This window comes from Novosphingobium sp., from assembly GCF_030696665.1.
GTDB lineage: Bacteria > Pseudomonadota > Alphaproteobacteria > Sphingomonadales > Sphingomonadaceae > Novosphingobium.
Genome location: NZ_JAUYRV010000053.1, coordinates 56,296 through 113,966, shown reverse-complemented (window position 1 = coordinate 113,966; position 57,671 = coordinate 56,296). Strand labels below are relative to the sequence as shown.

Sequence of the window (57,671 nt, the reverse complement as noted above, 5' to 3'; positions counted from 1 at the left end):
AAGGCCCACGGTTTCAAGGCGACGACGCTGGCCGAAATAGGGCACAAGGCGGGGCTGGATCGTGCGACTGTCTATTACTACTTCGGTAGCAAGGAAGAACTGTTCCGCGAATGCCTGCGCGTTGGCGTTGAGGCCAATATCGCGGCGTGCGAAGCGATCTTTGCAGACGAAGCACTTGAATCAGCGGGGAAACTGCGCGGCGTCATCACCCAGTTGATGTCGGCTTACGATCAGTACTATCCGCATATGTACGTCTACATCCAGGAAGAGATGAGCCGGGTTACCGGCGAGAAAAGCGCGTGGGCACAGCGTATCGTGGCCAAGACGCGCACGTTTGAACGCATCGTGCTCAGCCTGATCAGCGAACTGATCGCCAAAGGCGAAATGCGGTCCGACATCGCCGTTTCGGTGGCCGCCAACGCCGTGTTCGGGATGCTGAACTGGACGCACCGCTGGTATCAGCCGGGCGGCGCGCATTCCGCACAGGAAATTTCGGATTCGTTTTGCGAAATATTCTTCAGCGGAATGCAGAAACGCTAACGCGACGTCACAGCCGCGTGCGCAAGGCTCGTTTGTCGACCTTGGTTGCCGACATTGGCCATTCGCCGTCGTTCATGAAGAACACTGCGCGGGGCACCTTGTAGCTGGCAATGCGACCCTGGCAGAAGTCGATCAGCTCCTGCTCCGTGGCGGTGTGGCCCGGGCGAAGTTCGACAAACGCAACCGGCACTTCATCCAGCCGTAGATCGGGCCGGCCGACCACTTCGGCCAGCTTCACCGCCGGATGGCTGCAGATATAGGCTTCGACCTCGATCGCGGCGACATTTTCGCCGCCCACTTTCAGCATGTCCTTGGCACGGCCGTGGAAGGTCAATTGGCCGTCCGCGCCGCGCGCATATAAATCGCCGGTGTGCAGCCAGCCTTCGCCGTCCAGCGCTTCTGCGGTCTTTTCGGGCGAGCGATGGTAGCCGTCCATCACGCAATAACCGCGTACCAGAATTTCGCCCACGGCATCAGGCGCCGCTTCCTCGCCGCTATCCAGTGCGATGATCTTCACCTCGATCCCGGGCACGGGTTTGCCCTGGCTGATGGTTCGCTGCTCCGGCGTTTCGTCGGGCGCGCACAGGGCAAAGATCCCGGCGGTTTCGGTCATCCCGCATGCTTGCATGAATTCGGCGTCGGGGAAGGTGCGTTGGGCGCGGTCCACCAGCGCGGGCGGGGCGATCAGCAAGACCTTGCGCAAGGTTGCCAGACGGTTCGCATCGAACGCAGGATGATCGAGCAGCGGCTGCAGGATGGCGGGAAACCACGGCCAGGCCACGGTTACCTGCTCACGCTCCATCAGGTCGAGCGCGCGGCCCGCATCGAAGAACACATCGGTGACATAGGTGCCGCCGGTCCCGATCGTGCCAATAAACGGCGCGAACGAGCCGATATGGAACAGTGGCCCGCCACCCCATGTCACGTCATGGTCAGACGCGCGGAAGCGGCTGCTGGCCCGCTCTACCGGCCCTCGGGTAACGGCTTCGTGGCTTAGCAGGCAGCCCTTGGGATTGGCAGTTGTGCCCGACGTGTAGATGATCAGTGCCGTGTCACGCAGGCGGGTTGCACGGCGTGCCATATCTACGGCGCTGGCAGGTACGGATTGGGCGGCTTGCGCAAACGCCGTGCGCGAAAGGAATCCGGCAGGCGCGTCGCCTTCAAGCACCACGATGCCGCGCAGTTGCGGCGCTTCGGCGAGCGATAGCGGCTCGCCGTGCGGGCTTGCGCCCAGCGTTGGCAGGGCAGTGGAGAGCACCTCGCGGAAATCGACGAAGCGCGTATCGGCAGCCGTCGTCAGGATCAGCGCAAGGTCCGCGTTCTCGATGATGTAGCCGAGTTCGCGGCTCTTGTGCCGGGCATTGAGCGGGACCGCCACGCAGTTGGCCAGCGCCGCACCGAACAGCGCGGTCACCATTTCGCGGCTGTTATTGGCCAGAATGCCGACGTGGGAACGGGGGCGAAGACCCATGCCGATGATGCCGCGCGCGATCTCGACCGAGGCATCGCGCAGTTCGGCATAGGTCAGGGCAAAGTTGGGCATGACCAGTGCGTTGCGGTCAGGATACCGCGTGGCGCTGCGCACCAGCAAGTCTGCCAGCGGGCAAACCTCGGACCACTCCGTGAACGTCAAGGCGATACTCCCCCGCACCAATGTTTTGTTGTTTTTAGAAATGATGCGATCTCGCACGTCTGTCAACGCATATGTTGATAGACGTGCGGCGCGTATGCCGGTTCAGGCCATTTCGAACCCTGCGTAGTCCATGTAAGCGACTTGCTCGCAGCGCTTGCGGTACTCCGGGCCGCCGCCAACATGGACCAGCGTCCTACGCACAATTGTGCCGTCCGGCTTCGTGGTGGTTTTGACCCACCATGCATTGGCTTCGGCCAGCAAGGTGCGGGCGAAGTCGCGGTAGACAGATTCTGTCCATTCGTCCTCTGCTGCCTGCGATGCTTCGGCAAAACTCAGGCCCTTGGCGGCCATATAGACCAGCATCTGGGTCACCCACTCTGCCTGAAGCCCGCCGCAAACCCCGACATTGCAGAATGCCGAGCCATTGTGCGGTCCGACAAGCGTGTAGAAATTGGGGAAGCCGCGCGCCTGCAGGCCAAGGAATGTCGTCGGTCCGTCTGCCCACACTTCCTTCAGACGGGCGCCGCCTTTGCCGCGAATGTCGATCCGGTCGAGCGATCCGGTCACCGCATCAAAGCCCGTTGCGAAAATGATCACGTCGAGTTCGTAGAAGGCGTCAGCCGTGCGAATGCCGCTTTCGGTGATTTCGACAATCGGTGCCTCATGAATGTCGATGAGGTGCACGTTGTCCTTGTTGTAGGCCTCGTAGTAGTTCGTTTCCATCGGGACGCGCTTGCCGCCAAAAGGGTGATCCTTGGGAATCAGCTTTTCGGCCAGACGGGGATCCTTCACCCGCGAGCGGATTTTGTCTGCGACGAAATCGGCAAGGAATTTGTTGGATTCCTTGTTGACCAGCAGGTCGCGGAACCCGCTGAGCCAGATGCCATAGCCGGGCTGGTTGTACAGGTTCTCGAAGAAGGCTTCGCGTTCCTCCGCAGGCACGTCGATCGCCTTGCGCTGATCGCGGTGATAGGGGAATGCGGTGTCGGTGATCTTCACATATTCCAGAATGTTCGGATAGCGTTTGCGGATGACCTCCATCTCGTCCTTGCTGATCGGCGTGTTGCCCAGAGGCGTGCACCAGTTTGGCGAACGCTGGAATACCTGCAACTGGCCCGCTTTTTCTGCGACGATAGGGATGATCTGGACGCCCGTGGCACCCGTTCCGATAATGCCGACGCGCTTGCCGGAGAAATCGATCTCGCGGGGGAGGCCGTTTTCATCAACCGGCCAGCGCGAGGAATGGAAGGCTTCGCCTTTGAACGTGGTGATCCCCTTGATGTCGGGCATTCGTGTGGCGGAAAGCGGGCCGGTGCACGAAATGAGGTAGCGACAAGTCAGGGTTTCGCCATTGCCCAGCGTAACTTCCCAGACATTGCCCGCTTCCTGATAGTGGGCGGCGGCAACCTTCGTGTTGAACCGGTATAGCTTGCGTACATCCATCGCATCGGCTGCGCTATTGGCATAGCGCAGCATTTCAGGTTGCGAGGCGAAGCGCTCGTTCCAGTCCCACTCAGGGATGATGCCCTTGAGTGCGAAATAGCCGTAAGCATAGCTTTCGGTATCGAGCCTGCAACCGGGATAGCGGTTCCAGAACCAAGTGCCGCCGACATCAGCGCCCGCCTCGATCCCGCACACCGACATGCCGTTCTGTTCGAGCAAGTGCGTCTGGTAGATGCCGGTCACTCCGGCACCAATCACCACAGCATCGAAATCGGGCTTGTGTTCGCCAACAACCATAAAAGACACCTCTGGAGTCCGGCAGCCAGCTCATGCCGCCGCGTCGCATATATACTCACGAGAATATATATATCCTGTCAAGGTTTTAAATGGGTTTAGGAGAATATCTGTCCAGTCTGCGACGCGGGCACAACATCGCAACGCACATCCGAAAATCTCGAAACGATGCTGGCAAATATAAAAAAATCAGAAGTTTACGTGCGCCGACCCGGGCAGCAAACACCGGCTTTTATCTAGGTTCGTCGGCGAGGTAAGAGAGCGGATCGGGCACGCCGACCGTCCTGAGGGCCAGCGCGGCAAGCTCCGTCGCCACGGATTCGGCAACCCAGCGGCCTTCGGGCTGAAACCATGTGAACGCCCACGATGCCATGCCGCCCAGCGCCGATGCGGCCAGCGATGCGTCGGCAATATCAAACTTGCCGCTGGCCTTTCCTTCATTCAGCAGACCGCGCAACATGCGGTGAAAGCGCTGTTTTGAGGAATCGATCGCCAGACCTTCGTCGGCGGGAAGGCTTTTCGCTTCACGGAAATAGAGCGCTACCTCGCGGCGGTGCTCAATCTGGAGGCGCACGAAATACCGGATGATCTGCGCCAGACGTTGCGCGGGATCTCCGCTCAGCGTGGCGCTGAATGCTACTGTCTGGTCCGCAGCCGCGGCCCCTGCATGGCAGATGGCAACCAGCAATTCAGCTTTGCTGCGAAACCGCGAATAGATGAACTGCTTGGTTACCCCAAGGCCCTCCGCGATGGATTCCAGCGAGGTCGCCTCATAGCCCTTATCGAAGAACTGCCCGATGGCTTCTTCGAGAATCCGCCGACGTTTGATTTCGTCGACCTCGGCCTTGATCGAATTGATCTCAGGCTGGACAGTCGGATTTCTACTGAGCATCTGCCTCGTCGCCTGAGCTTTAGGAATTACAGCCGGTTGGCGGCCAAGTCTATGCCGAAGGCCGCATTTGCCCATCAGTGGCGAGGATAGCGGTTCACGTCAACTGACGGGGATCGGGCTTGCGGTGCCGGGGCCGACGACCGGCGGGTCAAGGTCAACAGAACCGCAGCGTAAAGCGACTGCGACAAACACCGCCGGTAAAATATGCATATGAACGATAATAAGTCTTATGTTAAATAAAATGCCATACGTCTCTAAGCATACTTCATGGCGCTTCATCAGCGCAAAAAAAGGGCCAGCTTGCGCCGGCCCTTGGAAAGTTTGGGAGAGGATGCCTGAAAGGCCTGTCCGATATGGCTGTACGCCCACATTGCTGCAAGTGCGAAACGCGGGTTTACGATTGCAAGACGCGCAACCGCTAGGCAAAGAACAGCATTAACAACGCCGAGGCTGTGACCGTAAAGCCTGTCGCCCCCGCCGTGAACGCGTCCCGATGTTCCTCCCACCAACGCGCGTTCATCGTGCAGCGCCTTGGCTGGTCGGCGACCAACCGCCGCCAAGCGCCCGGAACACCGCGATCTGGCGCTGCGAAACCAAGGCATCCTGATCGGCCAGCGCGCCTTGCGCCTCTGCATAGGTGCGCTCGGCGTCCAGCGTCTGCAGTGAATCCACCACGCCTTCGCGGTTTTGCGCCCGCGTGATTGCCGCCGCCCGCTGCGCCGCAGATTGTGCCGCTGTCAAAGCGTGGCGTTGTTCAAGCACGCGGGCATAATCGGACAGTGCCGTTTCGGCTTCCTGCAGCGCGGACAGCACGGTGCCATCAAACGCGGCGAGCGCGCCCGAAGCGTCGGCGTTGGCGGCGTCGATGCGGGCGAAGGTCGGCTCACGGTTGGGAAACGCCCAATCGATCAGCGGCCCAAGCAGGAAACTCAACGGGCCGCCCGAGAACAGGTTGCCCACACTGGATGCGGTGGAGCCAATCGAGCCGCCAAGCGTGATGCGCGGGTAAAGGTCTGCGCGCGCCATGCCAATCCGCGCGGTATTGGCCAGAAGCCGTTGTTCTGCCGCGCGAATATCGGGACGCCGTGCCAGCAGCGCTGCACCGTCTCCGACCGGAATCGGCATGGTGATCTCAAGCGGCACGGACCGTTCCCCCGCGATGGGCGGAAGCTGCGATGGTGCGCGGCCTGTCAACGTGGCGAGCGCAAACAGGGCGGCGCTGCGCTGCGCCGCGATCGCCGGGATGGTGGCCGCACGCTGTTCACGCAGCGCTTCGATCCGCGCAAGGGCCAAGCCATCTGCAAGGCCCGCGTCGTGGCGCTTGCGCGTCAGCCGTAAGGTTTCATCCAGCAGGGCGACGATTGAGCGGGCGGTGGTGATGCGCGCAGCGGCATTTGCCGCTGTGGCATAGGCCTGCGTGGTATCGCCGATGACCATGACGCGCACTGCATCGGCATCGGCCTGGGCGGCGGCCAGATCACCGCGCGCCGCCGCAATGCCGCCCGATACGCGGCCAAACAGATCCAGTTCGTAGGAAACGTCCGCGCCGATGCTGAACAGGCCGCCCGTGCGGTTCGCTCCGGGCAAGGTTTGGGCCGCCGACGTTTGCCCGTATCCGCCCGAGGCGCTGAGGCCAGCCTGTGGCATCCGGTCAGACCGTGCGCCGCGCAAGGCTGCGCGCGCCCGTTCGATCCGCGCCACGGCCTGCCGCACATCGGTGTTGGCGCTGGCTGCTTCATCGATCAGGCCATCAAGCACCGGATCGTCATAAAGCCGCCACCATTGATCGGGCAGCGCGGTGGGGCTGACCGCGCTTATGTCAGCCGAAAGGAACGGGCCGGAAGCGGCAACCGGCGCGGCCTTTGCCGTGAAGTCTGCCGGAGCCGCCGCGCAGGCCGACATGGTTAGCGCGGAGATGGCGGCGAGAATGGTTGTACGAATTGACATGCCTTGCTCCATTATTCCGCAGGTTCAACCGAAGCGTGATCCGGGCCATCGCTCGCATTGCGGTTGCGCAGCGCGGCAATCCGGTCCCCCAGCGCGCGGGTGACGACGTAGAACGCGGGCGTGAAGATCAGCCCGAAGCCGGTGACGCCCAGCATCCCGAAGCACACCGCTGTGCCCAGCGCCTGGCGCAATTCCGATCCTGCACCCGTGGCGATGACCAGCGGCACCGATCCCAGAATGAAGGCAAAGCTGGTCATCAGGATGGGCCGAAGGCGGGTGCGTGCGGCCTCAATTGCGGCGGCAGCGGCGGAAAGACCGTAGAGCCGTTCACCCTGCCGTGCGAATTCCACGATCAGGATGGCGTTCTTTGCCGACAGGGCAATCAGCACGACCAGCCCGATCTGTGTCAGGACGTTGTTGTCCATCCCTCGCAGGTTCACGCCGACCATCGCGGCCAGCAGGCACATCGGCACGATCAGGATGATCGCCAGCGGCGCAATCAGGCTTTCATACTGCGCGGCCAGCACCAGACACACCAGCAGCACGGCAAGCCCGAACACGAAGATCGCGGTGTTGCCGGTGCTGGCCTGCTGAAAGGCGATGCCGGTCCATTCGGTGGCATAGCCCTGAGGCAGGGTTTCTGCGGCGACTTTTTCCATCGTCATCAGCGATGCCCCGGTGGAATCGCCGGGGGCGGTATCGCCATCGATGGCGACGGCCGGAGCCAGATTGTAGCGCGAGACGCGGTACGGGCCGGTGGTGTCGGTAAACGTGGCCACGGAACCCAGCGGCACCATCGCACCGCTTGCCGACCGGGCATGGAGGCCCGCAATATCGCTGACATCGGCGCGATAGGGCGCATCTGCCTGTGCGGTGACGCGATAGGTGCGGCCCAGCAGGTTGAAATCGTTGACGAAGGCACTGCCCAGATAGACCGACAGCGTATCAAAGATGTCTGACGGTGCAACGCCGAGCAGCTGCGCCTTTTCCCGGTCAATCTCGGTCTTCACGCGCGGTGTGCCTGTATCGAAGAAGGTGTAGACCCCGGCAAGTCCGGGCTGACCGTTGGCCTTGGCGATGACTTGGTTGGCCACATCTTGCAGCGCGCGATAGCCCTTGCCCGAATTGTCCTGCAGCATCATGCGGAAGCCGCCTGCCGAACCGATGCCCTGAATTACCGGCGGTTTTACAATCATCAGCCGGGCTTCATTGATATCGACAGTCGCCTTTTGCGCATTGGCAATCAGCGTATCGATATCAAGCCCTTTGGCCTGCCGCGCCTTGAAATCATCCAGCACCCAATAGGCCGCTGCCGAACTGGCTGACTGCGTTTGCGTGGTGCCATCAAAGCCGGAAAACATGACCGCGCCTTTGATCCCGTCAAGCTTGAGCACGCGATCTGCCACCTGCTTCATCACCGCATCGGTGCGGGTGGTGGCGCTGCCCGGCGGCAACTGGATCACGCTGAGGAAGTATCCCTGATCCTGCTGCGGGACAAAGCCGGTGGGCGTGGCCGAAAGAGTCAGCCCGGTCAGCCCGATGAGCACGGCATAGGCCATCATCATGCGGCGCGGCATGGCGACCAGGCGCGCCGTCAGCCCGGCATAGCCGTCGCTGAACCGTTCAAACATCGCGTTGAATTTGGCACCGGCGCGATCAACGACCTGCCGCCAGCGCGGTGCCTCAGCCGGAACAGGTTCATGCTTGTTCAGCAGCATTGCCGAAAGCGCAGGCGAAAGGGTGAGCGAAACGATCAGCGAGATGACCGTGGCGGCAGAGATGGTCACCGCGAACTGCTTGTAGAATTCGCCCGTAATTCCGCCCATGAACAGCGTGGGCACGAACACCGCGCAGAGCACCAGCACAATCGCGATAAGGGCCTCGCCAACTTCGTCCATAGAGCGGCGCGCAGCCTCCAGCGGGGAGAAGCCAGCCTCAAGGTTGCGCTCGACGTTCTCGACCACGACGATCGCGTCATCCACGACGATGCCGATGGCCAGCACCAGCCCGAACAGCGACAGGTTGTTGAGCGAATAGCCCGCCATTGCCAGCACGGCGAATGTGCCGACCAGCGAAATCGGGATGGCCAGCACCGGGATGATCGATGCGCGCACTTTTTGCAGGAAGACCACGATCACCAGCACCACCAGAATAATGGCCTCGATCAGGGTCTTGAGCACCGCGTCGATGCTTTCAGAGATGAATTCGGTTGGGTTGTAGACGACCTGGTATTCGAGACCCTGCGGGAAGGACTTCGACAGTTCGTCCATCGTCGCCTTCACGCCTTCAGCAGCGGCAAGCGCGTTGGAACCGGGCTTCTGGAACACCGGCAGGATCACCGAATCCATATCGCTGAGATAGGCGGACGTGGCGTAATCAGCCGCGCCGATTTCCACACGCGCCACATCGTTCACCCGAATCTGCCGGCCTTGATCGTCAGTGCGGATAACGACCTGTCCGAATTGTGCCGGATCGGTGAAACGCCCCTGCGTTTCAACGTTGAGCTGGAACGCGGCTTCAGGGCTGGGTTGCTGGCCAAGCGTGCCTGCTGCCACCTGCACGTTCTGGGCACGCAGCGCGCGCACCACATCGCTGCCGGTCAGCCCGAGCGCCGCCGCGCGGCCGGGATCGATCCACACCCGCATCGCCAGTTCGCGCTGGCCGAACATCTGGACATCGCCCACGCCATCAAGCCGGGCAAGCCGATCCTTGATCCGCGTCTGGGCATAGTTGGACATATAGGCGCGGTCGCGCGAACCATCGGGGGATACGAGGTTCACCACCATCAGAAATTCCGGGGTGGTCTTGCGCGTGACGATGCCAAGGCGCTGCACTTCTTCGGGCAGGCGCGCTTCGGCGATGGCAACGCGGTTCTGCACCAGCACTTGCGCCTGATCGAGGTCGGTGCCCGGTTTGAACGTGACGGTAATGGTCATCCGCCCGTCACCGGTCGATTCACTCGACTGGTAAAGCATCCCGTCAACGCCGTTGATTTCCTGCTCGATCGGATTGGCGACCGTATCGGCAACCGTTTCTGCCGATGCGCCGGGATAAGTGGCGCTTACGGTGACGGTGGGCGGCACGATATCCGGGTACTGGCTGACCGGCAGAAAGAAATAGGCGATGGCCCCGGCCAGCGTAATCAGAACGGTGATTACGCCGGCAAAGATCGGGCGGTCGATGAAAAAGCGGGACATGCTCATCGGGCAGACTCCGGGCGTCGTTCAAAAACGCGCCGCAAAAAATGGGATCAGTTTACGATCAAGGCCGATGCTGAGCGCGGGGCAGTTCCGGCATCGCCACCGGCAGCCGATGGGCCGCTTGGGGCTGGAACGATTTGCCCAGCCTGCGCGCGGACCTTCTGGCCGGGAACGGCCATCTGCACCCCTTTGATGACAACATTATCGTTTGGCGCTAGGCCCTTCTCAATCACGCGCAGACCGCCCACTTGCGGGCCGATTTGCACCGTGCGCGCCGATACCAAGCCATCTGCGCCAACGACGAGAACCTGCTTGTTCGCCTGATCGGTGGTGATCGCGGCATCGGGCACCAGCAGCGCATCGCGCGTGCCACCCGTTGCCAGACGCATCCGGCCAAACAGACCGGGCGTGAGCAGGCCCGTGTTGTTGCTGATGACCGCACGAGCGCGGATCGTGCCGGATGATGGATCAAGGTTGTTGTCCGTGAAGTCCAGCTTGCCGTGCCAGCGGTAGTCCGCCTCGTCGGCAAGGCGAATATCCACTGCGCTGCCGTTTTCCAGCCCCTCGCGGCGCGCCTTGAGATAGAGCGCTTCTGATCCGGTAAATTCGAAATACACCGGATCGACAGCGTTGATCGTGGTCAGCAGCGTGGCAGCGGTGCCACCTCCCCCCGAAACAAGATTGCCCGCATCGATGCGCCGGTCCGAGATTCTGCCCGAGATCGGCGCTTTGATGACGGTGAAGCCCACATCAATCGCGCGTGCGTTCACAGCGGCGCGCGCTGCGGCGAGCGCGGCCTGATTGTTGCGCACTTCGGCGCGCAGCCGGTCAATTTCTGTTGCGGCGACAGCATCTTCGGCGACGAGGCGCTGCGCCCGCGCAAGATTGGCTTGCGACAGCGCCAGCATGCTGGAACTGCGCGCAACTTCTGCCTGCGCTTGTGCCAGCACCGCACGGTATGGGCGCGAATCTATCGTAAACAGTGGCGCACCGGCGTTTACAAACTGCCCGTCCTTGAAATGAATGGCGGTGATCTGACCGGAGACCTGCGGCCGTACTTCAACGCTTTTGCTTGCCCTGAAGCGGCCAACGAATTCGTCCCATTCGGTCACCTGTTTTTGCAGCGGTGCGGCGGCGGTTACAACCGGGATGGGAACGGCGGCGGGTGCCGGGCTACCGCCCTGCACAAACCACCACGAACCTGCGATTGCTGCTGCAAATGCGGCGGCGATCAACAAAGGACGGCGACGCGCAGTTCGCACTGCGGCCTTCTTAGCATGGGTAAACGGGATCGCGGCCTTAGCGGCGTCGCGCTGGATCGTTTCAACAGCCCCGTCATCTGCGGGGAAATGGTCGTAACGGTCGAAAGGAGTGTCGAGCATATCTATCCCCGGCCCTTTTGCAGGCAAGCGTCATCGGTCCCGAAAGCGTGCGCTTTCGGTGCTATTGGTCACGGTTTTGAAGGAAGGACGCCAAACGTCCGCCATGCACAAGCGACTTCCGCCGCTTCACCGCTATATGTACCGATAAGTACGTAATCTGACGTTCAGGTCAAGGACTATTTATATACCGAGCGATATTTTTTTCGCAACGCAGCAAAACGCCTATTTTGAAGGCCATGCGGAAAGGGCCGCTTCCGCCACATCAAGTAGCTCGGCCCGCGTCGCGCCCGACTGCGCCTGAACCGAAATTCCCTGCATCACAGCCATAAGGTAGCGCGTGATCGCATCGGCCTTGGTGGGCACGACAAATTCACCCGCGTTAATCGCTTGCTGCATCCGGTCCACGATGAGTTGCTTGGCAGATTCCGCCCGGCGGTTCACGTCATCGCGGATTGATGGCTCCACGCTCTGGCAGGCGACCGACGAGATCACCACCATGCAGCCCCGGCTTTCGTTGCCAGTGGCCGTATCGACTGCGCCATGCAGAAGATATGCTGCCACCGCGCGGGCCGAAGGCTCTTTCATGGCTTCGCCAATATAGGCGAGCTTGTCATGCTCGTAACGGTCAAGCGTCTGGCGGAACAGCGTTTCCTTGTTGCCGAACGCGGCATAGAGACTCGGCCGCGTGATGCCCATGCTTTCGGTCAGGTCCGTCAGCGATGCACCTTCATAACCCTTGGCCCAGAACACCCGCAAGGCTGCGCCGAGTGCTTCATCCAGACAGAATTCCCGAGGGCGGCCACGAACGGCGGTCTTTTCCATACTGTCAGGTATAGAACGTCACGGCATGCAATGCAAGGTCAGCCGCGTCAGCGGTTGCGCGTCGTCGCCAGCTTTTCAAAGCTCCAGGCTGAGCCGACCATCTGTGCCAGATCGCGCTGCGCTTCCCAGCCCAGTTCTTCACGCGCAAGATCAGGGCTTGCATAGCACGCAGCGACATCGCCTGCGCGGCGCGGTGCAAAGCGATAGGGCACGGCAAGGCCGTTCACAGCCTCGAACGTGCGGACAAGGTCGAGCACAGAATGGCCATTTCCGGTGCCGAGGTTCCACACCGACAGGGCGCGGCTTTCACGCCCGATCCGGTCAAGCGCGGCAAGGTGGCCTGCTGCCAGATCGACCACGTGGATATAATCGCGCACACCGGTGCCATCGGGCGTATCGTAATCGTTGCCGAACACCGAAAGCTGATCGAGCCTGCCCGAAGCGACGCGGGTGACATAGGGCATCAGGTTGTTGGGAATGCCGTTGGGATCTTCGCCAATCAGCCCGCTGGCATGCGCGCCCACCGGATTGAAATAGCGCAGCACCGCGATGCGCCAATCGGGATCGGACGCGGCCAGATCCTCAAGCATATGCTCAACAATCAGCTTGGTGCGGCCATAAGGATTGGTGGCCGAACGCGGGTGCGTTTCATCCAGCGGCAGATATTGCGGCGCACCATAAACCGTGGCGCTTGACGAGAATACCAGCTTGCGCACGCCTGCAGCTTTCATCGCCTGCAACAGGCAGGCTGTGCCCCAGACGTTGTTCTCATAATACTCCAGCGGCAAAGCAACGGATTCACCCACCGCTTTCAGCCCGGCGAAGTGGATCACCGCGTCGATGGCATGATCGGCGAACACCTGATCCAGCGCAGCCCGGTTGCGGATGTCGCCTGTGACCATGATGGGCGCGTTTCCGGTGATCTGCTCCACCTGCACGGCCACATCAGGCTTGCTGTTGCAGTGGTTGTCAAAGCACACGACAGCGTGCCCTGCCTCAATCAGCGCGACCGCCGCGTGGCTGCCGATGTAGCCCGCGCCGCCTGTCAAAAGAATCGTCATTCGCTCATTCATCCGACTGCACTATCATCCGGGCCTTAACGGTTCTGGCACTCACGCACTTTCGCGCGCCACGAGCCTGAAGCCCACGTCGATCCAGCGTTCCTGCGGCAGTCCGGCGCCGCTGCGGTTGCGGATCGCGGCGATGGCTTCGCGCGCGATACGTGCGCCATCAACCTCAACCGAGGTGATGGTCGGGCGCATTTCGCCCGCGATGGAACTGTTGCCGAAACCGACTACGGCAATATCTTCGGGCACGCGCAACCCTGCCGCCAGCGCTTCGACAATCACGCCCTGCGCCAGATAGTCCGATCCACAGACCACCACATCGGGCATTTCGTCCAGACGGCGTATCTCTGCGAAAATACGGCGGGCGTGGCCAAAGCGTGATGGCACTTCGACACTCGCCTCGGTCGGCGCGGCATTCTCACCCGCCAGCCATTCCGCCACAAAGCCATCGCGGCGCATATTGGCGCGCGCGCCCTGCGCCGTGACCACATGCGGCCGCCGATAGCCGCGCGACATCAGAAAGCGGGCAATATCACGCCCGGCGGCGTGGTGCGAAAAGCCGACCGCGATGCCGATGGGGTGTTCCGGCAAATCCCATACCTGAATGAACAGCGCCGGGCTGCGCCGGACCATCTGCTCGACATTCGGCGTGACCGGACCGGTAAAGATAATCGCGTCCACCCGGCGGCTGATGGCGGCGCGGATCAGGTCTTCAGTGCGCGCTTCGGAAACACCCGTGAGGCCCAGCATCACGGTGGTTCCGGCGGCGGAAAGCTCCTCTGCCATCGTTTGCATCGTATCGTTGAAGATCGAATCGGTGAGGTACGGGATCAGCACCGCGACCATTTTCGATTTGCTGGACGCAAGGCCGCCCGCCAGCAGATTGGGGATATAGCCCGTTTCGGCAATCGCTGCGCGGATGCGTTCTGCGGTGGCTTTGGCCACGACTTGCGGGTTGTTGACAAAGCGGCTGACCGTGGCGGTGGAAACGCCCGCGCGGGCAGCAACATCGTCCAGCGTTGCCGCCTTGCCCACAAGGGTATCGAATGGATCAACCGTGGTGCCCGTCATGGTGCAGACGCTAGCGCCTTCACGCCATGATGTGCAATCGCTGTCTTGCGCCGATCAGGTGAACTTCAACGGAACAGACAATGCGCCAATCTCTGGCCAGCGGCTGACCGTGACCGTGCCGTCGAGTTCGAACTCAGTGGTGGCGGCCAGAATTTCCTCAATCGCCACGCGCAACTGCATTCGCCCCAGATGGACGCCGGGGCAATTGTGCGGCCCGCGCCCAAAAGCCAGGTGCTGGGCTATGTTAGGCCGATCAAGGATGAATTCGTCAGGATCGGGAAACACGTCCTCATCCCGGTTGGCCGAGGCATAGATCAGCGCAATCGCCTCGCCCGGATTGATCGTGCGGCCGCCCATCTCCACCGGGCACACCGCCGTCCGCGCAAAGCCGCGATAGGGGGTGTAGAGGCGCAGAAATTCCTCAAGCGCGGCCGGGATCAGCGAAGGATCGGCGCGCAGTTTTTGCTGCAACGCCTTGTCGCGCGAAAGGTGGACGCAGATGTTGCCGATCATCACCATCGGCGCAACGATACCTACAACCAGCACTTGCCGCACCGTGCCGACCAGCAGTTCATCGGGCAGCGGCTGCCCTTCGTGCCGCGCCTCAATCAGTGCAGTGGTGGGATCGAGCGCGGGATCCTGCGGGTGTTCATGGCGCAGCGCAATCAGCGCGCGGGCCATGTCATAGAGCTTGAGCGAGGTTTCCTTCATCACCTCGGGCACATTGGAATGCACCGCAAGGATGAACGCACGCCCGGCATCGTGCAGCGTATCGAGCCACTCTTCGGGCATCCGCATCCATTCGCCAAAGACGTGGACCGGCAGATAGCTGGACAGTTCGACGCATATATCGCCCCCGCCCTTGGCAACCATCGGATTTAGCAAGTGTCGCGTCAATTCCCGCGCCCGGCCTGCAAACATCTCGGCACGTTCAGCCGAAAGCAGCGGGTTGAGCGCCTTGCGATAGGGCGTATGTTCGGGCGGATCGAGATGCAGCGGCGGCCGCCGTCCGGTATAGGCAACCTTGGGCACCACGTTCTGCACCGACGTGATGAATGTCGATGAATCCGAAGCTGCGCGTTTCACATCTTCATAACGGGTCAGCGCCCAGAACCCGCCAAGCCCATCGGTGTGAGCAACCGGGCATTCGCGGCGCAAACGCGCGTATTCGATATGCGGACTATCGAAGTCTTCGGGAACTTCTGGGTCGAAATCTTGGGCGAGTTCAGTCATGAACGGTTGCATAAGCACCAGCGCTGCGCCATGCAAGCGCTATCATAACGATATGGACGAATGGGAGATGCCGGTGGCCGAGCAGGCATTGAGCGAAGAGGCACTTGAACGCAGCGTGGGCGGAAAAGTGATCCGGCGGCTGGTGATCCCGGCAGCGCTCTACATCCTGATCGGCGCGATTGACCGCACCAACGTGGGCTTTGCGGCCATCGACATGAACCGCGCCCTTGGCCTTTCGGCCACGCAATACGGCTTTGGCGCGGGCGTGCTGTTCGTGGGGTACATGATCGCCAAGTATCCCAGCGTGCTGTTCTACGAAGCGGTGGGCCTGCGCCGCTGGCTGGCGACAATTACCGCCGCGTGGGGCATCTGTTCGTGCCTGATGGCGGCGGTGACCAACGAATGGCAGCTCTATGGTTTGCGCGTGGCCATCGGCTTTTCCGAAGGGGGCCTGTCGTCGGGCCTGATGCTCTATCTCAGCCAGTGGGCGCCAGAACGCTACCGCGCGTCCATCCTTGCCATTCCCATCGTCTCGATCTCGGTCGCGCAAGTGATTGGCGCGCCGATTTCGGGTCTGCTGATCGATCTGGACCAGCCTTTTGGCATGGAAAGCTGGCGCTTCATGTTCTTGGTTGAAGCACTGCCCGCGCTGGCGCTGGCGGTATTCGCATGGGTGTGGTTTCCCGATACGCCCAAGGCCGCACGCTGGCTCGATCCGGCAGAGCGCGACTGGATCGGCCGTAACGTGCAAGGCGCGCGCAAGGCCGCCGCAACCGACCAACCCGGTGAACGTTGGGCCGTGCTGCGCAGTCCGGTGGGCTGGCTGTGCGCCGCGATCTGGTTCTGCATCCTTGCATCGAACTATGGCATCATGTTCTGGCTGCCGCAGGTGGTCAAAAGCATGTCGGGGCTTACATCGGCGCAGACCGGGCTGATCGTGGCGCTGCCCTGGGCAGCCAGCGGCGTCGGCCTGATCCTCAACGCGCGCCATTCTGACAGAACGGGTGAGCGATACTTGCACGTGGCCATCCCCGCTTTGCTGGGTGGCGCTGGATTGCTGGCGGCAAACCTGTTCGGCGCTGGGCTGCCGGGCCTGATCGCGCTGGTGATCGGCGGAGCCTGCACCGGCTGCACCGTGGCCGCATTCTGGGCCATTCCCTCGCGGTTGCTGCGCCCGGGCAGCATGGCGATGGGCATTGTGGTGATCAACATGACCGGCAGCCTTGCCGGAGCGACCGTGCCGCCGCTGATGGGTTACCTGCGGCAGACAACTGGATCGTTCACCCCGCCTACGCTGCTGCTGGTGGGAATTGCGGTGATTTGCGCTGCGCTGACCGTCACCGCGCGGCAGGTGGCGGCGCGCGGCGACAGATGAACCCCACCACGTCACCCAAGGGCCATCGCACCACAATCCTGACGCTGGCGGCAATCGCGGCGATGGGATCGATGGCGATTCACATGCTGGTGCCCGCCCTGCCCCTGATCGCCGCCGATTTTGCGATTGGCGAGGCACGGGCGCAGCAAGTGGTCAGCGCCTATCTGGCGGGGCTTGCCGGAGGGCAGCTTGTAGCGGGGCCACTGGTGGACCGTCTCGGTCGCAGGCCGGTGATGTTGGCCGGCCTTGCCCTCTATATCCTCGGCGCGGCGGCTTCTGCATTAGCGGCTCTGCCCGAATGGCTGTTGCTGGCGCGGCTGCTGCAGGCAGCGGGCGGAGCCTGCGGCGTCGTCACCGCGCGGGTCATGGTGGGCGATGTCTTCGGCCCCGCCCGCGCTGCCGGGGTGCAGGCCACGTTGATGACGATAGTGCTGATTTCCCCTGCCATCGCGCCGGTAATCGGCGGCACCATCGCCGATCTGGCGGGCTGGCGCGCGGTGTTCGGCCTGCTCACGATTGCCGGAATGGTTGCGCTGATCGCCGCATGGCAGCGCTTGCCGGAGACTGGCGCGGGTAAACGTCGCGGCAAAGAGGCGCGCAGCCTGCTCGGCGATTACGCCCAACTGGCACGCAATCGCGCTTTCGTGCTCACCACCATCACGCTGTCGGCGGCAAGCAGCGGCCTTTATATGTTTCTGGGCGCAGCGCCGTTCCTGCTGGTCCATCGCTATGGCCTGTCTTCGGGCGAAGCGGGGCTTGCGCTGCTGGTGATTGCTGCCGCCAGCATTGCGGGCACGCGGTTGGTCGTTCCGGTGGAGCGCCGCTTTAGTGCCTTGATCCTCGGCACGGCAAGCTCGGCAACCGGCGGTTTAATCGCGCTTTTGCTGGCGCTTGCTGGCGTTGAAGGCGTCGTGCCGCTGATCGCGCCGATCACCCTGCTGGGATTTGGCGCAGGGTTGGCAGGGCCGGTGGCGTTCAACGCTGTCGCCTTTGCCGAACCGGGCCTTGCCGCCACGGCAACCAGCCTTGCAGGGGCGTTGCAGATGGTGGCAAGCGGCTCAGCCATGACGCTGCTGGGCCTGCTGGCCCCGCTCGATCCGCTGCGGGTTGCCTGTGCCCTGATGGCCTCGACCGGCATTGCTTTGGCCTGCGCTGTCGGAGCAATCGCGGCAAAGCGTTTGAATTAGGGCTTTGCAAGCCCTTACATTGACGTTATTGGCACTGTTATCAGTCAGAGCAAAAATAAGTGAGGGGATTTCCCATGCCTGCCATCAACACCCGCAAAGCAGTCATGCTTGGCGCGCTTCTCGCCAGCACCGCCACCATCGCACCTGCCATTGCGCAGGACGCAGCCCAAGCAGATCAAGGCGACAACGGCGGCCTTACCGCCATCATCGTGACCGCCGAACGCCGTGAACAAAGCCTGCAGGACGTGCCGATCTCCGCCTCGGTCTTTTCCGGCGCTGAGCTTGAGCGCAAGGGCGTCGTCAACCTCAACGACATTCAGCAGATCGCACCGTCCATTGCGATCAACACCTTCAACCGGTCGACCTTCATCAACATCCGCGGGGTTGGCATCGCGCAATCGGCGCCAACATCGAACCCCGGCGTTGCCTATTACATCGATGGCCAGCTGATCCCGCATGAACAGTTCATCGGCCATACGTTCTTCGATATCGGCACGATGGAAGTGCTGCGCGGGCCGCAGGGCACGCTTACCGGTCAGAACTCCACCGGCGGCGCGCTTTACGTCCGCACGCCTGAACCGGAATTCGACAGCAACTTTGCGATCGGCGATGTGACCGTCGCCAACTATGACCGCTACCGAGTGGTTGCCGCCGTGAATGTGGGCGGTGAAAACGTGGCGCTGCGCATCGCGGGCGTGCATGAAGAGCGTGACAGCTTCACCCGCAACATCGCAGCCAACGCGCAAAGCCAGCCCGGCAATCTGAACATGGATGCCATCCGCGCCAACCTGCGCTTGCGCGGCATGGATGGTCGGCTGAACGTCAACGTGCGCGGTGAGTATTTCGACGTCCGCAGCGATAACAACGCGGTCAAGCGCCGTGGCGACACGGTCAGCACCAACCCGTTCGAGATCCAGGAAGACGGGCTTTCGTTTCAAGATCAAGCCGGATACCGCCTGTCCGCCGAAGCGCGCTATGACGTGAGCGACAGCGTGCAGGCCCGCGCACTGGTTTCGTGGCAGGATGGCTATACCCACGATCAGACCGACGGTGATCGCACCGCCACCGCGCTGGCCGTGCCCGCCAACCTGCCGACCAGCGGTGCCAACACAGCCCGCTTCCCCGGCCGCGTCAGCAATGGCGATACGCAGTTCAAGACGCTGATCGGCGAATTCAACCTGCTTTCCACCGGCAAAGGTCCGCTGCAGTGGGTTCTCGGCGGGTTCGTGATGGACGAAAGCGTCCCTGTCACCCTGCTGCGTGACAACCGCAACACGTTGGACGTGGTGCAATCGAACAGCAGCATCATCACCGAGGCGAAGAACACCTCGCAGTCTATGTTCGGGCAGGTGAACTACTACGTCACCGATGCTCTCGAAGTGCTGGCCGGTGCCCGCTATTCGTGGGACAAGCAGGTTTACACCCGCTTTGCCGTGCCGGGGCCGCCGATCACCCTGCCTTTCACCAGCCAGGTCACATCACAGCAGCTGACCGGAAAGCTGGGCGTAAACTATCACTTCGGCGCGAACAACATGCTCTATGTGACCGCATCGAAGGGCTACAAAGCAGGCGGGGTGAACCTCACGCCAAATACGCCGGACTTCAAGCCGGAACGCAATTTCGTCTATGAAGCTGGCTTGAAGACCGAACTGTTCGACCGCCACCTGCGCGTGAATGGCGATGTGTTCTATTCGGATTACAAGGACATCCAGCTTTCCAGCCTCGTCGGCGGGCTGCCGGTCACGCAGAATGCGCTGGCGGGCAAATCGTGGGGCGCAGAACTGGAAGTGACCGCGCAGTTTGGCGGGTTCGCCGCCAATGCGGGCATGGGTTACCTCAATTCAAAGTTCGCCAATTCGGCCTGCATTTCCGACACCAATGCCGCAGGCACCGATCCCGGCTGCCCCACCAACTTGCGTTTTGTGCCCAAGGACCGCGTTCTGCCGTTCTCACCCGATTGGACTGTGAACGCAGGCGTGCAGTACGCCATCCCGCTTGGCTCGGTTGAAGTGACACCGCGCGTGCAGTGGTCCTACATTTCGGAACAGTACGCCACGCCGTTCCCCAGCGTGAACACGCGGGTGCCGGGCCGCAACGTGTTCGACGCGCGGCTGACGTTGGATATGGGCCGCAAATACAAGCTCGAAGCTTTCGTCAACAATCTGACCGACAAGACCTACATCGCATCGCAGATCCAGAACAGTTCCAGCGCGGATGGCGGCATCATCTATGGTGCGCCGCGCACATATGGCCTGCGACTGCGCGTTGAAATCGGCAATTGAGCCAATGAGAAAGGGCAAGCGGCTGATGCACCTCCTCCCGCAAAAGTCGTTTGCCCTGCCGCTCGCTGCGCTCGTTCTGGCCCTCTCGGTCGGCGCGCGCGGCGGGGATGTGCCTGACCGCTGGTGGGCACCCGGTGAAGGCCGGGTGCTGCCAGCGGTTCTGGACTACGATAACGCCAACGGCACGCTGCGCATGCTGGCCGTGGGAGGGCCGCTAAAAACGGCGGGCCACCCGTTTTTCGAACCGTTGGGCAAGGATGGGCGCGCCTGCGTCACCTGCCACCAGCCATCCGATGCGATGAGCCTTTCGGTGGACAGCGTGCGCCGCCAGTGGGACCGCACCAACGGGAAAGACCCGCTGTTCGCCGCCTATGACGGATCGAACTGCCCCACCCTGCCGCAGGACAAGCGGGAGAGCCATTCGTTGCTGCTGGATCGCGGACTGATCCGCATTGAACGCCCGTGGCCTGCCAAAAGCTTCAACGGCAATCCTGTCAAACCCGATTTCACCATCGAAGTGGTGCGCGATCCCAACGGTTGCAATTCCGGGCCGACTTATGGCCCGGAGGCCGGCAAAATCTCCGTCTATCGCCGCCCGCGCCCGGTGGCGAACATGAAGTATTTGCTGGCGGTCGGCTTCCCGTTCGATCCCAAGCAGGGCTACGCTTTGCCGCTCGATCCCGAAGACGGCAAACCGCAATCGGGCAATCTGATGGCCGATAACCGCGCGGGCAGCCTGCGCATCCAAATGGAGGATGCGGCCACCACGCACCTGCAGATGCTCAAGGCGCTTTCTCCGGCAGAGCGCAAGCAATTGCAGGACTTCGAACTGCGCGTCTACACCGCGATGCAAGTGAGCAAGACCGGCGGCGCGGTGGACAGCGGCGGGGCCGTGGCAGGCCCTGCCCGCCTGCGCGACAGCGAACCCGGCGCGCTCGGCTCCATTGGTGAACCCGTCTGGAGCGAGTTCAAGGGCTGGGAGAAAATCCCTGCTGATGAGGCCGCCAAGCTGACGCCTGAACAACTGGCCATGCGCCAGTCCATTGCGCGCGGGGCGCGCGTGTTCCGCGAAAAGATGTTCCTCATCACCGATTCCGCCGGAATCAACTCGCGCGTCGGCTTTGGCAATCCAGTGCGCAACTCCTGCGTTTTCTGTCACAATATGAGCCAGATGGGCAACGACGTGGCCCCCGGCCAGGTCGATCTTGGCACCACCACCCTGCCCTTTGCCGATCCGTGGGATGATCTGCCGCTGTTCAGGGTGACCTGCACCGGACGCCCCCATCCGCACTATGGCAAGGTCATCTACACCTATGATCCCGGCTTCGCGCTGACATCGGGCAAGTGCGCCGATGTGGGCAAGATTACGCTGCAATCGCTGCGCGGCCTTTCGGCCCGTGCGCCATACTTTTCGAACGGGCTGGCAAAGGATTTGCGCGGCGTGGTGGACTATTACGAACGGCGCTATTCCATCGGCTATACCGAGCAGGAGAAGCAGGACCTGATCAACCTGATGGGTGTGCTGTGAAGCGCCTCGCCCTCCTTGTCGCACTCTGCACCGCAACCACCGCGCAGGCCGCGCAAGACACCGCCGGGCTTGTCCGCTACGTCGCCTGCCCGGTCTATCGCGATACGGACGCCGGCCGCAAATCGGGCTGCTGGCTGGCCGATGACCGCGAAACGGGCAAGCGCTGGGACGTGACCGAAAGCCCTTACAAGCCCGATTGGAACTTCGCTGTGCTGGTAGAAGGACGCCCCTCTGCCAACACTGCGCAACCGTGCGGCGCACCGGCGCTCGATCCGGTGCGCACATCGCGGCTCGACATCCCCTGCACCCGGCACATGATCCCGGCAGAGGGCTTCCCCGGCCGCCGTTACACCCTGCCCCGCCGCAACATCGCGCCGCTATCTGTGGCGCGCCCGGTGCCCCCCGGCCCTTATGCCGAACGCGTGTTCCCGGTCTATTTCGAGTTCGACAAGGACTTCCTTGTTTACCAGTATGACGACTGGCTGATCGACAATGCCGTCACGTGGATCAGGGCGGCCAAGCCCAAAAAGCTCGTCGTCACCGGCTTTGCGGCAACTGTGCCTGAGAAGGTCAGCGGCCTTGAACTGGCCGAACGCCCCGAAGCTGCGCAGGAACGCGCTGAAACTATTGCCGAGACCATGCGCAGGCTGGTGCCAGGCCTGAAGATCGAGACGAAGTGGGAAGTGGCGGCCAAGCCAACTGACGAACCCGACGCCGATGGCCTGCCGTGGCAAAGCCAGCGCCGCGCGGAAATGCGGGCAGTTTTCTAGAACAGCGCGCCCACAGCATCGCAGCTTTCGAGCGCCAAGATGCGCTCAGCCAACGCCTCAGCCCGCTCCCGCCCGACCGGCACCGCCGCGCGCGACAGGCAGTCGATGAACTTCGCCAACTGCGCGCCTTCGGTCAAAGGCCGGTCGGGGCACCCCAGCGCATTGGCCACAAATGCCTCATGCACTGCGCCATCGTTCAGCGTAACACGCATCGCGCCACCCACGCCGCGCTGCCATGTGGGCGATGCCACCACCGCGGGCAGCACCTTCGCCGCCATGCCAAGGACCAGCGGATCGCCAAGGCTTTCTGGCCCGAAGGAATCCAGCCTCACCCCGCCGCGCACCAGTGCCAGCGCGGTGGTGAACGGGATCGAAAACTTGGCGTCAATTGCCACGTCCGGCGCTTGCTTGCGCTCAAGCGGCTCCACCAGCATCGCCTGCACATCGTCCACCGAAACTTCGACCGACGCAATATCATCAGCGGCAAACCCGTGCTGCGCCATTAGATCCAGCGCCATTTCAATAAACGGATGCGTCCCCCGGCAACTGGGCCAAGGCTTGAACGTCAATTCCGCGCCCCAGTAGTGCTGGCCCAACCCTTCAGTCAGATCATCAGGCGCGAAATGCCCGCCCGCATAAAGCGCATAGAAGCCCGACTTGCCCTCAAGCGGCGTCTCAAACCCGGCCACGCCCTCACGCGCCAGCAATGCAGCCGTCAACGCAGCTTGCGCCGGAAAAGCCTCACGCACGGCGCGCAGCACGGTGCGGCGGCTGTGCTTGATTTCACCGGGCATTGTCACCTGGCATAGCGTCAGCGAAAGCGCGTCCTTGGTCTGCGCCGCCGTCAGCCCCAGCAGGTTCGCCGCGCCTGCCACCGCACCAAATGCGGCGACTATCGGCGGCGGATACCACCCGCCCTGCTCCATCGGCTGGCGAAGGGACAGCGCAATCCGACAAGCCAGATCGCCGCCCACCGCCAACGCCGTCAGGAACCGACGACCAACTACCGCACCCTCAGATTGCGCCAAAGCCAGCAGCACCGGCACCAGTGATGCATTGGGATGCGCAGGCGCGCGATCAAATGCATCCTCATAATCCACCGCATGGGCCAGCGCGCCATTGGCCAGCGCTGCGCCCAAAGGCTGCACCCGGTGCGCCGTACCGAGGATCGCACAAGGCCCAGCCCCATTGGCGCGGGCCAGAGCAATGAACGGCGCAGCTTCGGGCGCAAGCCCGCTGGCGGCATAAGTAACCCCCACCGCGTCCAGCAGCACCCGCCGCGCACCTTCCCGCGCCGCTTCGGGCAAACCAGCCCACCGCGTCGATGCGATATGGGCGGAAAGAATATCGCTGATCATTTCGTCAACTTGGCAGAAGGCCAGCGCAGCAGCGCGGCGTCATGTTCGCAGGCCCATTCACCGCCGCGTAGCCGTGCCGACTTGGGGAACGCACAGATCGGGCGAGTAAAACTGCCCGTGTCAGCCACCTTGCTCGCCTCGATCCGCTCGGGCGCAATGCCCTGCTCTACCCAGCGGATCAGCGCCCAAAGCATGTCCTTCGAGGCGTCCTCGCTCACCGGCGCATGGCCCGATGCGCCAAAGCTGTCCACGCCCGGACCGCCCCGGCAATGATACATGCCCGGCACCATGAACAGCCGCACGTTCTGCGCCAAACGCCCAAGGCCACCGTTGTCACGCGCCAGCGCGCCATAGTATTCCAGCGTCGGCCCGGCATTGGTCGATGGGTCTTGCCACCCCTGATAGAGGATCGCCCGGCGGCCATCGGCAACGAACGGCGCGATGGACGTGGAATCCCCGCGCAATTGCGGCATCACCTTGTTGATCAGCGCAAGGTCACCGGTGCGGCTGAAGGTCAGTTCATCCCATGCAGGATCGTCATGCGCGGCATCGGCCCACATCGCGCGCAACAGTGGCGACGGCGGACCGGGGCGCGTGCGGACGGCGGAGAGCAGGCCCCGGTCCATCGCCCTTCCGCGCTCATCCCGCAGCGGCGCGATGATGCTGTTCAGCATGGTCAGCTTCGGCGCGGTCAGGCACCCCTCGCCTTGCCCCGGCTTGCACAGCAGCGTCGCGGTGCGGAACTGGCACTGCAGCGGATCGGTGATGATCCCGTCCACTTTGCCGTCCATGCCATCGCACGCAGCGGTCACGCGGCTTTCGTAAAGCAACCAATCAGCATCGCTCAGGGCGGCTTGCGGTTTGCGCTGCGCCTCCAGTGCGAACCACATCATCCGCACCGATTGCAGGGGCATGTTGGGTCCGGGCGCGCCCGCAATCACCCCGTCATAGTCCTGCGGATGGACCTGCATTTCCTTCAAGGCCTGCCGCCCGCCGCCCGAACATCCGGTGAAATAGCTGCGGTCCACGGGCCGCGCATAGAACCGAGCCGCAATCGCCTTCGCACCTTGCGCGGTGAGGTGAACGGCACGGTGTTCGTAATCCGTGCGCGCTTTGGCGTTGCGCATCCAATGCGCATCGCTGGCCTTGTGCCCGGCGTCGGTGGTGACCGTGGCAAAGCCTTGTCCCACGCGCAGGCTCATGTCGATGTAGTTGAAAACCCCTGCATCGCCGCCAACGCCAGCGCCAAGGAGCCGTCCGTTCCACGCCAGCGGCAGCCACAGTTCAAAGCCGATGGTCCCCTCAATCCGCCCTTCCACACGGCAGAACCCTGCCGATACCGGAACCGATTTATAGAACGTTCGGCTGTCGTCCGGCTTGAACGCCGCATTGGCGGGGACCGCAGTGGCCTTATCCACCACCACGTCCCCCCTTGCACCGATAAGCGCGCTGCAATCGGCAGGACTGGCGGTGGCAACGCTTGCCGCAGCCAGCAGCGAAAGCAGCGCCGCCATCAGAACTTCACCCCGGCGGTCATCGCAAACATGCGCGGGATCGGATTGGCCGACTGCGCATCATAGCCGCGCGTGGTATCCACGAACGGAGGATCTTCGTTCAGCAGGTTGCGCACGTCAAAGCCGATGCGCAGCCGCTCGTTCACTTCCACATTCACGCCCAGATCAAAGGTGTCGTAGTTCGAAACCTTCTGGAAGGGCGTGATCGTGGTGTTGGTGTAGGACGCAAGATGGTTCCACGTCAGACGGCCCGAGAAGATGCCCACTTGCGCGCCGATATCGGCCTGCGAGCGGAACTTCTGCGGGAAGTTGATCAGCCCCGCCACGTTGGTAACCGCCGCCCCCGGCAATGCCTGGAACAGATACTTGGTGAAGTATGTGCCCTGCACGCCTGCATCAAACTTCACGCCGCCCAGCGTCCAGTTGGCATAGGCTCCAAAGTCGATCCCGCGCACTTGCGACCGGCCCAGGTTCTGGCGGCGTCCATCAACAATGAACTGCACCTGATTGGCATTGATCGCATTGTTGATCGGCAGGCCCGAATTGATCAGCGCGGTCACGTCTGCCGCGCTCGGGTTGAACCGCACGAAAGAGGCATAGATCGGGTTTGTCAGGATGCCCGGCGTGCCGCGCAGGGCCTGAATCTGGTCCTTGTAGTCGATGTCGAAGTACGTCAGCGTCAGGCGCAGCGCGCTGATCGGCCTGAACTCACCGCCCACTGACCATGTCGTCGCCGTCTCGGGCTTCAACCCCGGATTGCCGCCGGCAATGCCGATGCCCACCAGATTGCCCGAAGCGCCCGGCAGCGTATCGTAATACAGCCCGGCCCCGCCCGCGATGGTCGAAACCTCGGTAAAGGTTGGCGCGCGGAACGATGTGCCATAGCTGCCGCGCAGGGTGAGCGTGTCCATCGGCTTCCACGTCAGCCCGATCTTGGGATTGGTGGTGCTGCCGAAATCGCTATACTTTTCATAGCGGCCCGCAATGGAAAGCGAGAGTTGTTCGATAAACGGCATGGCATTGCCGCTGCCCACGATCGGCACGAACAGTTCACCAAACACCGCCTTCACATTGCGCGTGCCGGAATCGGCCACGCTGCGCGGGGTAAGGGCCTGCCCGGTGAGCAGGTCGGTATAAGTGTATTCCTCGCGGTATTCCCCGCCCAAAGCCACGCGCACCGCGCCGCCCGGCAGATCGAACAGCGATCCGTCCAGTTGCACGTTGGCCACGTCCAGCTTGGTGCGCCCGGTGATGACGAACAGGTTGTCGCGGATCTTGGCCAGCGTCGCCGGATTGTTCGGCCCGCCAAACACGTTCAGCGCGGTGGCGCGGTTGGTATCGGCCAGCGCGGCGTTGAGCGCGGCAGTGTTCACGCCAAGGCGGCGATCAGCCACATCTTCAGACTCACCATGCGCGTAATAGGCGGTGGCCTTGAAATCACCGATCAGATTGGCCTCGATCCCGGCCACCACGTTCCACGATTCCCCGTGATAGGGATTGAAGTCCGGTCCCAGTTCCGGGACCATAGACCACAGCACCGTCTGCTGCGTTGCACCTGCCACGGGTGAAACGAAGAACGGATTGGTGTTCCGCACCGTGGCGCTGATGTTGTTGATCCCCGAAATCGTGCCATTGCGATAGGAATAGAACCCGTCTGCAAACACGCGCACGCTCTCGCCAATATCCTGCGAGATGGCGGCGGTCACGTTGTAGCGCTTCTGTTCAGGGATCACCGTGTCCTGCGCGTTGTAGAAGCAGCGGTTGTTGGTGCCTGCCCGCAAAGCGCCGACATTGGCCGCCGTCACGCCACCTTGCGGGATGGCATAAGTGTTGCCGCCCACGCTGATCGTGCCGGGGTTGCAGTTCTGCACGCGCAGATCGCGCCCGCCACGATAGCGATTATCGTCCTGATAAAAGTCGAGGTCATAGCCGCGCAGGTGCGAATTGGTGGTGTATTCGGCGGCGATCATCGCCGAACCGGTGTCCCACTTGCGGCCCAGCAGTGCGGAGATCTGCTTTTCGGTATAGCCGCCCTCTGCCATCCCGGCCCGCGCGCGCACTTCCACGCCATCAAAATTGCGGCGCAGGATGAAGTTCACCACGCCCGCAATCGCGTCCGAGCCGTAAACGGCCGAAGCGCCATCGGCCACAACCTCGACCCGCTCGAGCGCAATCGCAGGAAGCACCGATGGATCGGTGAACTGCCCTTGCGTGCCCTGCGGCGGGAAGCGGCGGCCATCGTACAGCAGCAGCGTGGCGTTGGTGGAAATGCCGCGCAAGTTGATGCCAGCCCCGCGCGTGGCGTTGGCCGCGCCATTCTGCGCCGAGCCACCATTGCGGTTTGCACCCAGCGAGACGACTTGCGGCACGCGGCGCAGCAGGTCAGCGGTCGAAGTGACCGGCTCTTGCGCAATGTCATCGGCGCTGATCGCGATGACGCTTGAGCCAACCGCTTCGATCCCGCGAATGCGGCTGCCGGTGACGATAATCGCCTGCTCTTCCGCCGCCGCATCTGCCTGCGCTTCCTGCGCCTGCACGCTGACTGGCAACAGCGCGGCGAGCGCTCCGGTGGCCAGCAGGCTGAACCTGATAGTGTTGACGTTCCCCATATCTACTCTCCCTCATTATCGAAAACCGGCCTTACCCCGACCGGGAACTCCTTGATCTTATGGTGTTTCGCTGATCGCCTGTGTGCGGCCAGCCAGCTCTCGCTTCGCTGCAAAACGCGGGGCGAGCGACAGCAGCACAATCGCCCCCACCAGCACGCCAGCGCCAATCAGCTCCGCATCGCGCGGCATCCGCAGGCCCCAGAACCACGCCAGCAGCACCGATCCGCCGATCCCGGCCACAAGGCTCGCCGCGCGTTCCAGCGGTACGCAGTATGCGTTCTCGCGCGGGTCGAGCAGGATGATGATGGCCAGCACCGAGATCACCGTCAGCGTCGCGCCGATCCAGAACAGGTCTGCCAGCACCGGATCGCCCCACACGCCGATGAAGCCCCAGGCCAATTCGCCCGATTGCCCACCAATCCCGCTGGCGGAAATCACGCCCAGGATCACCACCGACATCGGCAGCGCAATCATCTTTTCCTCAACGAAGTAACGCCGCACCGAAGCCGGATCGCCGCTCTTCGAAATCTTGGTCATCACGAACAGACGCAGGAAATAGCCGATGGTATAAAGCACCACTGTCAGGATCGCGATGGGCGGCAGCTTCAGCCCGCCCCGGTCCGACAGCGCGATAACCAGCGCAAACAGCACCATCGCCAGCGCCGTCCAGCTCCACCAGCGCACCCGTCGGCCGAACATCATATCCACCAGCGGCGCGATGATCAGAATGTCCCCGCGCATCAGCAACTGGATGAACGGAATGCTTACATCGGGAATGGTGAAGCTGAGTGGCACGGTGAACAGCACCATCGCCGTGCCAAGGCCCGACAGGAACGTATAGCGCGTGGGGAACGGCACCCGCACCGGTCCCAGCGCAACCTTGTTCGCGTCCTTGTGCCAGCCCGAAAGCCAGATAAAGCCCCAAGTCAGCACCATGTTGATGATCAGCGATGCAGGCAGTGTCTCCAGCCCGGTGAGCGGACGGCCCAGCCCGGCGTGCGGCATGGACGTCACCAGCTTGGTCACGATCACATTGGGCAGATAGGCCAGCAGATAGAGGAAAACGAACCCCTCAAGCGGAAAGGCGCGCCCAAGCACCCTCATGCCGCCGCTTCCAGCACGACCATATCGGCATCGTTGCGATAGCGCGCGTTCAGCCCCGCCTCTGCCGTAACCGCACTCAGATAATCGACCACCGCCGCATGATCCTCGCTGCCCGGCTGCGCCAGACGCGGCACGGCATCGCGCCCAATCACCAGCGGCAGCAATCCCGCGCGCAGCACCTTTCCGCCCGCAATCTCCAGCCTGGCAATCATCGAAAGCCGCGCCGCCTTGGGGAAATTATACAGGCTGCCAAAGTCCGGCTCCCACTCTTCGGCCAGCACGCGGATTTCGTTAAAGCTCTTGGAGGCGGCATGTGCCTCATCCATCGCAAGATCGGTGGCGAAGTTGCACAGCGAATAGAACACCGGCTTGCCGTCGATCAGTTCGCACCCTTTCAGGATATGCGCGTGCCCGCCAAAGATCGCGTCGGCCCCGGCAGCAATCGCGGCGCGCGCCACATCGCGCTGATAATCGGCAATCACCGCGCGCACAAAATGGATGCCCCAGTGGTGTGAAACCAGCACCACATCAGCTTCAGCCTTCGCCGCACGAATATCGGCCTCCATCGCGGCAAGGTCTTCGCGGTGCGGGTATGTATGCACCCGCGCGGGCGTGCCGGGCTGGTCATGCTCAACCTGTTCGTAAACCGTGAATGCGCGCATCGGCACACAACCGGGTCTGCGTTCATCCGCCCAATAGGAATGCGGCAGGATGCTGGAATAGGCCAGGAACGCCACGCGCGTGCCATCGCCCAGCGTGCGGATCACCGGGCGGCGCGCCTCGGCAATGTTCGCCCCTGCACCCACCACGTTCATCCCCGCCGCTTCAAGATGCGCGCGCGTTTCGAAAAACGCCTCATGCCCCCAGTCCATCACGTGATTGCCCGCCATCGAGATCACATCGAACCCGGCCCGTCCCAGCGCGGCGGCACCTTCTGGCCGCGCCAAAACCGCATGGCGCGCCTGCGGCAGGCGCACGCCCTTTTCAGCAAAGCTGGTTTCAAGCTGCCCGAACACAATATCTGCGGCACCGAGCACATCGGCGGTCCCGGCAAAACTCGCGTCGTAATCGTCACGATCCAAGGCAAGATCGCCCGTAGCCAACACGGTGTGGCTCATGACACCCTCCCCAGATCAATTGTTGCAGTGTTTCGAAGGAGACTACCGGGCATTGCCGCATTTAGCAAGCGCTTGCATATGACAATTTTGAATGACTTTAGCCACGAAATTGCCGATAATCCTATGGTATTTGGCTGAACCACAGGGGGTGGTGTCCGCAAATTGCGCGCCCGAAACCGAGAATCACTCTGCAAGCCCTTGCGCAGACAAAAATCCGCAGCCAGTCTGGCCACACCGGAACAACCGGATTCACGATGGAGGATGCCTTGGTCCCAATTGCCAGACACTTTGCCCGGCTCGCCGTAACTGCGTTTCTGGCCAGCGCGGCCTTGCCGCTCGCCGCGCAACAGGGCGCTCCCGCCGCTACCGGACCTGATGCCGCCTACGTAGCCGCGCGCGCTGCCTATAACGCCATGCCGAACGGCCCGGGCACCGGTGCCTTTCCGGCGGTGATGACGACAGACGCCACGCTTCCGGGCCACGTGATCTATCGCCCCGCCAGCATTGCCGCCGGGCCACCGCTGGGCGTGCTTGTCTGGGGCAACGGCGGATGTATGGCCGATGGTGCCAGCGCCCGCCTGCATCTGCTTGAAATCGCGAGCCACGGCTATGTCGTAATCGCACCGGGCGCGGTGATGAGCGGTCCCGGCGCGCCCGCGCAACGCGCCGAACGCAGGCCCGATGCCGCAGGCCAGCTTCCCCCCGTGGCCACGACCAGCGCCGATGTGCTGGCCGGGGTGGACTGGGCACTGGCCGAAAATCAGCGCGCCGGAAGCGCCCTTAAGGGCCGCATCGATCCCGCACTGGTGGCCGTGGCCGGGCACAGCTGCGGCGGGCTGCAAGCTCTGCAGGTCGCCACTGATCCGCGTATCAAGGCAGTGATCGTCCACAACAGCGGCGTCTTTGCCGATGGCACCAATCCGATCCGGGGCATGACGGTGACCAAGGATTTGCTGCTCAAACTGCACACCCCGGTGCTTTACGTGTTGGGCGGGCCAAGCGACGTGGCCTTCCCCAACGGCACCGATGATTTCAAACGGATCGCTCACGTGCCTGCCGCACTCGTGCAGCTTCCGGTCGGCCACGGCGGCACGTTCTTCACCGCCAATGGCGGCGCGGTCGCCGCGCTTTCGGTCGATTGGCTGGAATGGCAATTGCGGGCAGACAAATCTGCCGCGCGCAGCTTCAAGGGCGCAAACTGCCGCCTGTGCGTCGTCCCCACCTGGACAATCGAAAGGAAGGGGATCGACTGACACGCTGGATCACTTGCACGCCGGGCCGGTTTTTCCGGTCCGGCGGATGCACGCGCGCACCATTGGCGGCGGCGTGTGATCGATGAACGCCGATGGCCGGGGTGCCCATGCCCCGCCATCAAGCCGCGCCTCAAGATGCCCCAGCGCCGCCAGAACCTGCTCTGCCGGAAGGCGGCAATGCCCCGCGCCGTTGTACCACAACCCGCTGGCCATCGCGGGCGGCGCGGCATCGGTATAGGCGCGCTGCAACGATGGCGATGTCATCCCATCACCCACCGCCTGCAACGACACCACCGGAACCGTAGGCTTCGCGGTGGGGGTGTAATTCTCCATCATGTATCGCACCGCCGCAGGCTTTGCCGCAATGCGCGGAGCTTTGGCCAGCGCCGCCAGATCGCGCGAAAGGCTCAATCCCGCCTTGCGATACATCGCTTCCACCAGCGGGCGGCGGCCCGTCTGATCCAGCAACTGTGCATAATTCACGCCGGTATTCCACGAAAACGCCCCGCCCGCGCGCCGCTCCTGATCGTTGCGCGGCATCAGCGTGCCCATGACCAGCGTCGCGGCCATCTCGCTGGCTTGTCCTTCGAAATCCCCCGCCGCCGGTTGCGCACGGTCGGCCCGCGTCCAGCCCGGAATGCCGCCGAGCACGCCCGCCAGCGCAATCCGCGCGCGCCCTTCGCGGGTCTGCGCCGCCGCTGCCACCGCCATCATCGCCTTGCGCCCATTGGTCATGTCATCCCCGACATTCACCAACGAGAGGCCAGAATTTGGCGCGATCAGGGTGGCGATGGCAAAAGCCCCGTCCAACCCCATGTTCATCATGCCCACCGCTCCGCCGATGGAAGGACACATCGCCAGCGCGCCGTCGATCACCGGCGCGTCCTGTTCGGCCAGAGCCGTGGAAATCAGACCGCCCATCGATGATCCCCACGCCATCACCCTGCGCGGACGGCCTTCCTTTGCGGCAAACGCCTCAACCGCTGCCCGCTGTGCCGGAACCGCCTGTTCCAATGACCAGCCCGCCGCGCCGAAGTCCGAAGCGATCAGCGCATAGCCCTTGCGCAAAAGCAGCTGGCGATATTCCTTCGGAGCCGGTTCGGGCGCATCCTTGCGGGGCGAATAGCCGTGGCTGTAAAGCAGCAACGAACCGTTGAAGTTCTGAGGAACTATGGCCTGCCAACGCGCGCCACCGGGCAGTTCGCCTTCAACCGTGCGCGCGGGCGATGCATCCTGGGCCACACCCGGTGATGCCAGCAAAGCCGCACAAATCGCCAAAGCCCGCTTCATGCCGCCCACTCCCCTGCCAGCCATGCTAGAATCTCGTCGCGGTCCGCATCAAGACGCGGCGGCGCATCCAGCGTGACAGGCGCCTGCCCCTCCACGCGATAGCCCGCGCCGGGAATCCGCACGTTCGCTTCCGGCAGCCCCGGAATGGAAATGTCGATCAGCGCGGTTGCCCCCGCAAGGTCTGCTGCCTCGTCCACCCGGCGCACCATGCCACACGGAATACCCGCATCGCTCAGCCGCTTTTCCCATGACGCGGCGCTGTCCTTCACGAACTCGGCCGACAGCTCATCATGCATTGCGTGGAAATTGGCACGGCGCGCATCGGGCGTGGCAAAGTGCGGATCGGTCAGCCAGTCCTCACGCCCCATCGCACGCGCCAATGCCGCAAACTGCGGCGGCTGCACCACGCCAAGCGACAGCTGCCGCCCATCGCGCGCGGTGAACAGCGACGCGGTGGGCAACCCGCTGTAACCGGTATTGCCCATGCGGTTCATCGGCTTGCCGGTGACCATGAACGGCGTCAGCGCCGATGTCATGAAGGCAAGGCTGGCATCGAACATCGATACGTCCAGCTTGCTGCCGGTGCCATCGCGCTCACGCTGCATCAGTGCGCCCAGAATGGCCATCGCCGCCGTCTGCCCGGTCAGCGTGTCGACAATCGGAAAGCCCACCCGCACCGGCGGATCGCCTTCCTCGCCGCTCAGCATCATCATGCCGCTGGTAGCCTGCACGATGTTGTCGATGGCGGGCCAATCGCGGTACGGCCCTTCCTGACCATAGCCCGATACCGAACAATAGATGATGTCGGCCCGCAACGCGCATACCGCCTCAAACCCCAGCCCAAGCCGTGCCATCACGCCGGGGCGGAAGTTTTCCAGCACCACGTCACTGCGCGCGATGATGTCCCGCGCGATCTGCAAGTCGCCCCCGTCTTTCAGGTCCAGCGCGATGGACTTCTTGCCCGCATTGGCCGCGATGAACGCTGGTGACATGCCATCATAGCGCCGATCCGCGCCATAATTGCGGAACCCGTCGCCGCCCTTCGGCTCGATCTTGATAACTTCCGCGCCCATCAGCCGCAGCAGGTGCGAGGCATATGGCCCCGCCATCACGTGGCTGAAATCGGCAATACGGATGCCAGAAAGTGGCTGATTCATGGGTTCTCCGGGAACTGCTTGCGGACAATCGTCCACGTCTTGTCATTGCACAGGCCGCAATCGGTCCCGGCAAACATCGCGCCTGCCGCCTTGCTGCCTTTCAATTGCCAATCGAGCCAGGCCGCGCCGATGCGCCCGTAATCCCCGCCATTGGCAAGGCCGAAGGTGCCACCGTGGCCTACCGGGGAATTGGCATAGAATACAGGCACATGCGCAATCCGCGCTACATCGTCAGACCCGTTGGGATAGGCAATGTCATCCGGCCCACCGAGGATATAGGCAACCGGCGTGTGCAGCTTCTTCAGATCGTCCTTGGCGATGCCCACGCCGCTCAGCCCCGATCCGGCGCGCACATAGACGCCGCTGTTGAACGCTACCACTGCATCGACGCGCGGATCGGCCCCGGCGGCCAGCGCCTGCAATCCGCCGCAGGAATGGCCCATCACCGCGATGCGCGAAGTGTCCACGCGGGGGCCAAGGTCGCTCCCCGCCACCCAGTCAATCGCGCCAAGCAATTGGCGGACTTGCGTTTCATCCGCCGTTACGCGCGGGGGCGGCGCGCCAGCAGGGCGCGGGCCGTTGGCGGGCGGCAGAACGGGTTGCACCGGGCGCTCCTCCTGCGGCGCGCCATTGGCGATCACCAGATAGCCGTGGCTGGCAATCTCGCGCAGAAAGTGGCTGGCGGACAGGCCATTGTTCCGGCAGCCGCCATTCCCCCAAAGCACCAGCGGCAGCCGCGCTTCGGGCCACTGTGCAGGGCGATAGACGGTGTATCCCGGCACATCGGCGCGCGCCTCGGCCACGGCGGGAGATCCGCCGGTTCCGGCAGGTTCGCCAATCACTTGCGCACTGGCAGCCAGCGGCACGGCGCTCAGCGCCAACGACAGGACAAGCGCCGTCACGTGTTTCATGTTCCACTCCCACAGGAAATCCGGTCCCGACCCTGCACTGCCTCGCGGGCTGATCGGAACGCCGCTTCGCCATCGATGCCGAAAGCCTGCAGGCCCCGCGCATTGGCCTCTGAATCGCGCAGATAAATCGCGTTGAACCGTTGCTGGTCCGCCGCAGTGGCGGGGGTGAATGTGACCTTATAGGTCGCCGCCTCTTGCACGCCCTTGTCCACCGCCGCGCGCACTTGCCGCGCAAGCGCCGCTTCCCAAACGCCGATGCCTTCTTCCAGCACCGCGCGGTCTTCTGCCGCCAAAGTGTTCCACCGCTTCGCGCTCATCGCGCGTGCCGGGTACGCCCCGCGCGGCACGGTAATCTGATAGAAGTGCTTTGATATTTCGCCAAAATGCTGCGATTTGAACGTGTCCTCCGGCGCAATCACGCCGTCGATCACGCCCTTGGCCATCGCGGAATAGACCTCGCCCATCGGCATGTTCACCGGGTCCGCACCCAGCGAATCCAGCACGCTCAACAGCTCGGTCGGCGCGCGGATGCGCAGGCCCTTGATGTCGGCAAGGCTCTTTACCGGGCGGTTGACGGTGATGAGGCCGGGCAGCGTTCCGCCCTGAACGGCAAGCACTTTCAACCCTGCCAGTTCACGCCCCACCTGTGGGTTTTCAGCGGCGATGCAGCGATAGAGCGCAACCTGCGATTCCACGCTGTCAGCGCCCTGATAGAAGCCCGCTTGGATGCGGATAAGGTGCGTGCCGCCGCGCACGTAGATGGGCGTAATCAGCCCGATATCGGCCACGCCGTGGCGCAGTTCCTCCATCGACATATCGGACGAAAGCAGCGCGCCGGACCATACCGGCCTGACTTTCAACCGCCCTTCAGACCGCTTTTCCACAAACGCCATCCACTCCTGATCCGCCTTCGAAAAGGGGTGGTTGGGACTGTAGGGCGAGGCGTAGACCAGCTCTGTCACGCCCTTTTCCACCGGGCGCGCGCAGCCGGAAACGACCAAAGTCTGAAGTGCACCTAGAAGCACATAGATGACACCTAGCCGCCTCAAGCCAGCCCCCGCTGCACCAGAAAGTCCGCTACAAGACCCACCATGCGGTCATGATCCCAGTTGCCCGCATCGACCATGTCGGCATCGATCATCAGCACCGGCACACCCGCTTTCTCCAACGCCTCGGCGGTGATCTTGGTGCCCGATTGCGACAGCCGGTTCTCCGGTGGCAGCAGCACGACGCAGGCATCGACCCCGCACCGCTCGGCCTCGCTCGTCATCCACCCGTTCATCCAAGGCGGCAGATGCAGCACCTCGTTCATCGAACAGACGCGGCTGGCAAGCGCTTCCATCGGGCGGCCCTGCACTTCGCGGATATATTGCGGCCCGGCGAACGGCATGTACATCGACCAGACGAACACTGCGCCCATCCGCTCTTCAAGTGCTTGATAAAAGCCGGGATCGTGCCACACGCCAGCGCCAATCCACATCAGGCGGATCTTCTCCTGCGTGGCACAACCCGCGCCGGAAGCGACCCGTTCCATCACTTCATCGCGGAAACGTTTGGCGTGGTTCACCGCCCAGTCCGATCCACGGTGCCACTGCGGGATCATCGTGTTGGGCATCTGTTCTGCAATGGAAACCGGGCAAGGCCGAGCCGTTCCAATGGCTTGCGCCGCTTCCCAGATATAGCCTTCCTGTTCGTTGATCCGCTCCATCAGGTAATGGAGCTTGGCCTCATCGAACTTCCGCCCCGTCCGGTTTTCCAGAAGCGCAATCAGATCGCGCATTTCCGACACCGCCAGCGCGATGCGGTCTGCGTCGTAGACCTGTTCCCACTGGTCCTTGGAGTGCGCAAACCAGCGCGGATCCTTATGTTCCCATGCAGGCGCTTCCATCGGGAAGAATTCACTGCCCAGCGCATCCGCCCACTGGCCGAACACGTGCTGGATGCAATCGCAGGTCATGCGCGCCACCAGCACGGTCGGCTTGGGCAAGCCGCCCCACGGCGCGGTTTTCGGGTCATTCGCCAGCGTGCAGGCAAGGCCCAGCGAACAGTATTTGCAGCTGTTTTTGGGGTATCCGGCCTGCGCCATTACCTCGAAGTAGTGGTTCGAAAGCTGCTTGGCCGAGATATAGGCCGACCACCACTGGTTGGTGATGATGGGAATACCCATCACGTGGAAAATTTCGTGCGGAGTATCGGCCTGCACGATGGCAAAGGGTTCGCCGTCGTCCACTACGCGGCGCTTCAGGTCCGCGCCGAACTGCTTTTGATAGGCGTTGGCGGCGGCGGTGCAGGCAAGATCCTTGCGGCTGCGCTGGCCCGACTGGTTGGTGGTAGCGGCGCTCACTGGAAAACTCCTGCCTGGTCTAGTTCTGCAATCCGGGCCTCGGTCAGGCCGCACAGATCACGCGCGATTTCAGTGACATGCTCACCCATACCCGGCGCGCGGAAGGGCGCGAAGGCATCGCGCGAGAACTGGATCGGCGTGGCGATGTGGCCGAAGGGGCCGAGCAGCGGATGATCCAGCATGGCCAGCGCGCCGCGCCCGATCAGCTGGGCATCGCGCTCGATCATGTCCTCGCAGTCCTGCACCACGCCGCAGGCGATACCGTGGGATTGGAGCTGCGCGGCGATGGTCTGATCCTCTCGCGCCGAAGTCCACGCCGCAACGTCCAAGCCAGTCAGCGCCAGCAGCTTTGCGTGGTCTGCCTCGGTAGGGCACGAAATAGCCACCCAGCGGTCTTCGCCAGCGGCGGGCAGCACGTCCTGCCAGAACACGCGCGCATCGGCATTGCCCATGCGCTGCGGGCGTTCGCCACGCTTGGCTTGCGCCAGGTAGTCGCGCATCTGCTGCACGCAGATTTCGTACATCGACGCATCGATATGGCACCCGCGCCCGGTTTCGCGGCGATGTTGCAAGGCCCCGGCGACGCCTGCTGCCATGACATAGGGCACGATCACATCACCGAACGGCACTGCGCCGGGGATTACCGGGTCACGATCTGCCCAACCGGTGAGGAACGTGCGGCCCGATAGTGCGCCGCCAGTGCCATCGACGCCCCATTCCTGCGCCATCGGCCCGGTCTGGCCGAACACGCTGCCCGAAACCATGACGATGCCGGGATTGCGCGCGGCAAGGCTGTCGTAGTCCAAGCCCAGCTTGGCCATCGTGCCGGGGGAGAAATTCTCCACCACCACATCGGCCCAATCGATCAGCGGATCGATCAGTTCGCGCGCTTCGGGCTTTTTCATGTTGAGCGAGACACTGCGCTTGGACGTGTTGAGGTGCGCAAACCATGGCTTGTCGTCCCAGTTGCCGGGCTTTGATGCGGACACCTGCACATCGAGCCGGGCAAGGTCTGGCCGGGTGCGGGTTTCGATCTTGACGATCTCTGCGCCCAGATCGCCCAGCGTCTTGGTGGTGATGGACCCCACCAGCGCCCATGCGAAATCGAGCACCTTGACGCCCGAAAGCGGGCCGGGGCGGGTGCCGGTGTGGATCGCCGGTGCGGCGACTTGCGCCGTTCCCTCGCGGAAGCTGGCGAAGCGTTCGGGCAGACCGTCTGCCGTATCGAAGAAACCACGTGCCGCCAAATGCGGGTCGGCCAGCACGTCTGCCGGTTCGTTCGCCACGCAGGCGTTGATACCGCGCCGCAGGCCTTCGGTGGCGATTTCGTGCTTGGTGCGGGACAGGAAGAACGCCGCGATGGCCGCTTCCCACACGGCGCGGGTTTCCGCCGGGAGGGTGGAGCGGTTGTAGGAAAGCCAGTCTGTGCCTGCCAGCGGGTTGGGCACACCGGCCTCATCCATCCAGTCAGACAGCGCCTGATTGGCAGGCGCGCCGAGGCGTCCCGTCATCAGTGAATGGAAGCACCAGCCATCGGCAAGCCGCCAGATCGCGCGTACCGTGGCCTTGCCGTAAGCGAGCGCCCCGCCGACGCGGACAAGCTTGCGCTGATCGAACTGCCACACCAGTACGCCGTTGAAATTGCGGCTGAAAGCGACCTGCTGGATCGACACGTCAACATGCTGGCCTTTACCGTGCGTGCCGCGCGCATAGTGCGCCGCCAGCGCGCCGGAAGCGGCGACCATATCGGCGTGGAATGTGCAGGCGTCCCCGGCTTCCTTGACCGGTGGCAGGCCCGGTTCGCCCGTCACGCGCAACGCCCCGCCCATTGCCGAGGCGACCAGTTCGCCGCCCTGCCATGCCGAGCGCGGGCCGCCCGAACCGAAGGCGGTGACCGAAACGTGGACGGCGCGTGCGGGGATCGTCACGCCCTCCAGCGCTTCAAGGCCGAGATCGTCGATCACGAACGACGCCCCCTCCACCGGCCCGCCAAGTTCCGCGCCCAATGACGCGAGGAAGCGGGCGAGCGCGCGGTCTGCCATGTTGCCCAGCACGGCAACGCGATGGCCGGAAAGCGGCTTCATGCGGCAACTCCCTGCAGAAATGCCGCAATTTCAAGGTCGATCCCATCCCGGCACGACCAATCGCGCCGGGTGGCGACCAGCACCGGCAGGCCCATGTCCTCCAGCGCGGCGCGCAGGGCGGGTAAGTGCCAGACGGTGGTATCGTCCTCCTCGATCAGCCAGAGCAGCGCGGCCTTTGCGCCTACATCGCGCGCCTGCTGTGCCAAGGCTTCAGCGCGGTTGGTGAACCCGCGCGTGTCGAGATGGCGGGTGTTAAGCTGGCGGGCGAGTGCGGCGAAGGGGTCACCCGCCGCGTCAACATCCGGCCCACGATCTGCCCATTCGTCTGCCAACGTGCGGCCAATGGCGCTCCATCCCTCCGCTTCGGCCACGCGGTGCAGGCGTGCATCGGGCAAAGGGCTGCCTGCGATCAGGACGACTGGTTTTGTGCCGGCTTCGGCAGAAGTCGTTGCGCGCCGCGTCGCATTCCCCTGCGCAATTGCCGCCGACAGCGCCGCTGCATCGACGTCCAGCCTTTCGCCCAGCTGGCGCAATGCCGCTTCGGTGCGGGCCACGCTGCTGGCGCGGGCGATCTTGGCGATGTCGAGCATCAGCGGTTCGGGGCCTTTGATAGACCCGGCGCGGCGCAGTTCGCAAAGGTAGTAATAGAGCCGCTGCGCGCTGTCATCCGCGCGGGTGAAAACCACCGCCTCCAGATGATCGAGCGCGCCATCGGCCCAGTCCTGCACCACCGAGCGGGTCCAGGGCGCAAACTTGCTTTCCAGCCAGCGGTCGGCGGCGGGCATGGCGCGGTCTATGTTCCAGGTGAGCGGCCCGGCGTTGCGGCCCGTGGCATCGAACAGATCGTGCGGCAGGTTGGGTCCGGCGTATGACAGCATCTTCAATTTCCAAGCAATTCGGGCAGTCCCAGCGCCAGCGCGGGGAACAGGATGATGATGAGCAGGTGGAACAGATCGCTGGCGAGGAACGGCATCACGCCCTTGAAGATGCGGTTGATACTCACGTCCTTGGCCACGCCCTGAATGACATAGAGGTTCATGCCGAGCGGCGGGTGGACAAAGCCGATCTCCATCGCGCGGCACAGGAAAATGCCGAACCAGATGGCCGACATGCCTACGCCCTCCACCACCGGCAGCAGGATCGGCGTGGTCAGCAGCATCAGCGCCAGCCCATCGAGCACCGAGCCGAGCAGGAGCAGGATCAGCGCAACCAGCAGCAACGTGGGCACGGTGCCAAGCGCAAGGCCGGTGACCCAAGCGCCCACTGCATCGGTGACGCCGGTGATGGAGATGAACACCGAGAACACCAGCGCACCGATGATGACCATGAGGATCAAGCCGCTGGTGCGCAGCGTTTCTTCAAAGGCCTTCATCAGCATTTCACGGTTCAGGCGGCGTCGCCATGCGGCAATCGCCAGCGCGCCCGCCGCGCCGATGGAGGCCGCTTCCGAAGGGCTGAACCAACCCAGTGCAATGCCGCCGATGACCAGCGCGATCAGCAGTACCATGTCCGCAATCCGGCCCAGCGCAGCGCGCCGATCTGCCCAGGTGGCGCGTTCGCTGGCGGGGGCGGCGTGGGGGCGCAGGCGCACTACCACCCAGATCACCGCGCAATAGAGCAGCGCCTGCGTGATGCCGGGGACGATGGCGGCGGTGAACAGCTTGCCGATTGACTGTTCGGCAATGATCCCGAACACGATCAGCGCGCCCGATGGCGGGATCATCTGCCCCAGCGTGCCGCCTGCGGCGACGGTGCCGGTGGCCAGGGCATCGGAATAGCCGCGCTTGCGCATTTCCGGCAGGGCAACAAGGCCGATGGTGGCGGCAGTCGCAAGGCTCGACCCGTTGATCGCGCCAAACCCCGCACAGCCGCCGACCGACGCATAGGCAAGGCCGCCGCGCCGGTGGCCGACCATTTTGGCTGCCGCATCGAACAGATCGCGGCTGGCGTTGGACGAGAAAAACAGGTGCGCCATGAACATGAACAGCGGCAGGGTGCCGAGTTCGTAGCGGGTGAGCGTGTCGACCAGCACCACGCCGCCCTTGATCAGCCCCGGCTCTATCCCCAGCACGAGGAACAGGCCGCCAAGGCCCACAAGGCCGAGCGCCACGCCGATGGGCAGGCCCGCCAGCAGCAGCGCGAACAGAATCAGCACACCGATCAGGCCGGTTTCGGGCGTCGCCAGCATCATGGCTTCCGCCTCCGGAAAGCTTGTCCCAGCAGCGCAAGGACGATGGCCGCGAGCACCACGTTGGCGAAAAGGCGCATGGCGCGCCAAGATACGCCGACGACTTCGCTCTGCTCATGCCCGTCCCACAGATCGGCCATCAGCCAGACCGAGCCTGCCAGTAGCGCGGCAAAGAACACCGCGCCCAGCAGGGCGGACACGCGGTCAAGCAAGCGCCGCGCAGTCTCGCTCATGCGGTCTACCAGCAGATGAACTTTGGCGTGGGACCGGTCCACCGTGGCCACCAGCAGGGCCAGCGTTCCGGCGACAAGCACGGCCACTTGGACCAGTTCTATCGACCCGCGAAATGGCAGGCCCACATTCCTCCCGATGACCGAGATCGCATCGATGCCGGTTGCTGCCAGCAGCGCGATGCCGCCAGTGAGCGTTACCGCCGTGCGCAGGGCGCTCATGCCATCACCGTCCCGTCTGCGGCGATGGTGATGGGGGGAAGCCCGGCGGCCACGGTGATCTGTTCGATATAGCGGGCCACGGCCTCTTTTCTCTCTCCTTCGGCCAGCACAGGGCGACCCGGTGCCAGCACATCGACCGGCACGATGCTCACATCGACGCTGCCGTCTGGGTGCAGCGTCAACCGGCCCAACATGGCATTGACGGCCTCTGGGTGGAACGGGGCCAGTGTGTAGGCCGGGTCCGGTTCGAACCCGAACAGGGTCTTGCGCCGCTCTGCCCATTCGCGGCGGGCGGGGTGATCCTGCGCGGGGCTGAGCGCGCCGGTGACGACGCAGCCGTTGCCAAGGCCGTGGAAGATGGGCTTGCCGCGATGAAATTCGATGCCGCGCACGATGTGAGCGTGGTGGCCAATCACCACATCTGCGCCCGCATCGATGGCGGCGTGGCTGATTGCGCGCTCATAGGGGGCGAGCCGCGCGGGGGTGTGGACGATGCCTTTGTGCAGCGCGACCATCACGAAATCGGCCTTGGCTTTCAGCGCGGCAATGTCGCCTTTCACGGTGGCGAGCGCTTTGTCGGTCACACACTCAAGATTGGCGGCGGGGGCGATGGGCGAAGCATCCGCCGTTTCGATCCGCAAGTAAGCGCAACCGGCACTGGTTTCAGTCGCCCACGAAATCTCCGGCCCCACGCAGTTGTAGCTGAGCAGGCCGATGTTCAGGCCACCGCGTTCCACGACAACGGGCGTGCGCGCCTGCGCCAAAGTCAGCCCTGCGCCGGTGCCGTTCAGCCCGGCCGCTGCCATCAGGATCAGCGTATCGGCGATGCCGTCCGCTCCGCAATCGGCAATGTGGTTTCCGGCAAGGCTGAGCAGGTGAAACCCCGCAGCCGCAATCGCTGCCACGTTTTCAGGTGGCGCAGCGGGTGCGGGGACATCGCCTTTCAGCTCAACCCCGCGCGCCGAATGCGGCACTTCAAGATGGCCTACCGCAAGGTCTGCCGCCTGCAGCGCCGGAGCGATCCCGGCCAGCCAGTAGGGCGCATCCGGCTCATCGAGCACGAGATCGCCTGCCAGCACAATCGAGATCGCTCCTTCACGCATTACGATTGCCTTCGATCAGAACGACTTGCGGACGCTGACAGCGAAGAAGCGCCCGATGGGGTCGCTCGCGCTGGCATCATAACCGCCGCTGCCGTTGCCGCTGGGGGCAAGGTTCACGTAAGGCGGATCGACGTCGAACACATTGCGCACTTCGAGGCCGAGCGTCATGCCCTTGTCAAAGAAGCCCGTGCCCTGCCGGTCGCCGATGCGGTAGGTAATGCCCAGTTCGACCGGGGTATAGCTGCCGACGTTCTGACCGTCCTTGGTCAGGTTGTTGAAATAGCTGCCGACATGGGTTGCCATCACGCGCGCGCTCATCGGGCCATGATCCCATGTCACGCTGGCGCGCGCACGGAATTTCAGCGGGTTGAAGATGAAGTTGCGGCGGTCGATCAGTGGCGCGCTTGGCGTCAGCGCCACGTCATACTTGGTCAAGTATGTGCCTGAAAGATTGAACGAGAGCGCATCTTCCGCACCCAGATCGGTCCGCCAGCTGCCCACGAAATCGATGCCGCGCGTGATCGAAACGCCAAGGTTCTGGCTGCGTCCATCGACAAACAGCGTGACATTGGCCGCACTGCCACCGGGGAACGAACCGCCTGCCAGCGTCACGCCCTGCGCCAGCAGTTCTTGCACGCGGGTGGCCGCAGCCGCGCCGCGCAACACGATGCCGGTGCCGGCATACTGCGCCTCGGTGCCAAGGATCGACAGGTTCGAAAGGTTGGCCAGCACCTGATTCTTGTAGTTCACGTCCCAGTAGGTGAGGCCGAAGTGCAGGCTTGGCGTGGGGTCGATATCGATGCCGACCGACCATGACGTTGCCGTTTCGGGCTTGAGATCGAGGTTCGGGCCGGACAGCGCATAGCCCTGCAGCGGCGCACCGCCTGCCGGGTTCTGATAGGACTGGCCAAAGATGTTGTTCGAATTGCCATAGATTTCGGGGATCGTTGGCGCGCGGAACGATGTGCCATAGCTGCCGCGCAGCTTTACGCCATCGACCGGGGTCCAGTTCACGCCGAACTTGGGATTGGTGGTGCCGCCCACGTCGCTGTACTTGTCGTGGCGGACGGCGGCGTTGAATTCCAGACGCTGGAAACCGCCCATTGCGTTTTCCGGCCCGAACACCGGTACGAACACTTCGGCGTAGAACGAGTCCACTTTGCGCCCGAAATTGCGGAACACGATCGGGTTGGTCGGCGCGCCGCGTGCAGAGCCGAGCGCGACCTTGAAATCCTGCCGTTCATAGCCTGCGGCCAGTTTCACTTCACCGCCGGGCAGCGCCAGCAGCGTGCCGTTGATACGGCCTTCATACGTGCGCAACCGGCCATTGGTGGGGGCAAGGAAGATCTGGTTGGCAATCGTACCGAGCACGGCCTGGCTGGTGCGGCCAAGGTTGTAGGGATCGAACGCGGTGGCGGGGTTGCTGCTGGCGAGTGCCGCATTCAGCGCCGCGTTGTTCACGCCGAAGTATGATCCCGAAAAGTCGTTGGTCTTGCCATAACCGAACAGCGCCTCGGCTTCCCAATTGGCGGGGAGCTTGACCTTGATGCCCGGCGTGACTTGCCACGAACGGGCGAAACCTTCGGAATCGTTGGTCGGCAGATCGTTCTCGAAATTGTAGTCGAGCGTATAGCTGGTGCCGGTGAACCCTGCCGGACGCACGAAGAACGCGTTGGTCTGCGGCACGGTCAGCCGTGCGTTGGAGAAGGCGGACGTGCGGTAGAACGAGCGCTTTGAATAGAAGCCATCGTAGAACACATCCAGCCAGTCGGTCAGTGCGAAGCGGCCTGTGCTGTTTACCGAATCATACTTCTGGCGCGGGATCAGATCCTGATTGGTCAGCTCGTCACAGGTGTTCAGCGTGCCCGCATTGAGTTGCAACGCGGTTGCCTGCGTCACGCCCCGGGTGGGTATCGCATATGTCGTGCCATTGGCGTTGATATTGCCGGGGCTGCAACGGGCGATGCGATAGTCTGCGCCGCCGAAAGCGCGCTGATCGCTGGTGAAGAAATCGCGGTCGTCGCCGGAAAGGTTTGACCGTTCGACGTGTTCGTAGGCAACCATGATCTGGCCGCGGTCGAACACTTTGCCCAACGCTGCACCCAGCGTGGTTTCGTGGAAATCGCCCCGGCTGCTGATACCGGCACGCGCAAACACTTCGCCCCCATCAAGCGAGCGGCGCGGGATGATGTTGACCACGCCTGCCACCGCGTCAGACCCATAGATGGCTGATGCGCCATCGGCGATGATCTCGATGCGCTCCACGCCCAGCGAAGGGATGGTCGACGGATCAATGGAGCGGCTGTTGTTCGTCACGCGGTGGCCATCGACCAGAATCAGCGTGGCATAAGGCCCGATGCCGCGCAGGTTGACCGAGTTGCCATAAGTAATGTTGCCGCTGCCGCCCGACTGACCGCGCGAGTTTTCCGACACGCCAAGATCAAACACCTGCGGCACTTCGCGGATCATGCGGTCCACCGTCACGGCGGTGGAGGTTTCGATTTCCTTGCGGCCCAGCGCCGTGACGGTCGCTCCAACCGGAGCGGTGCCACGCACGCGGCTGCCGGTGACGATGATAGCGGAATCGGCGGGTGCCTCTTCGGCGGCCTCTTGCGGCATGTCCTGCGCCTGCACAGCGATTGGCAGGGCCAATGCCAGCACGCTGCATCCCATGTTCAGAATGGCCCGGGCGGACCGATCAAGATTGCCCTTCATGTTGCATTCTCCTTCCCTGAGCCGTCAAACGCGGCTTCTATTTCCCCAACAACACACTTTATTCAGCGACTGGCAGATCGAGCCGCGAGGCATCAGCGCCGCCGCGATGCACCGTGATGACCGGTGCCGGATTCTGCCGAATATCCTTCAGATTGCGCTGGCGCGGATCGGCCCCGGCCACGGTCAACCGCAGCCGCGCCCCTGCCGGAACTATCCGCGCAATCGGCGTCATATCGATGTTCAGGCGCACCACCTGCCCCGGCGTCACCGGCATGACATCGCCCTTGCGCCCCGGATGGAACGGAAGCCCCATCGCGGCATAGGGCGCGCGGCCTTCAACCCGGTGCGACAGCGCAAGCCGCCCGAAAGCAACGACTTCCGCCTTGCCAGCTGCATCCACCTGATCGAGATAGACGAACACTTGCGCATCGGGCTTGTCTGCCGAAACCGCCAGATGGGCCACGGGGAAACCCACGATCCGGGCAGGTTTGGTCAGCGGGGCCGTGGTATAGCTCAGCCCCTTGTCGTCCATCGGCTTGGCCCAGAACGCGAAGTATTCAGGGTCTGGCAGATCATATTGCACGGTAAAGCTGTCCGCCCCCGCAGCCCCTGCCCGCAGCGCCAGTGCGCCATCATTCGCCGAACGTGCGGTGCCGGTCTTGCCTGCGCCCAGATACCAGCCCTGCGCCGTGCTGCCCTCACCCGGCAATTTGTCGGACGTGACATAGCCGCCCTTCCCGTTCAGCCCCTCGACCCAATATGTCGCGCGCGGCGTTTTGCCGGGTGCCGCATCTTTCAGATGCTGGTTGAAATAGCGGGTGATCTCGCCGGTGAAATCGAACCCCGGCGGCGGCACGCAATGGCTGCCCGGCCCGGCCAGAAACCGCGCGTTCGGAAAGTTCGCCGCGCTCAGCAGCGATTGCGCGGTCGGCTCGTCCTGCCAGTTGCTCCAGAAATAAGTGGCAATCCCGGCGCGGCGGATCGCATCGAGATAGTTGTAGGTGCCGACTTCTTCCCAGAACTGGTTGCCGGTAAATTCGGAAACGCTGTCACGATAAGGCATGCCATACCACAGCGCGGCCATCGGGGTGTTGGCAGCGTGCTCAGCCACGGCGGCCTTCAACATGTTGCCATCAGCGTCTGCATCCACCGGCACGCTGGCCAGATCAACCTCTGGCGGCTCATCCGGCCGCGTGTTGAACTGCGCCGAAATGCCGCCACGGCGCACGAAGGCGTATTTATCAAGGTCCGACGCGCCGATGAACACCGCCTTCAACGATGGCGGTGCGGTGGTGGCGGTTTGAAAGGTGGTGCCGCCAAGGTAGGAGCAGCCGAGCATGCCGACCTTCCCAGTGGCAAACGGCTGTTTGGCCAGCCACTCGACCAGATCATGGCCGTCCTGCGCCTCGGTCCGGTCCTGAAAGCCCCGGCGGTGGCCGAACGATGCGCCCTTGCCGCGAATGTCGGCGGTGGCCACCACATACCCCGCGCGGATCAGACTGCGCAGGGCGAGCCTGTCGCTTAGCGCCATGTCCTCAACCTTGCCGTCCTTGTCCGTAAACCGTGCACGGTAGGGCGTGAACGAAAAGATCACCGGCAGCGGTGCGGTTTCAGCCACGCCATCACGCGCGGGGCGATAGACGTTGACCGCAAGACGCGTGCCATCGCGGACCGGCACATAGGATGATGTGCGCACGACATCGGGATAGGCCGGCGCAAGGCCGGACTCGGCCTGCAGCGCAACCGGCATGGCTGTGACGCACGCCACCACTGCACCAGTAAGGATGGGGTATCCGTTCACATCGACTCTCCCGCGCGGATCCCTGATTTGACTCGGGGTCCGCCGTGTTGCTGATGCTCTGATCCCTGATGTCGCAAGCGCTTACAACCGAAAAATGGCTGACGACATTGTTGACAATGTTGTTGATGTGATCTGATAAGGTGCGCCATGCCGCAATCGACCGAACCACCCCCACGTCCACCGACCGGGCTAGAAATTGCCGACTGGGTACGCCAGCGTATCCGCACCGGGCGTTTCGTGCCGGGCCAGCGTCTGGTCGAGGTGGACATCATCCGCCAGACCGGGGCGAGCCGGTCCAAGGTGCGCGAGGCTTTGCAGCGGCTCGAAGGCGAAGGACTGGTGGAGATCGAGGAGTTTCGGGGTGCCTCCGTGCGCTCATCCACGCTGGATGAAGTGCGCCAGATCTACCGCGCGCGTATGGCGCTGGAAGGCATGGCGATGCACGATTTCACCGCCAAGGCTGACCCCGCGATGATCGCCCGCCTGCAAGACCTTCAGGACCAGCTGGACGCCTGCGTGAAAGACCGCGCGCCTGATCGCTTTGGCCGCCTCAACAATGAATGGCACCGGCTGATCGTCGAAGGATCGGGTAACAACGTCATCGCCGAGCACCTGCAGCGCCTTAACGTGCCCATCCATCGCCTGCTGTTCGAAAGCTTTTACGACGATGACCGCCTGAACACTGCCAACGCGGATCACCGCGCCATGCTCGCACTGATCGTGGCGGGCGATGCCGATGGCGCAGAGCGTGCGATGCGCCGCCACATCGGTGATGGCTTTGAAACGCTCGCCCGGATCGAGGACGAGTTTTACAGTTAGGGCGCGCCCTGCACCGCGCCGATGTGCGCCACGCCCCGCGCCCGCGCCAGCTTCTCCTGCCGATCACGCTCGCGTGCAGAGGCGCGCTGTTCATCGGTGCGTTCGTGGTAACAGGCGGCGCAAGATACGCCGTCTTCGTAGAGGTCCGAAGCGCGTCCCTCTTCGCTTACCGGGCGGCGGCAGGCGCGGCACAGCACGTGGCTGCCGGGAGAAAGGCCGTGCCCCACTGCCACGCGCTCATCAAACACGAAGCATTCGCCGTGCCACAGGCTGTCGGCTGGCGGCACTTCTTCCAGATATTTCAGGATGCCGCCCTTGAGGTGATAGACCTCGTCCACCCCTTCCGCCTTCAGGAACGCAGTGGACTTTTCGCAGCGGATGCCACCGGTGCAGAACATGGCGACCTTCGGTGCTTTGCCCTCGCCCAGCAGTCGCTCGCGCTCTCGCCTGAACCATTCGGGGAAATCGCGGAACGTCCGCGTGCGCGGATCGATGGCGCGTTCGAACGTGCCGACATCCACCTCATAATCGTTGCGCGTGTCGATCACGATAGTCGCAGGATCGGCAATCAGGGCGTTCCAGTCCTGCGGCGCAACGTAGGTGCCAACGCTGGCGCGCGGATCGATGTCCGGCTCACCCATCGTCACGATCTCTTGCTTCACGCGCACTTTCATCCGGTAGAACGGCATTTCCGCCGCCCCGGAATACTTGACGTCCACCGTGGCGCAATCAGGCTGCGCACGGATGAAATCGACCACGCGGGCGATGCCATCGGCGGTGCCGGCAATCGTCCCGTTGATCCCCTCACGCGCCACCAGCAGCGTGCCCTTGATTCCCTGCGCCCGGCAGGTTGCATCGAGCGCATCGCGCAAGGCCGCCGGATCGGCAATCACGGCAAAGCGATAGAGCGCGGCAACGGTGATCGGCTGATTGGTCTGCATGGCGCTCCTTTAGCGCCCATCGCGAAAATCGCCAGATGGATTGCTTCCGGCCCCGCCCCCCGGCTAGGCTAGGCGGTGATGACAGCACCCCGCCTCCACCCGATCTACGCCGATATGCCGGTGACGATCTTCGAAGAAATGTCCGGCCTTGCCCGCCAGACCGGCGCGATCAATCTGGGCCAGGGCTTTCCCGACGGTCCCCCTCCGCCTGCATTGCTGGAAGCCTTGGCCCGCGCATCGGCGGAACAATCGCACCAATATCCGCCGATGGCAGGCCTGCCCGAACTGCGCCGCGCCGTTGCCGCATTCTATGCCCGCACACAAGGGCTGGACCTGCCTCCCGAAAGCGTGATCGTCACCTCCGGCGCGACCGAGGCAGTGGCCTCTGCCATCCTCGCCGTGGTGCAGCCCGGCGATGAAGTGCTGCTGTTTTCGCCCGCCTACGATGCCTATGCCCCGTTGGTCCGCCGCGCGGGCGGGGTGCCGGTGTTCATCGCGCTGCAACCGCCAGCGTGGCGCTATGACCGCGCCGCGATCGAAGCCGCCATCACCCCGCGCACCCGCGCGCTGGTGCTCAACGATCCGCTGAACCCCACCGGCACCGCCGCTTCGCCTTCAGATTTGGCAATGCTGGCAGAACTGTGCGTGAGCCACGACCTCTTCGCCATCTGTGACGAGGTGTGGGAAAACGTCCGCTTTGATGGCCAGCGCCACGACTCGCTACTCGCCCAGCCCGGCATGGAACGCCGTGCGCTGAAGATTGGCTCGGCGGGCAAGATTTTTGGCGCAACCGGCTGGAAAGTCGGCTGGATCGTCGCTGCGCCAGATATTGCCGCCGTGGTCGGCCGCGCGCACCAGTTCCTCACTTTCACCACGCCGCCGATGCTGCAATGGGCCGTGGCCGAAGGTCTGGACCGGCCGGACATCGCGCGAAGCTGCACTGCCCGCTGGGCCGAAACCCGCGCAGCTCTGATCGAAGCGCTGACCCGCGAAGGTTTTGCCACCCTGCCCAACGCCGCCACATGGTTCAGTTGCATAGACCTCCCCGCCTCGGGCATCACGCTGGACGACCGCACCTTTGCCCTGCGCGCGGTCCATCAGGCAGGCGTCGCCTCGATCCCGCTCTCGGCGCTGTGGGAAGGCGCTGGCGCTCCCACCAACATCGTCCGCCTGTGCCACTGCAAGCCCGAGACGATGCTGATGGACGCGGTGGAAAGGCTGGCGCGGTGGCGGGATGGCCTGGGAGCGAGCTGAAGTTGAGAGGGGCATTAGCGCACGCCCGATCTCTCAATCCTCTCCCCTGAAGGGGCGGCGGCCTACATAGCAAGCGAGACAGCTTCCGCCGCGGCAACCTTCGCTTCCCACTCCGCCCACTCAATCGCGCGACCGGGAAAGGCCACTTTGGCAAAGGGCCATTCTTTGGCCACCCACGCCTGCACCCAAGCATACAGCGCGGCATCAAAGCCTGCGTCGTATTCCGCCTTGGTCACCCACAGCCGCACCACCGCATCGTATCCCGGCACCGGACTGGGCGAAACATAGACGCTGCCGCGTTCGCGCGTGCCATCGGGTGTCAGCACGCCATAGGCGAAAGACTTGCGCGCCTGAAAGCGGGCCGCTTCGCCCTCCATGTCCTTCATCGCATCGTCAGCGTTCAGCCCGGCGTGCGGCCAATCGGTGCTGCGGGTGAAGGTCTTCTGCAGATGCTCGATCGAGGCCATGTAGGCATCAAAATCGATCTTCACCAAATCAGGGCCGAGCGGCACAAGCTTGAACCCCGGCCCTTCTGCCAGCGTGGGCACAGCGAAGTCCGCTGGCACCAGCAAGGGGGCTGATTTTGCCGCTGCAGTTTCCGCCGACTGCCCAAATGCTGGTCCCGCTTGCAGCGCCAGCGCCGCCAAAGCCAGCCCAGCGCCTGTGATCTTCAAACCCATGAAATGCGCTCCATCGCAACCGATGGTCAGCTAAGGATGTCAGCAGGTGCAGGGCAATACGCCATTCGCCACCGGGCCAAGCCGCTATCCCTCGTCCGGCCACTGCCGCCTTGCGTGGAGCAAACGCAGGATGCGCACTGCTTCATCGGTTACGTCGTATAGCAGGCGGTAGTTGTTGTGGACGACCAATTCACGGGTGCCATCAAGGCGACCGGACCGCCCCATGAAGGGATGCCGGGCAAGCGGCAGGCACTTTTCTTCAAACGTCGCATCGAGTTTTTCTGCAGCATGTGGCGCTTCACGCTCTATCCGGTCGAAAATGCCGTCACGGTCTTTCATCGCCTCCGTGGTCCAGAGGATACGCCTCACTCTCCGGCGGCCAGTCGCTCGCGGAGTTCAGCTCGCCTTGCTGCGAAATGGGCCTCAACCTCTTCCCCCGGAATCAGCATTCCCGCATTGGCCTGATCGATCCCGATCTGCGCCTCACGCCGGAACCATGCGTCGTATTCCGCCGCCTCGCGCTGTTCCTGCACATATTCGCGCATGAAATCGCGCAGCAGTTGCGCGCCGGTGCGGTCATGCGCTTTGGCGGCTTGGGCAAAGGCGGCTTTCAGATCGCCGTCGATCCTGAACGTGAAAGTTGCATCGCCCATCGCGCGGCTCCTGTGCTACATACGAAGTGCTGTGTAACACATTTCAGCGCCGCCTTAAAGCGGCCACGCCCACAGGATCAACGGTGTGCCGATCACCACCACCAGCACCGATAACGGCGCGCCCAGCCTTGCATAATCGCCAAAGCGATAGCCGCCCGGACCCAGGACCAGCGTGTTGCACTGGTGGCCGATGGGGGTGAGGAAATCGCAGCCAGCGCCGATGGCGGTGGCGATCAGGAATGCTTCGGGGCGGTAGTGCAACTGTTCGGCAAAGACTGCTGCGATGGGGGCCATGACCAGCACCGTGGCCGCATTGTTCAGGAACGGCGTGACGGCCATCGCCGCCACAAGAATCAGCGCCACCGCTCCCCATGCCGGAAGCTGCACGGCAAAATCTGCAAGCACCACGGCGATCAGGTCTGACGCGCCGGTGGTTTGCAGGGATTCGCTGACCGGGATCAGCGCCGCCAGCATGATCAGGATGGGCCATTCAATGGCCTTGTATGCCTCATCAGGCGGCAGCGCACCGGTGATTACGGTAAGGCTGGCAGCGGCAAAGAACGCCAGCGCGGCAGGTACGAAACCACTGCCTGCAGCCACCATTGCGGCAGCAAGGATCAGCAGAGGCAACCAGCGCGACTTGCGTGAACCAAGCCCGATCTTGCGCTGCGCCAGCGGCAACGCGCCCATTTCAGAAAGGCGTGCCGGCATCGTTTCCAGCGGGCCTTGCAGCACGATCACATCGCCTGCCTGCAGCACGGTATTCCCCGGCTTGCTGGCAATCGTAGCCCCCTCGCGCGAAATGGCGATGAGGTTGATGCCCAGACGGTCGCGCATCTTCAACCGCCGCGCGGTGCGGCCGATCAGCGCGGAATCAGAATGGATCACCGCTTCGATCACGCCAAAACCGTCAGCCTTGCCGCTGTCATCACTGTCGCCGCCTGCCAGCACAAGACGATCCGCGCCGACGACGCGTTCAAGTGTATTCGGCTCACCGCTGACGATCAGCACGTCGCCTTCTTCGATGTGGAGTGCAGGATCAACCGCGCCGCGCATGTCACCGCGCACCAAACCGGTTACCTCGATCTCGCTGTCATGGCGCTCACGAAATTCCGCCACCGTCAGCCCGGCGATGGGTGAACCTGCACTCACTTTGGCTTCGATCACATAAGACGAAATGTTGATCGCCTCTTCCATGCCTTGCGCGGCATTGCGATCGGTGGGCAGCAACCGCCAGCCCACGCTTAGAAACACGAGACCCACCGCCAGCAGCGCAATGCCGGTAGGGAGGTAGTCAAACATGCGGAACGGCTCGCCCGTCATTTCCTCACGCACGCGCGATACGATGATGTTGGGCGATGTGCCGATCAGTGTTGTCAGGCCGCCAAGCAGCGAGGCAAAGGCCATTGGCATCAGATAAAGCGACGGCGATGCCTTGTTCTTGCGCGCCATCTGCACCGCACCCGGCATCAGCATGGCCAGCGCGCCAACGTTCTTGATAAAGCCCGACGCAAGGCCGACCGCTGCTGACATGACCAGCATCTGCGTTTGCGGACGCTTTATCCGCTGCGCCAGCGACTGGAGCAGGCCTTCGATCACGCCAGAACGCTGGACCCCTGCCGACAGCACCAGCGCGGAACCGACAATGACCACAATGTCATCGGAAAAGCCTGAAAAAGCGGCCTTTGGTGACACCACGCCCAGTGCAATCGCCGCCAGCAGGGCGATTACTGCCGTCACATCATACCGAAAGCGTCCCCATAGAAACAGGACCATCATCCCGCCAAGCGTGGCCAGCGAGAGCCATTGCGGTGTTGTCATTGAAATACGTTTTTCATTGCCGGAACAATGATTAACCGGCGTTCAGGTTCCGCTCAACCAAAAAGCAGTTCGCCCTGTCGGGGCTGTTTGCGCGGCGGGGGCGGCGTGGCTATCCGGTGTGACAGCAGGCAGCGTGCCATGCCCTGAAGCACGTAAACCGCGTGGCGCTGCCCGCCCCGGTTTTCATGATCCACCGCAAAGCCCTTGTAATAGCGTTTCAAAAGCCCTGCCCCGACCAGTTCGGATACCGCGCGGCTAAGATTGGTCTTGCCCGAAGCGCGCACCCGATCCCGCACTTCTTCCTCTACCAACGCGGCGGCGGCGGCAGGATCGGTCGGCATGCGATCTTCAAGAATAAGGTCAGACTTCACCCGCTTTGCCAGCGCCGCGCGCCTGGGATCGCGCCCACCCATAGGAGCAAGGCTGTCGCACAGGAAATCGCGCAGAGTAGCCTCTCGCCCGGCGCGGCGGACAAACGGCCCTGCCTCGCCGCGCTCATCGGCCACTTCGGCGATGAGGCTTAGCACCATGAAGGCATAGCGCGGGCGGGTGCTTACATGCGCAAGGCAATCCAGCAACGACGACACCGGGCTGGGTGAAATCCCGATGAGGGAGGATGAACCTGAGAGGATCGTCTGTTGGAACATTTCGTGATTCAACAAAGCACATATCGGGATTCCTGTGAATCCCTTGCGTGCCCCTGATCACCTGAAATCCAACATTTGTCCTCTGTGACACTTTGCCCGAGGGTAAAGTGTCACGAATGGCCCTTTACCGTGTACAGGATGCTGGTCGGTGCCTGGACCATTATGCGCTAAAGCAAAGTGCGATAGAGGACGAACAAAAGCGCGGCCCCTACGGCCACAATCCAAATGTTGAACAGTATCTTCAACGACATCGCTGCGCGGCGGATGTCCATGTACTCCCAACCCACAACCCAGCCTTTAAGCAGTCCGATGCCAATTACGATCGCTCCGGCCGCGTTCGACCCAGCCAGCGATGACTCGAACGACAGCACGCTGATCCCGACGAGCAGGAGCCAGAAAAGCGAAAGCCGTTTGGAAAACCAGGTCACGTCGATGCTCCGTGCCGCAGGAGATACAGCAGTGCGAACAGCATCACCCACAGGAGATCCACTAGGTGCCAGAACACGGCACTGCCTTCCAGAACCGCAAACGAGCCAGTCCAAGCTCCGCTACGGTCGCATTGACTGGCAAGCCACGTCAGCACGCCAAGGCCGATCAGAACGTGAAGCAGGTGAATGCCGGTGTACATGAAATAGAAGGTGAAAAAGCTGCTGCTGTTCAGCGTGTCGCCGTGGCTGATGTGCCCTCCCCATTCGACAATCTTGACGCCAACGAAAGCCACGCCAAGCGCGATTGCACCAAGGATCAGTTGCCGGGCCTTTGTCGACCCGTGCCTGGCAGCGTTCACGGCATGCGCGATGGCCCACGAACTGGTCAGCAGAAGGATCGTATTGGCCAGCCCCAATCCCCGTCCCAGCTTTTCCTGCGACAAACGCATCGCATCGGCTTCGGCGACAAAGCTGTGGGCATACGTCACAAACAGAACGCCGAAGACAAGGAGATCGCCGAAAATCAGCACCCACAGGCCCGGCTCTCCGGGAATGTGCCCATGATGCGGCGTTGCAGCTTCTTCTGCTTCGTTCATTACTGCTGGTCCGCCAGCGCATTGCGCTTGATCGCGCCAAGCAGGACGATCTGTGTTGCCGTTATCCAGACACCAAAGACAGCTGCGGGAATCCAGAACGCGGCGATCCCGTTCCAGGCGAAAGGCCCGATCTTGAACAGGCCAACCACAGCGCCCGGCGCGCTGAGGATGCCGACCCAGATGTTGAGGTAGCCGTACCAGCGGGGCAGGATCGGGCGGGCGCGGCGGTCCTGCAGCACGACAACACCGGTGGCGAGATATTGTGTGGTGCCCGGGATTGCCGGAATGACCAGCAGGAACATCCCGAGGTCGCTCCACGCGCGGACCATTTCGACCGATGCATCAGGCCGGAAAGCTGCCATCGTGAACGCGAGGCCGCACAGGAAGACGGTGACCTGTCCGTAGGTGAAGACAAGTGCCGTGACCGTTGTCCACATCGGCACTTCACCCTCAATCTTCTTGAGGAACAGCAGGATGACGGTGATGAACGGCCAGACAATGGCCGATGCCGTCATCAGCAGAATGCCGCCGACAAGAAAACCGGTTTGGTTGGCGCGGACATGTTCGGCAACCGCATCAGCACCAAGCGTTGGGCTGTATGGCGGGAAAATATGCATAAGCGGCCACAGCGCGATGAAGAACAACGTGCCCATGAGCGGCCCGGTAAACACGCCGATTCTTAATGCACCCTGCTTCATCATCCATTCCCCGTTACGAATATCGGGAGGAACCTGCCCAAATGGCGTTCAGCGCGAACATATCTCAAGACAGGGTGTTTGAATGATCGGCGGCAATCGGGTTTATAGCAGGAGCCTGCGGGTTGGTATTACATTGCGGCCCCGGCCAGATAGGCTTCGTAATCGCGGGTGAACATGCGCAGCAGCGGTTCGTTTTGCCCGAATTGCTGGTGGGTCTTTCCTCCTGATTCCATGCCGATCTGCTGAAGCCGCGACATGGCCATGTCTTCGACCACCACATCGCGGGTGGCCGCCAGTGTGCTGGCCATAGCATATTCTTCACGAAGGGTGCGAGGAGCGTGGCGGCTGTAGATCCGCACCTCTGTACGCATTCTGCGCTCGGAAATCGGCCAGAACTGATAGAACAGGTATCCATTCGCCAGAGGCTGGATCGAGATATTCGGAAAAACCGTTATCGTCTCTGTCCCGAAGTTTTCGATCTTGAGCCGGTTGATACCCGGGTGATCGTGAAACCCAGCGCGACCCTGCTTGATCGCATCGAGATCCGGCGCAGAGGTTGGCAGCATCTGGGCGTAGACCCAGGTCAATGCCGGCGCATCCGGGTTATAGTCGAAATTGCGCTGCACCGTGCCCGTGCTGTGCGGGCCGAACTGTTTGACATCAAGGTAGTGGAGGTGGGGGTTGTCCTTGGGAACCACCGCCGGGCGCAGGGTCTTGTTGTGAAGAACCGCCACATGATACCCCTCGTTGAAGGCGTTGACGAGGTTCTTCCAGTTGCAGTCGATTTCATCGGTCACGCGGATGCAGAACGGAAACTGTTCGAAAGGTGCACCGTCCAACATCACGTCCAGTCCGGCAAGGAACTGCGACAGCGAAACTTCGGGTTCCTGCGCAAAGTTCAGGAAAATGAAGCCGCCCCAGGTGTCGAGATGTATCCCGGCCAATCCGTTCGCCGCCTTGTCGACGTGCGGAAAGTCCTGCTCTCCCGGGATGGCACTCAGCGACCCGTCGATACGGTATAGCCAGGCATGGTAGGGGCAGCGAAACGTCATGGTGTTGCCGCGTGGCTGGCACACAAGCGCAACGCCACGGTGAGAACAGGCATTGTGGAAGGCACGCACCTGCCCATCCTTGCCCCGCGCGATCACCACGTTCGCCTTCAGGGTCGGCACCTCGCGGACGATATAGTCGCCCGGTTCAGGCACTTCATCCATGCGCCCGACCATCAGCCACGCCCGACGGAAGATCATGTCCTGTTCGCGGCGGAAATAGTCTGGCGAAGTGTAGTATTCAACAGGAACGAAGGCATTGCCAAGGCTCATGTCGCAGGCCTTGGTCATGTGTTTGCTGATGTCAGCCATGTCATGTCCGGCCCCGTTGTTGGCAAGGTCCGGCTCCCATTTGCGGACGGGTTCAGTGTGGCTGATAGCCGACCCATTCCATGTTGACGGTATGCGGATATGGCGC

At 63.0% G+C, this 57,671-nt stretch carries 47 protein-coding genes (2 of these 47 only partly in view); 9 read left to right on the top strand and 38 right to left on the bottom strand.

The window, feature by feature from the left end:
* On the top strand, nucleotides 1-540 hold the 3' portion of the coding sequence (locus tag Q8R81_RS18045) for a TetR/AcrR family transcriptional regulator (RefSeq protein ID WP_305619920.1). The gene continues 111 nt to the left of window position 1, outside the view; the window shows 540 of its 651 coding nt (coding positions 112-651); the start codon falls outside the window, past its left edge; its stop codon occupies nucleotides 538-540.
* A 7-nt stretch (nucleotides 541-547) separates the two neighbouring features.
* On the opposite strand, the gene Q8R81_RS18040 is transcribed toward Q8R81_RS18045, so the two are convergent.
* From Q8R81_RS18040 to Q8R81_RS17995, 10 genes are all read right to left on the bottom strand, one after another.
* Entirely contained in the window at nucleotides 548-2,173 is a 1,626-nt protein-coding gene (locus Q8R81_RS18040) for a class I adenylate-forming enzyme family protein (RefSeq protein ID WP_305619919.1), read from the bottom strand.
* Between the two features lie 102 nt (nucleotides 2,174-2,275).
* Complete coding sequence (locus Q8R81_RS18035; protein WP_305619918.1) at nucleotides 2,276-3,913, bottom strand: NAD(P)/FAD-dependent oxidoreductase; 1,638 nt, start codon at nucleotides 3,911-3,913, stop codon at nucleotides 2,276-2,278.
* Between the two features lie 229 nt (nucleotides 3,914-4,142).
* Complete coding sequence (locus Q8R81_RS18030; protein ID WP_305619917.1) at nucleotides 4,143-4,802, bottom strand: TetR/AcrR family transcriptional regulator; 660 nt, start codon at nucleotides 4,800-4,802, stop codon at nucleotides 4,143-4,145.
* A gap of 516 nt (nucleotides 4,803-5,318) precedes the next feature.
* Complete coding sequence (locus tag Q8R81_RS18025; RefSeq protein WP_305619916.1) at nucleotides 5,319-6,749, bottom strand: efflux transporter outer membrane subunit; 1,431 nt, start codon at nucleotides 6,747-6,749, stop codon at nucleotides 5,319-5,321.
* Nucleotides 6,750-6,760: 11 nt separating this feature from the next.
* Nucleotides 6,761-9,952, bottom strand: coding sequence for an efflux RND transporter permease subunit (locus Q8R81_RS18020; RefSeq protein ID WP_305619915.1), 3,192 nt, complete (start codon nucleotides 9,950-9,952; stop codon nucleotides 6,761-6,763).
* A gap of 47 nt (nucleotides 9,953-9,999) precedes the next feature.
* Nucleotides 10,000-11,331, bottom strand: a complete 1,332-nt coding sequence (locus Q8R81_RS18015; protein WP_305619914.1) for an efflux RND transporter periplasmic adaptor subunit — start codon at nucleotides 11,329-11,331, stop codon at nucleotides 10,000-10,002.
* 222 nt (nucleotides 11,332-11,553) lie between these two features.
* A complete protein-coding gene (locus Q8R81_RS18010) occupies nucleotides 11,554-12,153 on the bottom strand; it encodes a TetR/AcrR family transcriptional regulator (protein WP_305619913.1) in 600 nt (199 codons plus the stop codon).
* Between the two features lie 47 nt (nucleotides 12,154-12,200).
* Nucleotides 12,201-13,214 (bottom strand): UDP-glucose 4-epimerase GalE, encoded by a 1,014-nt coding sequence (galE, locus tag Q8R81_RS18005; RefSeq protein ID WP_305619912.1) that lies wholly within the window; start codon nucleotides 13,212-13,214, stop codon nucleotides 12,201-12,203.
* A gap of 51 nt (nucleotides 13,215-13,265) precedes the next feature.
* Nucleotides 13,266-14,291: a LacI family DNA-binding transcriptional regulator gene (locus Q8R81_RS18000; RefSeq protein ID WP_305619911.1), complete on the bottom strand. Its 1,026-nt coding sequence runs from the start codon at nucleotides 14,289-14,291 to the stop codon at nucleotides 13,266-13,268.
* A 54-nt stretch (nucleotides 14,292-14,345) separates the two neighbouring features.
* Nucleotides 14,346-15,524, bottom strand: a complete 1,179-nt coding sequence (locus Q8R81_RS17995) for a cytochrome P450 (RefSeq protein WP_305619910.1) — start codon at nucleotides 15,522-15,524, stop codon at nucleotides 14,346-14,348.
* Between Q8R81_RS17995 and Q8R81_RS17990 the strand changes: the two genes are divergently transcribed.
* The 5 genes from Q8R81_RS17990 to Q8R81_RS17970 all read left to right on the top strand — a co-directional run bounded on the left by Q8R81_RS17990 (nucleotide 15,523) and on the right by Q8R81_RS17970 (nucleotide 22,666).
* Nucleotides 15,523-16,899, top strand: coding sequence for an MFS transporter (locus Q8R81_RS17990; RefSeq protein WP_305619909.1), 1,377 nt, complete (start codon nucleotides 15,523-15,525; stop codon nucleotides 16,897-16,899). The genes Q8R81_RS17995 and Q8R81_RS17990 overlap by 2 nt on opposite strands.
* A complete protein-coding gene (locus Q8R81_RS17985; protein ID WP_305619908.1) occupies nucleotides 16,896-18,086 on the top strand; it encodes a Bcr/CflA family efflux MFS transporter in 1,191 nt (396 codons plus the stop codon). The genes Q8R81_RS17990 and Q8R81_RS17985 overlap by 4 nt, the downstream gene beginning before the upstream one ends.
* A gap of 74 nt (nucleotides 18,087-18,160) precedes the next feature.
* Nucleotides 18,161-20,368 (top strand): TonB-dependent receptor, encoded by a 2,208-nt coding sequence (locus tag Q8R81_RS17980; protein ID WP_305619907.1) that lies wholly within the window; start codon nucleotides 18,161-18,163, stop codon nucleotides 20,366-20,368.
* Nucleotides 20,369-20,372: 4 nt separating this feature from the next.
* Nucleotides 20,373-21,896 carry a hypothetical protein gene (locus Q8R81_RS17975; RefSeq protein WP_305619906.1) on the top strand — a complete coding sequence of 508 codons (1,524 nt, stop codon included), beginning with the start codon at nucleotides 20,373-20,375 and terminating at the stop codon, nucleotides 21,894-21,896.
* Nucleotides 21,893-22,666 (top strand): hypothetical protein, encoded by a 774-nt coding sequence (locus Q8R81_RS17970; protein WP_305619905.1) that lies wholly within the window; start codon nucleotides 21,893-21,895, stop codon nucleotides 22,664-22,666. The genes Q8R81_RS17975 and Q8R81_RS17970 overlap by 4 nt, the downstream gene beginning before the upstream one ends.
* Here the strand turns inward: Q8R81_RS17970 and Q8R81_RS17965 are convergent.
* The 5 genes from Q8R81_RS17965 to Q8R81_RS17945 are packed head-to-tail and all read right to left on the bottom strand — an operon-like array spanning nucleotide 22,663 to nucleotide 30,369.
* A complete protein-coding gene (locus tag Q8R81_RS17965) occupies nucleotides 22,663-24,024 on the bottom strand; it encodes an MmgE/PrpD family protein (RefSeq protein ID WP_305619904.1) in 1,362 nt (453 codons plus the stop codon). The two genes, Q8R81_RS17970 and Q8R81_RS17965, sit on opposite strands and share 4 nt — an antisense overlap.
* Nucleotides 24,021-25,538: a tannase/feruloyl esterase family alpha/beta hydrolase gene (locus Q8R81_RS17960; RefSeq protein ID WP_305619903.1), complete on the bottom strand. Its 1,518-nt coding sequence runs from the start codon at nucleotides 25,536-25,538 to the stop codon at nucleotides 24,021-24,023. The genes Q8R81_RS17965 and Q8R81_RS17960 overlap by 4 nt, the downstream gene beginning before the upstream one ends.
* The gene (locus tag Q8R81_RS17955) at nucleotides 25,538-28,147 is read right to left on the bottom strand and encodes a TonB-dependent receptor (protein WP_305619902.1); all 2,610 of its coding nucleotides are present in this window, start codon (nucleotides 28,145-28,147) and stop codon (nucleotides 25,538-25,540) included. Before Q8R81_RS17955 ends, Q8R81_RS17960 begins: the two co-directional genes overlap by 1 nt.
* 57 nt (nucleotides 28,148-28,204) lie before the next feature.
* Nucleotides 28,205-29,251, bottom strand: coding sequence for a hypothetical protein (locus tag Q8R81_RS17950; protein ID WP_305619901.1), 1,047 nt, complete (start codon nucleotides 29,249-29,251; stop codon nucleotides 28,205-28,207).
* Nucleotides 29,248-30,369: a CapA family protein gene (locus Q8R81_RS17945; RefSeq protein WP_305619900.1), complete on the bottom strand. Its 1,122-nt coding sequence runs from the start codon at nucleotides 30,367-30,369 to the stop codon at nucleotides 29,248-29,250. The genes Q8R81_RS17950 and Q8R81_RS17945 overlap by 4 nt, the downstream gene beginning before the upstream one ends.
* Nucleotides 30,370-30,635: 266 nt before the next feature.
* Here Q8R81_RS17945 and Q8R81_RS17940 point away from each other — a divergent pair, with 266 nt between their 5' ends.
* Nucleotides 30,636-31,622 (top strand): hypothetical protein, encoded by a 987-nt coding sequence (locus Q8R81_RS17940; RefSeq protein ID WP_305619899.1) that lies wholly within the window; start codon nucleotides 30,636-30,638, stop codon nucleotides 31,620-31,622.
* A gap of 9 nt (nucleotides 31,623-31,631) precedes the next feature.
* Here the strand turns inward: Q8R81_RS17940 and Q8R81_RS17935 are convergent, their stop codons facing one another.
* From Q8R81_RS17935 to Q8R81_RS17880, 12 genes are all read right to left on the bottom strand, one after another.
* Nucleotides 31,632-32,912 (bottom strand): S9 family peptidase, encoded by a 1,281-nt coding sequence (locus Q8R81_RS17935; protein ID WP_305619898.1) that lies wholly within the window; start codon nucleotides 32,910-32,912, stop codon nucleotides 31,632-31,634.
* Entirely contained in the window at nucleotides 32,909-34,069 is a 1,161-nt protein-coding gene (locus Q8R81_RS17930; protein WP_305619897.1) for a CaiB/BaiF CoA-transferase family protein, read from the bottom strand. The genes Q8R81_RS17935 and Q8R81_RS17930 overlap by 4 nt, the downstream gene beginning before the upstream one ends.
* Complete coding sequence (locus Q8R81_RS17925; RefSeq protein ID WP_305619896.1) at nucleotides 34,066-34,980, bottom strand: hypothetical protein; 915 nt, start codon at nucleotides 34,978-34,980, stop codon at nucleotides 34,066-34,068. Before Q8R81_RS17925 ends, Q8R81_RS17930 begins: the two co-directional genes overlap by 4 nt.
* The gene (dctP, locus tag Q8R81_RS17920) at nucleotides 34,977-35,942 is read right to left on the bottom strand and encodes a TRAP transporter substrate-binding protein DctP (protein WP_305619895.1); all 966 of its coding nucleotides are present in this window, start codon (nucleotides 35,940-35,942) and stop codon (nucleotides 34,977-34,979) included. The genes Q8R81_RS17925 and dctP overlap by 4 nt, the downstream gene beginning before the upstream one ends.
* Nucleotides 35,943-36,025: 83 nt before the next feature.
* Nucleotides 36,026-37,324, bottom strand: a complete 1,299-nt coding sequence (locus Q8R81_RS17915) for a 2-hydroxyacyl-CoA dehydratase subunit D (protein WP_305619894.1) — start codon at nucleotides 37,322-37,324, stop codon at nucleotides 36,026-36,028.
* The gene (locus Q8R81_RS17910) at nucleotides 37,321-39,408 is read right to left on the bottom strand and encodes a CoA transferase (RefSeq protein WP_305619893.1); all 2,088 of its coding nucleotides are present in this window, start codon (nucleotides 39,406-39,408) and stop codon (nucleotides 37,321-37,323) included. Before Q8R81_RS17910 ends, Q8R81_RS17915 begins: the two co-directional genes overlap by 4 nt.
* Entirely contained in the window at nucleotides 39,405-40,286 is an 882-nt protein-coding gene (locus Q8R81_RS17905) for a 2-hydroxyacyl-CoA dehydratase family protein (RefSeq protein WP_305619892.1), read from the bottom strand. The genes Q8R81_RS17910 and Q8R81_RS17905 overlap by 4 nt, the downstream gene beginning before the upstream one ends.
* 2 nt (nucleotides 40,287-40,288) lie before the next feature.
* Entirely contained in the window at nucleotides 40,289-41,599 is a 1,311-nt protein-coding gene (locus Q8R81_RS17900; RefSeq protein WP_305619891.1) for a TRAP transporter large permease, read from the bottom strand.
* Nucleotides 41,596-42,048 carry a TRAP transporter small permease gene (locus tag Q8R81_RS17895; protein WP_305619890.1) on the bottom strand — a complete coding sequence of 151 codons (453 nt, stop codon included), beginning with the start codon at nucleotides 42,046-42,048 and terminating at the stop codon, nucleotides 41,596-41,598. The genes Q8R81_RS17900 and Q8R81_RS17895 overlap by 4 nt, the downstream gene beginning before the upstream one ends.
* Complete coding sequence (locus Q8R81_RS17890; RefSeq protein ID WP_305619889.1) at nucleotides 42,045-43,151, bottom strand: CapA family protein; 1,107 nt, start codon at nucleotides 43,149-43,151, stop codon at nucleotides 42,045-42,047. The genes Q8R81_RS17895 and Q8R81_RS17890 overlap by 4 nt, the downstream gene beginning before the upstream one ends.
* 15 nt (nucleotides 43,152-43,166) lie before the next feature.
* Nucleotides 43,167-45,866, bottom strand: a complete 2,700-nt coding sequence (locus Q8R81_RS17885; protein ID WP_305619888.1) for a TonB-dependent receptor domain-containing protein — start codon at nucleotides 45,864-45,866, stop codon at nucleotides 43,167-43,169.
* 58 nt (nucleotides 45,867-45,924) lie between these two features.
* Nucleotides 45,925-47,667, bottom strand: coding sequence for a CocE/NonD family hydrolase (locus tag Q8R81_RS17880; RefSeq protein WP_305619887.1), 1,743 nt, complete (start codon nucleotides 47,665-47,667; stop codon nucleotides 45,925-45,927).
* A gap of 147 nt (nucleotides 47,668-47,814) precedes the next feature.
* On the opposite strand from Q8R81_RS17880, the gene Q8R81_RS17875 reads away from it, so the two are divergent.
* The gene (locus tag Q8R81_RS17875; RefSeq protein ID WP_305619886.1) at nucleotides 47,815-48,486 is read left to right on the top strand and encodes a GntR family transcriptional regulator; all 672 of its coding nucleotides are present in this window, start codon (nucleotides 47,815-47,817) and stop codon (nucleotides 48,484-48,486) included.
* Here the strand turns inward: Q8R81_RS17875 and Q8R81_RS17870 are convergent.
* Nucleotides 48,483-49,427, bottom strand: coding sequence for a rhodanese-related sulfurtransferase (locus Q8R81_RS17870; protein ID WP_305619885.1), 945 nt, complete (start codon nucleotides 49,425-49,427; stop codon nucleotides 48,483-48,485). The two genes, Q8R81_RS17875 and Q8R81_RS17870, sit on opposite strands and share 4 nt — an antisense overlap.
* 78 nt (nucleotides 49,428-49,505) lie before the next feature.
* On the opposite strand from Q8R81_RS17870, the gene Q8R81_RS17865 reads away from it, so the two are divergent.
* Entirely contained in the window at nucleotides 49,506-50,681 is a 1,176-nt protein-coding gene (locus Q8R81_RS17865) for an aminotransferase (protein WP_305619884.1), read from the top strand.
* A 62-nt stretch (nucleotides 50,682-50,743) separates the two neighbouring features.
* Here Q8R81_RS17865 and Q8R81_RS17860 read toward each other — a convergent pair whose 3' ends face one another.
* From Q8R81_RS17860 to Q8R81_RS17815, 10 genes are all read right to left on the bottom strand, one after another.
* Complete coding sequence (locus Q8R81_RS17860; RefSeq protein ID WP_305619883.1) at nucleotides 50,744-51,361, bottom strand: twin-arginine translocation pathway signal protein; 618 nt, start codon at nucleotides 51,359-51,361, stop codon at nucleotides 50,744-50,746.
* An 84-nt stretch (nucleotides 51,362-51,445) separates the two neighbouring features.
* The gene (locus Q8R81_RS17855; protein WP_305619882.1) at nucleotides 51,446-51,730 is read right to left on the bottom strand and encodes a type II toxin-antitoxin system RelE/ParE family toxin; all 285 of its coding nucleotides are present in this window, start codon (nucleotides 51,728-51,730) and stop codon (nucleotides 51,446-51,448) included.
* Nucleotides 51,727-52,014 carry a CopG family ribbon-helix-helix protein gene (locus tag Q8R81_RS17850; RefSeq protein WP_305619881.1) on the bottom strand — a complete coding sequence of 96 codons (288 nt, stop codon included), beginning with the start codon at nucleotides 52,012-52,014 and terminating at the stop codon, nucleotides 51,727-51,729. Before Q8R81_RS17850 ends, Q8R81_RS17855 begins: the two co-directional genes overlap by 4 nt.
* A gap of 54 nt (nucleotides 52,015-52,068) precedes the next feature.
* On the bottom strand, nucleotides 52,069-53,835 hold the full coding sequence (locus Q8R81_RS17845) for an SLC13 family permease (RefSeq protein ID WP_305619880.1): 1,767 nt from the start codon (nucleotides 53,833-53,835) through the stop codon (nucleotides 52,069-52,071).
* Between the two features lie 53 nt (nucleotides 53,836-53,888).
* Complete coding sequence (locus tag Q8R81_RS17840) at nucleotides 53,889-54,482, bottom strand: hypothetical protein (RefSeq protein ID WP_305619879.1); 594 nt, start codon at nucleotides 54,480-54,482, stop codon at nucleotides 53,889-53,891.
* 167 nt (nucleotides 54,483-54,649) lie between these two features.
* The gene (locus Q8R81_RS17835) at nucleotides 54,650-54,910 is read right to left on the bottom strand and encodes a cytochrome C oxidase subunit IV family protein (RefSeq protein ID WP_305619878.1); all 261 of its coding nucleotides are present in this window, start codon (nucleotides 54,908-54,910) and stop codon (nucleotides 54,650-54,652) included.
* Complete coding sequence (locus Q8R81_RS17830) at nucleotides 54,907-55,506, bottom strand: cytochrome c oxidase subunit 3 (RefSeq protein ID WP_305619877.1); 600 nt, start codon at nucleotides 55,504-55,506, stop codon at nucleotides 54,907-54,909. Before Q8R81_RS17830 ends, Q8R81_RS17835 begins: the two co-directional genes overlap by 4 nt.
* Nucleotides 55,506-56,204, bottom strand: coding sequence for a hypothetical protein (locus Q8R81_RS17825; protein WP_305619876.1), 699 nt, complete (start codon nucleotides 56,202-56,204; stop codon nucleotides 55,506-55,508). The genes Q8R81_RS17830 and Q8R81_RS17825 overlap by 1 nt, the downstream gene beginning before the upstream one ends.
* A gap of 128 nt (nucleotides 56,205-56,332) precedes the next feature.
* Nucleotides 56,333-57,565 (bottom strand): aromatic ring-hydroxylating dioxygenase subunit alpha, encoded by a 1,233-nt coding sequence (locus tag Q8R81_RS17820; RefSeq protein ID WP_305619875.1) that lies wholly within the window; start codon nucleotides 57,563-57,565, stop codon nucleotides 56,333-56,335.
* Nucleotides 57,566-57,617: 52 nt separating this feature from the next.
* On the bottom strand, nucleotides 57,618-57,671 hold the 3' portion of the coding sequence (locus tag Q8R81_RS17815) for a hypothetical protein (RefSeq protein WP_305619874.1). The gene runs 294 nt beyond the window's last position; only the last 54 of its 348 coding nucleotides appear in the window; the start codon falls outside the window, past its right edge — the gene reads right to left on this strand; it ends in the stop codon at nucleotides 57,618-57,620.

Bases quoted from the DNA above. Each gene is read 5' to 3' on its own strand.
- Q8R81_RS18035 (WP_305619918.1), bottom strand. From the start codon at position 3,913: ATGGTTGTTGGCGAACACAAGCCCGATTTCGATGCTGTGGTGATTGGT.
- Q8R81_RS18030 (WP_305619917.1), bottom strand. From the start codon at position 4,802: ATGCTCAGTAGAAATCCGACTGTCCAGCCTGAGATCAATTCGATCAAG.
- Q8R81_RS18025 (WP_305619916.1), bottom strand. From the start codon at position 6,749: ATGTCAATTCGTACAACCATTCTCGCCGCCATCTCCGCGCTAACCATG.
- Q8R81_RS18020 (WP_305619915.1), bottom strand. From the start codon at position 9,952: ATGAGCATGTCCCGCTTTTTCATCGACCGCCCGATCTTTGCCGGCGTA.
- Q8R81_RS18015 (WP_305619914.1), bottom strand. From the start codon at position 11,331: ATGCTCGACACTCCTTTCGACCGTTACGACCATTTCCCCGCAGATGAC.
- Q8R81_RS18010 (WP_305619913.1), bottom strand. From the start codon at position 12,153: ATGGAAAAGACCGCCGTTCGTGGCCGCCCTCGGGAATTCTGTCTGGAT.
- galE (WP_305619912.1), bottom strand. From the start codon at position 13,214: ATGACGATTCTTTTGACAGGCGGCGCGGGCTACATCGGCAGCCACGCG.
- Q8R81_RS18000 (WP_305619911.1), bottom strand. From the start codon at position 14,291: ATGACGGGCACCACGGTTGATCCATTCGATACCCTTGTGGGCAAGGCG.
- Q8R81_RS17990 (WP_305619909.1), top strand. From the start codon at position 15,523: ATGAACGGTTGCATAAGCACCAGCGCTGCGCCATGCAAGCGCTATCAT.
- Q8R81_RS17995 (WP_305619910.1), bottom strand. From the start codon at position 15,524: ATGACTGAACTCGCCCAAGATTTCGACCCAGAAGTTCCCGAAGACTTC.
- Q8R81_RS17985 (WP_305619908.1), top strand. From the start codon at position 16,896: ATGAACCCCACCACGTCACCCAAGGGCCATCGCACCACAATCCTGACG.
- Q8R81_RS17980 (WP_305619907.1), top strand. From the start codon at position 18,161: ATGCCTGCCATCAACACCCGCAAAGCAGTCATGCTTGGCGCGCTTCTC.
- Q8R81_RS17975 (WP_305619906.1), top strand. From the start codon at position 20,373: ATGAGAAAGGGCAAGCGGCTGATGCACCTCCTCCCGCAAAAGTCGTTT.
- Q8R81_RS17965 (WP_305619904.1), bottom strand. From the start codon at position 24,024: ATGATCAGCGATATTCTTTCCGCCCATATCGCATCGACGCGGTGGGCT.
- Q8R81_RS17960 (WP_305619903.1), bottom strand. From the start codon at position 25,538: ATGGCGGCGCTGCTTTCGCTGCTGGCTGCGGCAAGCGTTGCCACCGCC.
- Q8R81_RS17955 (WP_305619902.1), bottom strand. From the start codon at position 28,147: ATGGGGAACGTCAACACTATCAGGTTCAGCCTGCTGGCCACCGGAGCG.
- Q8R81_RS17950 (WP_305619901.1), bottom strand. From the start codon at position 29,251: ATGAGGGTGCTTGGGCGCGCCTTTCCGCTTGAGGGGTTCGTTTTCCTC.
- Q8R81_RS17945 (WP_305619900.1), bottom strand. From the start codon at position 30,369: ATGAGCCACACCGTGTTGGCTACGGGCGATCTTGCCTTGGATCGTGAC.
- Q8R81_RS17935 (WP_305619898.1), bottom strand. From the start codon at position 32,912: ATGAAGCGGGCTTTGGCGATTTGTGCGGCTTTGCTGGCATCACCGGGT.
- Q8R81_RS17930 (WP_305619897.1), bottom strand. From the start codon at position 34,069: ATGAATCAGCCACTTTCTGGCATCCGTATTGCCGATTTCAGCCACGTG.
- Q8R81_RS17925 (WP_305619896.1), bottom strand. From the start codon at position 34,980: ATGAAACACGTGACGGCGCTTGTCCTGTCGTTGGCGCTGAGCGCCGTG.
- Q8R81_RS17910 (WP_305619893.1), bottom strand. From the start codon at position 39,408: ATGAAGCCGCTTTCCGGCCATCGCGTTGCCGTGCTGGGCAACATGGCA.
- Q8R81_RS17905 (WP_305619892.1), bottom strand. From the start codon at position 40,286: ATGCTGTCATACGCCGGACCCAACCTGCCGCACGATCTGTTCGATGCC.
- Q8R81_RS17900 (WP_305619891.1), bottom strand. From the start codon at position 41,599: ATGATGCTGGCGACGCCCGAAACCGGCCTGATCGGTGTGCTGATTCTG.
- Q8R81_RS17895 (WP_305619890.1), bottom strand. From the start codon at position 42,048: ATGAGCGCCCTGCGCACGGCGGTAACGCTCACTGGCGGCATCGCGCTG.
- Q8R81_RS17890 (WP_305619889.1), bottom strand. From the start codon at position 43,151: ATGCGTGAAGGAGCGATCTCGATTGTGCTGGCAGGCGATCTCGTGCTC.
- Q8R81_RS17885 (WP_305619888.1), bottom strand. From the start codon at position 45,866: ATGAAGGGCAATCTTGATCGGTCCGCCCGGGCCATTCTGAACATGGGA.
- Q8R81_RS17875 (WP_305619886.1), top strand. From the start codon at position 47,815: ATGCCGCAATCGACCGAACCACCCCCACGTCCACCGACCGGGCTAGAA.
- Q8R81_RS17870 (WP_305619885.1), bottom strand. From the start codon at position 49,427: ATGCAGACCAATCAGCCGATCACCGTTGCCGCGCTCTATCGCTTTGCC.
- Q8R81_RS17865 (WP_305619884.1), top strand. From the start codon at position 49,506: ATGACAGCACCCCGCCTCCACCCGATCTACGCCGATATGCCGGTGACG.
- Q8R81_RS17860 (WP_305619883.1), bottom strand. From the start codon at position 51,361: ATGGGTTTGAAGATCACAGGCGCTGGGCTGGCTTTGGCGGCGCTGGCG.
- Q8R81_RS17850 (WP_305619881.1), bottom strand. From the start codon at position 52,014: ATGGGCGATGCAACTTTCACGTTCAGGATCGACGGCGATCTGAAAGCC.
- Q8R81_RS17845 (WP_305619880.1), bottom strand. From the start codon at position 53,835: ATGACAACACCGCAATGGCTCTCGCTGGCCACGCTTGGCGGGATGATG.
- Q8R81_RS17840 (WP_305619879.1), bottom strand. From the start codon at position 54,482: ATGTTCCAACAGACGATCCTCTCAGGTTCATCCTCCCTCATCGGGATT.
- Q8R81_RS17830 (WP_305619877.1), bottom strand. From the start codon at position 55,506: ATGAACGAAGCAGAAGAAGCTGCAACGCCGCATCATGGGCACATTCCC.
- Q8R81_RS17825 (WP_305619876.1), bottom strand. From the start codon at position 56,204: ATGAAGCAGGGTGCATTAAGAATCGGCGTGTTTACCGGGCCGCTCATG.
- Q8R81_RS17820 (WP_305619875.1), bottom strand. From the start codon at position 57,565: ATGGCTGACATCAGCAAACACATGACCAAGGCCTGCGACATGAGCCTT.